Source organism: Corallococcus llansteffanensis (assembly GCF_003612055.1).
GTDB classification, from domain to species: Bacteria; Myxococcota; Myxococcia; order Myxococcales; family Myxococcaceae; genus Corallococcus; species Corallococcus llansteffanensis.
Genome location: NZ_RAWB01000010.1, coordinates 1 through 47878, shown reverse-complemented (window position 1 = coordinate 47878; position 47878 = coordinate 1). Strand labels below are relative to the sequence as shown.

Annotated in this window: 6 protein-coding genes; 1 reads left to right on the top strand and 5 read right to left on the bottom strand. The window is 71.6% G+C overall.

Annotation, left to right across the window (positions count from 1 at the left end):
* Window positions 1–6233 (top strand): non-ribosomal peptide synthetase (locus D7V93_RS01885; protein ID WP_147451006.1); only part of this gene is annotated, 6233 nt, incomplete at its 5' end.
* 9 nt (window positions 6234–6242) lie between these two features.
* Here D7V93_RS01885 and D7V93_RS01880 read toward each other — a convergent pair.
* The 5 genes from D7V93_RS01880 to D7V93_RS01860 all read right to left on the bottom strand — a co-directional run bounded on the left by D7V93_RS01880 (window position 6243) and on the right by D7V93_RS01860 (window position 47861).
* Window positions 6243–7499: a polysaccharide deacetylase family protein gene (locus D7V93_RS01880; RefSeq protein ID WP_120641699.1), complete on the bottom strand. Its 1257-nt coding sequence runs from the start codon at window positions 7497–7499 to the stop codon at window positions 6243–6245.
* A gap of 414 nt (window positions 7500–7913) precedes the next feature.
* Window positions 7914–10358, bottom strand: a complete 2445-nt coding sequence (locus D7V93_RS01875) for a penicillin acylase family protein (RefSeq protein ID WP_120641698.1) — start codon at window positions 10356–10358, stop codon at window positions 7914–7916.
* 166 nt (window positions 10359–10524) lie between these two features.
* Window positions 10525–37596 (bottom strand): non-ribosomal peptide synthase/polyketide synthase, encoded by a 27072-nt coding sequence (locus D7V93_RS01870; RefSeq protein ID WP_120641697.1) that lies wholly within the window; start codon window positions 37594–37596, stop codon window positions 10525–10527.
* Between the two features lie 9 nt (window positions 37597–37605).
* Window positions 37606–44463, bottom strand: a complete 6858-nt coding sequence (locus D7V93_RS01865) for a type I polyketide synthase (protein WP_120641696.1) — start codon at window positions 44461–44463, stop codon at window positions 37606–37608.
* Window positions 44460–47861 carry a non-ribosomal peptide synthetase gene (locus D7V93_RS01860; protein ID WP_120641695.1) on the bottom strand — a complete coding sequence of 1134 codons (3402 nt, stop codon included), beginning with the start codon at window positions 47859–47861 and terminating at the stop codon, window positions 44460–44462. The genes D7V93_RS01865 and D7V93_RS01860 overlap by 4 nt, the downstream gene beginning before the upstream one ends.
* Between the last annotated feature and the right edge of the window lie 17 nt (window positions 47862–47878).

Genomic DNA, 47878 nt, shown 5'->3' with positions numbered 1-47878 from the left:
CGAGAGGAGAGACGGAGGGGCTGATTGGCTTCTTCGTCAACACGCTGGTGCTGAGGGCGAAGCTGACGCCGGAGCAGAGCTTCCGGCAACTGCTGGGGCAGGTGCGGGAGGTGACGCTGGGGGCGTACGCACACCAGGAGGTGCCGTTCGAGAGGCTGGTGGAGGAGCTGCAGCCGGAGCGTGACTTGAGCCGGGGTCCGCTCTTCCAGGTGATGTTCGTGCTGCAGAACGCGCCGGGCGGAGAGGTGAGCCTGCCGGGGTTGAAGCTGGAGGCGGCGGAGTCCTCGGGGAAGACGGCGAAGTTCGACCTGACGCTCGGCCTGGGCGAATCGGAAGAGGGGCTGTCAGGCGGCCTGGAGTTCAACAGCGACCTGTTTGAAGCCGAGACGATGGATCGGCTGCTGGGGCACCTGCGCGTGCTGCTGGAGGCGGCGGTCGCCGAACCCGAAACGCGGCTGTGGCAACTGCCGCTGATGAGGCCAGAGGAGCAGCAGCGACTGGTGAAGGAATGGAGCGGGAAGGCCACGGAGTATCCGCGTGACCCCAGCGTGCACGCCCTCTTCGAGGCTCAAGCACAGCGCACTCCGGAAGCGGTGGCGGTGGAGTACGAGGCCCAGCGACTGACGTACGGGGAGCTGAACCGGCGGGCCAACCAGCTCGCGCACCACCTGCGGGCCATGGGAGTGGGGCCGGAAGTACGGGTGGGCCTGTGCGTGGAGCGCTCGCTGGAGTTGGTGGTGAGCGTGCTGGGCGTCCTGAAGGCGGGAGGCGTGTACGTCCCGCTGGATGCCAGCTACCCGCTGGAGCGGCTGTCGTGGATGAAGCGCGAGGCAGCGGTGGCGCTGCTGGTCGGCCAGCGCAAGCTGCTTCAGTCCGTGGGCCTCACCGAAGGCGAGCCCGTGGTGTGCGTGGACACCGAGTGGGGTTCCATCGCGCGCCAGCCCGAGAGCAACCCGAGCCCGAGTGTCGGCGGCGACCACCTGGCGTACGTGATGTTCACCTCGGGCAGCACGGGCCGGCCGAAGGGCGTGGGCGTGCCGCACCGCGCGGTGTCCCGGCTGGTGTTGGGGACGGACTTCGCGCACTTCGGACCGGAGGAGGTGTGGCTGCAACTGGCGCCCATCTCCTTCGACGCCTCGACGCTGGAAGTCTGGGGCGCCCTGCTGCACGGGGCGAAGCTGGTGGTGTACCCGGCGGGCACGCCGTCGCTGGAGGAACTGGGCCGCACGCTGGAGGCGTCGGGCGTCACCTCGCTGTGGCTGACGGCGGCGCTCTTCGAGCAGATGCAAGCGAGGCAGCCGCAGGCCCTGGCGAAGGTGAAGCAGCTACTGGCCGGTGGCGACGTGCTGCCGGTGGGCCGCGTGAAGGAGCGGCTTGCCTCCGGAGGCGTGCTCATCAATGGGTACGGGCCAACGGAGAACACGACGTTCTCCAGCACCTACCGGATGGAGCGGGCCGAAGAGGTGGGCACCTCGGTGTCCATCGGCCGGCCGATTCCCAACACGACGGCGTACGTGCTGGACGGGGCGATGCAACCCGTGCCCGCAGGAGTGCCGGGTGAACTGTACGTGGGAGGCGAGGGTCTGGCAGTCGGCTACGTGGAGCGCCCAGAGCTGACGGCGGAGCGCTTCGTCCCCAACCCCTTCGGAGACGGCGAGCGGCTGTACCGCACGGGTGACAAGGCGCGGTGGTTGAGCGACGGCACGCTGGAGTTCCTAGGCCGCACGGACACGCAGGTGAAGGTGCGGGGCTACCGCATCGAGTTGGGCGAAGTGGAAGCAGCACTGACCCAATACGCCGGAGTCAGCGAGGCCGTGGTGGTGGCGCGGGAAGACGGGGCCGAAGGCAAGCGACTGGTGGCCTACGTCACGGCGCAGGAGGGCACCGCACTGGAGGCCAGCGAGCTTCGGAGCCACGTGAAGCAGCGGTTGCCGGAGTACATGGTGCCGCAGGCCTACGTGGTGCTGCCCACGCTGTCCCTGACCCCCAACGGCAAGGTGGACCGCAAGGCCCTACCCGCGCCGGAGGCCACGACGGAGGGCGCGCGACGTGAGTACGAAGCGCCTCGCACGCCCACGGAAGAGCTGCTGGCCGGACTGTGGGCCACGGTCCTCCATCAGCAGAGGGTGGGGCTCCACGACGACTTCTTCGAACTGGGCGGCCACTCGCTGCTGGCGACACAGCTCGTCTCGCGGATCCGCGAGTCCCTCCAGGTGGAGCTGCCGCTGCGTGAGCTGTTCGAAGCCCCCACGGTCGCTCGACTGGCGCAGCGAGTGGAGGCCGCACGGGCTGCCGCGGCGGGTGTCCGGGTTCCGCCCTTGAAGCGGGCCTCACGCGACGGCGTGCTCCCCCTGTCCTTCGCCCAGCAGCGCTTGTGGTTCCTGGATCAGCTGGAGCCGGGCAGCACCGTCTACAACGTACCTTCCGCGGTGAGGCTGACCGGCACCCTGGACGTGGCCGCGCTGGAGCGGAGCTTCGACGCGCTGGTGCGTCGCCATGAATCCCTGCGCACCACCTTCCGGATCGAGGGCGGCTCGCCCGTGCAGGTCATCGACCCGCAGGGCCGCGCGCGGCTCGAGGTGGTGGACCTGCGCACGCTGCCGGAGGCCCACCGTGAAGCGGAGGCGAGGCGCCTCGCGCAGGAAGCGTCGCAGCTCCCGTTCAACCTGGAGCACGGTCCGCTGTTGAGGACTTCGCTGCTCATGCTGTCCGCTCAGGAGCACATGCTGGTGCTGGTGATGCACCACATCATCTCCGACGGCTGGTCCATGGGGCTCCTGGTGCACGAGCTGGCGGAGCTCTACGAGGCCTTCTCCCAGGGGCAGCCGTCCCGGCTGCCGGCACTGCCGCTCCAGTACGCGGACCATGCGGTCTGGCAGCGCGAATGGCTCCAGGGAGAGGTCCTGGAGGCGCAGCTCGGCTACTGGAAGGAACGGCTGGAAGGAGCACCCCGCCTGCTGGAGTTGCCCATGGACAAGCCCCGTCCCGCGGTGCAGTCCCTGGAAGGCGCCTTCGCTCCCTTCTCGCTGGGCCGCGAGCTGTCCCGGGCGGTGCATGGGCTCGGCCGCCGTGAGGGCGTCACGCCGTTCATGGTGCTGCTGGCGGCGTTCCAGGCGGTGCTGGCGCGCTACTCGGGCCAGGAGGATGTGTGCGTGGGCTCGCCCATCGCGGGACGCACGCGGGCGGAGACGGAGGGGCTCATCGGCTTCTTCGTCAACACGCTGGTGCTGAGGACACGGCTGGACGGCCATCCCTCCTTCCGCGAGCTGCTCGCCCGGGTGCGCGAGGTGACGCTCGGCGCGTACGCACACCAGGACGTGCCTTTCGAAAAGCTCGTGGAGGAGCTGCGTCCCGAGCGCAGCCTGAGCCACGCGCCCCTCTTCCAGGTGATGCTCACCTTCGACAGCACGCCCAAGGCCGCGGGGCACGCCCGCTCCCATCTGGCGCTCCAGCCCGTGGGGGTGGAGCACCGGGTGGCCCGGTTCGACCTCACGCTCGGCTTCGTGGACGGTGAGGACGGCTTCACCGGCGGGTTGGAGTACAGCACCGCCCTGTTCGAGCCCGCGACGGTGGAGCGGCTGTTGGGGCACCTGAAGGCGCTGCTCGAAGGTGCCATCGCCAGTCCCGGACAGTCCGTGTTCGCGCTCCCCGTGCTGGGAGAGGCGGAGCAGCGGCGGCTGCTGGTGGAGTGGAACGACACCGGCTCCGGAGGGCCCTCGGACGCGTGCCTCCACACGCTCGTCGAGCGACAGGCCGCGGCCACCCCCGACGCCGTGGCGGTGGTGTCCGGAGACGTGGCGCTGACATACCGCGAGCTCGACCGGCGGGCGAACCGACTGGCGTGGCGGTTGCGCGAGCTGGGCGTGGGGCCGGAAGTGCGCGTGGGCCTCTGCGCGGAGCGCGACGCGGACCTGGTGGTGGCGGTGCTCGGCATCCTCAAGGCCGGCGGCGCCTACGTGCCACTGGACCCGGCCTACCCCCGGCAGCGGCTGGCCTTCATGCTGGAGGATGCGAAGCCCCGGGTGCTGGTGGGCCAGCGCTCGCTGCTGGACGCGCTGCCCTCCGTGGATGTGGCCCGGGTGGCGCTCGATGAGGTACAGGCCCTCGCGGAGGAAGCCGGGGACGCGCCAGCCGCCGGGATGGCTCCGGACCACCTGGCCTATGTGCTGTTCACGTCGGGCAGCACGGGCCGTCCCAAGGGCGTGGCGCTGGAGCACCGGAGCGCCGTGGCGTTCGTGCGCTGGACGGCCCGGACCTTCACGTCGGAAGAGCTGGTCGGGGTCCTGGCCTCCACGTCGCTCAACTTCGACCTGTCCGTCTTCGAGCTGTTCGCGCCGCTCACCCATGGCGGTGCCGTGGTGGTGGCGCGCAACGCGCTCGAGCTGCCGTCGCTTCCGGCGGCCCGGCGGGTGACCCTCATCAACACCGTGCCCTCCGCGATGGCGGAGCTGGTGCGCGCCAACGCGGTGCCGGATTCGGTGCGCACGGTGAACCTGGCCGGAGAGCCGCTCGCCAACTCGCTGGTGCAGGCCCTCCACCAGGCCGCGCCCGGCGTGGAGCGGGTGCTCAACCTCTACGGCCCCACCGAGGACACGACGTACTCGACGTGGGCGCTGGCACCCCGGGGGGCCACGCGAGAGCCCACCCTGGGCCGGCCGCTCGACGGGACGCGCGCGTACGTGCTGGATGCGCTCGCTCAGCCCGTGCCCCGGGGCGTGGCGGGCGAGCTGTACCTGGGCGGCGCCGGCCTGGCCCGTGGCTATGTCGACCGACCCGAGTTGACGGCGGAGCGCTTCGTGCCGGATCCGTTCAGCCAGCAGCCCGGAGCCCGGCTGTACCGCACGGGAGACCGCGTGCGGTGGCTGCCCGAGGGCGTGCTCCAGTACCAGGGCCGCATCGACCAGCAGGTGAAGGTGCGCGGCTTCCGCATCGAGCTGGGAGAAGTCGAGGCGGCCCTGCGGCGACACGTGGCCGTGCGTGAGGCCGTGGTGCTCGCGCGAGAGGAGGGGGGCGAGGGTCGACGCCTGGTGGCGTACGTCGTGCCCCAGCCGGAGGCGGCGCCTGACGCGGCCGACCTGCGGCGCTTCCTGAAGGAGCGGCTGCCGGACTTCATGGTGCCGTCGGCCTACGTGCTGTTGGACGCGCTGCCGCTGACGCCCAACGGCAAGGTGGACCGCAAGGCGCTCCCGGCGCCAGAAGCCCTTCGTCCGGGGCCGGAGCGGGGCCATGTGGCGCCACGCGACGCGGTGGAGCTGGTGCTCGCCGGCATCTGGGAGGAGCTGCTGGGCACCGGCCCCATCGGCATCACTTCGGACTTCTTCGAGCTGGGGGGCCACTCGCTCCTGGCGATGCGGATGATGTCGCTCATCCGCGAGCGCCTGGGTCGCAGCCTGCCGGTGGTGTCGCTCTTCCAGGCGGGCACGCTCGAGGCGCTGGCGGCGCGGCTGCGTCAGGCCCCGGGGCACCTGTCTCCCCTGGTGCCCCTGACGAGCACGGGCTCGCGCCGGCCCTTCTTCTGCGTCCATCCCGTCAGCGGCAACGTCCTGCCGTATCTGGAGCTGGCGCGGAGGCTCGGGCCGGAGCAGCCGTTCTACGCGTTCCAGTCACTGGGCCTCGAGGCAGAGCGCGCGCCGCTGGAGACGGTGGAGGCCATGGCCGCGTGCTACGTGGAGGCGCTGCGAGCCTTCCAGCCCTCCGGGCCCTACCGGCTGGGCGGCTGGTCCCTCGGAGGAGTGGTGGCCTTCGAGATGGCGCGCCAGTTGGAGCAGCAGGGTGAGCAGGTGGAGCAGCTGGTGCTCATCGATGCCTATGCCTTCGACCAGCGCCCGCCGGAGGCCGTGGGGGCGGAGTGGATTGCCGCCCGGTTCGTGGAGTTCACGGCCCGGCTCCTCGGCCTGCCCGTGCCTGAACGGACGACGCTGGACCGCCTGCTGGAGCTGGGAAGGAGCGCCGGCGTGCTGCCCCCCGGAGTCGGGCCCGAGCAGCTCCAGACCCTGTACCGTGTCTACGAGAGCAACCTCCGCGCCCTCTGGCGGTACACACCGGGGCGCTACGGTGGCCGCGTCACCCTGCTGCGCGCGAGCGAAACGCAGGTTCCCACAGGAGCGGATGGCGGCTGGGCCCCATGGGCCGGGGGCGGCGTGGAGGTGCACGAACTCCCCGGCGACCACCACTCCATCCTCCGCTCACCGGCGCTCGACATGCTCGCGGAAGCACTGGGCCCGCGGTCATGACTTCATGGCTCAGGGTGACGCGCTCGCCTCCACGTCGGCGAGCGCGAAGTCATCCATGGTGAGCGTGCCGACCCGGTCGATGGACAGTCCGACACTGAGGGCCCGGGCCTCGGAAGGGGCCGCGGGCGTCGTCCACTCGGCGAAGGTGTAGCCGGTGCGCGCGGGGAGCAGGGGGCCCTGGGACCAGTACGTCCACGCTCCCGCGCTGTTCCGGTAGTACGCCTTGAACCGCACCGACGTGGTGGCCTTGTACCAGGCGGAGATGCGGTAGTGGTGCCCCGCCGTCACCGGAGGCGTGCAGCTGCTGTCGTCCTGCCGGGTGATGAGCTTCCGGTCGCCGCTGGTGATGTCGGTGATGCGCACCTGCTGCGCCCAGCTGCCTCCGTGGGCATCCGAGGTCCGCGTCCAGGTGAAGGTGTTGGAGCCGAAGCCGCCGCGCTGCCAGCAGTCCGGTGTCCCGTCTCCGTTGGCGTCCGCTTCGAGCGAGGGGTTCTTCAGGAGCTGCCCGGGCGGCCAGCTCACGGGCGGCTTCAGCACGCCGCCGATGACCGCGTCCATGGTGGCGACCGTGGTGCCCCGCGAGGCGCGAGGCGCCAGCCAGTCCAGGAACGCCGTCAGCGTGGCGGGCGCGGTGGAGTAGGTCTGTGGCGGGTTGCACGGCCCGCAGAGGTGGTGGAAGACGAGCGGCACCCAGCCACCCCCCGCCTCCTCCGCGCGCAGGATGTAGTTCTTCAGGTCCGTGAGCGTGGTGGTGGCCTGCACGGAGCCGTGGGTCCGGATGGCATACGCGTCCGCGGGCGGCACGGGCTCGGCGTATGGGTTGCCGCTGCCGCCGGTGGCGGTGCGCAGGCCGCCGCTCTCCCGCGCCGAGTTGTAATTGCAATCCTTCACGATCTGCCGCGTGGTCGAGTCCTTGTCGCCAAAGGGGTACGCGAACGAGGTGACGCGGAAGCCTGCGTTGAGCAGCGCGACCCGGTCGTTGCAGATCTCCCTGCGCTGCTCGTCCGCGGAGAGTTCGGTGAGGTGTGGATGGGTCAGCGTGTGGCCGCCGATCTCATGGCCGGCGTCCTGGAATGCGCGCACCTGGGCGAGCGTGAGGCGGCCGGACTGTCCCATCCGGGTGCTGTGGACGTAGAAGGTGCCGCGCATGCCATGGGCCTGCAGGATGGAGGCTCCTGTGGCCTGGGTGGCAAGGCCGTCATCGAAGTTCAGTGAGACGATGACCTGACCGGGCAGGAGGGCGAGGGCCGGACGTGTGGTTTCCATGGCGGATGATCTCCCGTGCGCGCGCAGGCGAGGGTGGACGACCGCACCGGGCGCGCACGGGCGACGGCGCGAAACATCCACCCGTAAGGTGTGCACGGCCGTGGCCTCGCGCCGGGCCGGTGCCCCCAGGGACGAGGGGGCTGATCAATGCGATGCACTCGCAGGAGGCCCGTGTCCACGACGTCCTTCAGGCCATTGCCGTTGCCCACGCGCACCGGGCCGTCGTGCGCGCGGCTCCTTTTCAACACGCACACCGCCCAGGGGTCCCCCTGGCGGGAGAGGGCGCCTTCCAGGCTCGCCAGCTCCCGCTCCTCCGGCAGCAGGCATGCCCCGTTGAGACGACTCCCACGACGATGGCGGAGCCGGACGCGGTGCGGAGGGCGCTCACGAGCGGTGAGCGCGCCCGTGGGCGCGCTATTCGAGTCGGGAGGTGTTGTCGACCTGGAGCTCCGTCGTCACGAGGGACGGATCCGCGAGGATGTCCGCCTTCTCGAAGAGGATGGGACGCAGGTGCTTGCCGGAGAAGAGGTCCGTCTGGTCCACGAAGCGCGGCGAGGCAGGGTCGGCGTTTTCCGAGTAGGAGAGGACCGCGTTCGCGCGAGGCCCCTGCGGCGTGTACTCCATGACCATCAGGAAGCTCGTCCCGAAGTCGACGAGATAGCCCTCCTGCGCAGTGAGTCCTGTTCCGGGTGACACGAGCGCTCCCTGCTGCTGGGAGTGGGGCAACAGCGTCGCGTTCTCGCCCGAATAGCCGACGACGTTGGTCACGCCCTCGAAGGCGGCGCCTCCGTGGAGCGGAATCACGCGGTCCCCCTTGCGCGCGAACTGCACGTCACCCAGCCGGGCCCCCACCGGGATGCCTGCCTTCCCGAGGATCGCGACCGCTTCGCCGAGCTTCTGGTTCACCGGATCCGGACCCTCGGCCGGGGCCGGCGTCAGCCCTGACGGCGTGGTGGCGGCCTGGAGGGGATCGAAGGGCTGCGCGAAGAGCACTCCCTTCTGGGTGAGGTCCGAGCGGCTGAACCCGTTCAGGAACTCACGCCACACGATGGCGCCCCTGCTGTCGAGGTCCAGCCGGCCATCCCACGCCGCGAGCAACTGGCACGCTTCCTTGAGGTCGACCCGGGTGTCCCCCACCAGGACCGGCGCGGCCCCCTGGCAGCGCTGCACGACGGGCGCGCGCAGCTGCTCCGCCACCCAGGTCCGGTTGCTCAGGATGGCCTGCTCCAGCTCCTCCAGCGTGAAGCGACCGTCGCTGCCGGATGCCGCGGTGTCGCCCTGCTCCGTGATGAGCGAGAGGTTCATGTGCGACCGGGTGCTGAGGCGGCCCCGCGTCCCGAAGATTTCGTAACCGAAGGGCAGGTCGAGCAGCGGCGCGGCGGGGTTCGCGAAGGTCGCCGGATCATTCGCGTTCATCACGTAGTCGTTTCGGACCACCTGCGGCGCGACAGGGGCCGGGACCAGTCCGCGGGCTTCGCCCTCCAGGCCGACCCACTCGTCGCGGGACGTGCTGCCGTCCAGCAGGATCAACCCCAGCGACGCGAAGATGGGCGCGTCCGGAGTCGTCTCGAGCGAGGCGCGGTAGGCCTCGACGGTCTGCGGGCTCAGGGCGGGGACGGGGGACGCGTCCACGTAGCGCGTGCTGCCATCCGCGCTCACCAGAAGGGTGTTGACCCAGGGCGCGCCGCGCACCACGCGCTCCACGTCGGCGGCCTCCTGGAGGCTGTGGGCCGCGTTCAGCCGCTGCCAGTGCTCCGCGAACCGATCATTGCCTTCGTTGGCGTCGCGCACCGTGTACGCGATCTCGTTCGACCAGTCGGCGCCGGGCCCGCTGAGCATCGGGCCGTGGTGGCTGCGCCAGTACGTGCGCTTCTCCTGGGTCATGCTGCCGTCGGCCTCGCGCACCGCGACGGTGTGCTCCTGGCCCACCATGCGGCGAACTGCACCGTCGTACACGTACGCGGTGGGGTCTCCCGGCACCAGCTTGAGCCGGTACAGCGTGAGGTGCGTGGACGCCGTCACGGTGTGCGTCCAGGCGATGTCCCTGTTGAAGCCGATGTTGATGGCCGGCACGCCCAGCAGCGACACGCCGTACACGTCGAGCTTGCCGGGAATGGTCAGGTGGCTCTCGTGGAAGCGAAGGCTGCCCTCCCAGGGGAAGTGCGGGTTCGCGACCAGCATGCCCCTGCCTCCGGTGGACTTCTCACGACCGAGGGCCCAGCCGTTGCTGCCCAGGTCGTCCTGGCGCGGGGCGATGGCGAGCGCCTGGGATTGGGGACCCCTTCCTCCCGCTCCGACCTGCGGCGGCTGCGCGTTCGCGACGTAGCCGAGGAGCGGAATGAGGGTGTCGAACAGCGACAGGTCCAGGTGGTAGGCCAGGAGGTCGAAGGCACTGATGGGCTTCACCCAGGCCGCACCCTTGCACGGTGCGGGACGCTCCTCGGCTGGCGTGTCCTTGAGGTACTGGTTGTAGCCGGCGGCGAAGCCCTTCACGAGCTCCTGCATTTCCGGCGACTGCCCGGCGAAGGTGGCCTGGGCGCGAGCCCGGAGCCCGAGCCCCCGATACGTGAAATCGCTCTCGACGTAGGCGTCCTGGGGCCCCCGGCCGAAGTACTTCGCGCGCTCGCCGCGGACCTTCAGGAACTGATCCGCGAGGATGCAGACCGCATCCTGCGCCTGCGTGTAGCCAATCCCGGCACCCAGGGCGCGATACCCGTCGGCCTGGATGTGGGGGATGCCGTGGGCCGTCCGGTGGATGGTCGGACGCAGCAGCGAGGACGGCGGTGTTTCATCGCGTCCACAACCGCAGAGCGCGGTCAGGGTCAGGAACAGGGGCAGGGAAAGGCGGGAGGAGCGCACGCGGGAGCCTCGGTCTCGATGTGGGTCGAAAACGCCATTCCTAACCTAGCCAGTAATCCCTGGATAGGTTGGGCGTGGTCGAGCACCGCGTGACGCAGGAGGTTGAGGCGTTGGCGTGGGGCCGGAGGGGGATGGTTCCCGCTCCGGCCCGTTCGCACCGCTTCGATCAGCCGAGCAGCCGGGTCAGCAACTCCGCCAGCGTCTGCACGTTCGGTGCGCGCAGCACGCTGTAGTGGTTGCCGGGCACGTCGTGCAGCACGAGCTCGTTGCTTGCGAGCGCACTCCAGCCGCGGTCGTTCGCCTCTGTCGCGTGACGCTCGCTGGCGCGCAGCACGGCGATGCGGCCGGTGAGGGGCTTGGGCACGTAGTGCTTCATCGCGCGCAGGTTGCTGGCGAAGACGTTGAAGAGGGTTCGCACCTGCGGCAGCTCCATCTCAGGGATGAGCAGGCCCAGTGCCGCGTCCAGTCCTCGTTCGAGCACGGCCTCGTCCGGGACCCATGCGGCCTGGCCCGCGAGCTGACCCTGGTCGCTGGCGAACTGTGCGAGCACCTGCCGTGGGTCATCGACGTCGATGCTCACTCGCGCCCCGGTGGCGCTGCTCGGGTCGATGAGGGTCAGCAGCTCCACGGCTTCTCCGCGGGCTTGGAGCTGGCGGGCCATCTCGAAGGCGACCAGCGCTCCCATGGACCAGCCTCCCAGGCGGTAGGGACCCTGGGGTTGCACGGTGCGGATGGCGTCGAGGTAGCTCGTCGCCATCTCTTCGATGGTGCTCAGCGGCGGTTGCTTGCCGTCCAGGCCCGACGACTGGAGGCCGTAGAAGGGCTGATCCGGTCCGAGGCTTTGCGCCAGCTCCGCATAGGTCAGCACGTTGCCGCCGATGGGATGGACGCAGAAGAACGGACGGCGTGTGCCATTGGTCCGGATGGGGACGAGCGGAGAGAATGGCGCGGGCACCTGGTGCAGCAGTGCGGCCAGTTGCTCCACCGTGGGGGCCTGGAACAGCGTGGCCAGCGGCAGCTCGCGCTTCAGCTGCTCGCGGATGCGCGCCATGAGCCTCACGGCCAGGAGTGAGTGGCCTCCCAGTTCGAAGAAGTGGCTCTTCACTCCGATGGGTTTGATGCCGAGCACCTCTTCCCAGAGCGTAGCCAGCTCCTGCTCCAGTGGGTCTCGCGGCGCCACGTGTGCTTCCGCGGTGCCGAGGGTGCCTGCCTCTGGAGCGGGGAGGGCCTTGCGGTCGACCTTGCCGTTGGGAGTGAGGGGGAAGGCGGCCAGCGGGACGAAGACGGCGGGCACCATGTACTCGGGCAGCTTCTGCTGGAGGAAGGTGCGCAGCTCGTTCGGATTGGGATTGGAAGCGACGACGTAGGCGACGAGGCGCGGGTCTCCGGTGGGGGAGTCGCGGCGCGCGAGGACGAGGGCCTGCTGGACGGCGGGGTGCTGGCGCAGGGTGGCTTCGATTTCGCCCAACTCGATGCGGAAGCCGCGCAGCTTCACCATGAAGTCGGTGCGGCCCAGGTACTCCAGCTGGGCGTCAGCGCGGCGACGCACCAGGTCTCCGGTGCGGTACATGCGCGCGCCGGGGACGGGGCTGAAGGGGTCCGGGATGAAGCGCTCGGCGGTGAGGTCGGCGCGGCCGAGGTAGCCGCGTGCGAGGCCTGCTCCCGCGAGGAAGAGCTCCCCGGGGACGCCGATGGGCTGCAGGTGGAGGCTGGGGTTGAGGACGTAGGCGCTCGTCTCGGGGAGGGGCAGGCCGATGGTGGGCTCACCCTCGGCTTGAGGGACGCGGGTGAAGGTGGAGTAGGTGGTGTCCTCGGTGGGGCCGTAGAGGTTGAAGACGTGCTCGACGGAGCCGGTGGCGTAGAGGGCGCGCGCGAGGGTGCCGGGCAGCGGCTCACCCGCGAGGTTGATGGTCCGTGCGGAAGGCGGAATGGCGCCCGTGCGCAGCAGCTCCGCGATGGCGGAGGGGACGGTGTTGATGAGCGTCACCTCCGAGGCGGCGGGCAGGCTCGCGAGAGTGAGGGCGTTGTCGGCGAGCAGCACCGCACCGCCGCAGGCCAGGGGCGCGAAGAGTTCGAAGACGGAGAGGTCGAAGCAGACGGACGTGGCCGCCAGGGTGCCCTTGAGCTGGGCGGGCGAGAAGGTCTGGAGGGCCCAGTCGAGGAAGGCGGTGGCGCTGGCGTGGGAGATGGCGACGCCCTTGGGCCTGCCCGTGGAGCCTGAGGTGTAGATGACGTAGGCGAGGTTGTCCTTGCTGACCGTGGCGCTTGGAGCCGACGTGGGCAGTGTGGAAACAGCCTCGGGGAGCACGTCGAGGCAGAGGGTCTCCACGCCCTGGGTGTCGAGCTTCAGGGAGTCCAGAACGGGGTAGTGCGAGAGCAGGAGCCGCGCGCCGGAGTCCGCGAGCGTGAAGTCGAGGCGCTGGCGGGGGTAGGCCGGGTCGAGAGGCACGTAGGTGCCACCGGCCTTGAGGATGGCGAGCAGGGAGGTGACGAGGTCGACGTTGCGCTCCAGGCAGACGGCGACGCGCACCTCGGGCCCGACGCCTTGCGCGCGCAGGTGGTGCGCGAGCTGGTTGGCCCGTGCATCAAGCTGGGCGTAGGTGAGGCGCTGGGTGCCGACGACGAGGGCGGTGGCGTCGGGCGTGCGGGCCACCTGCTGGGCGACGAGCTGGTGGATGAGGCCTCGGCGCAGCGTCGTGCCCGTGTCGTTCCACTCCACGAGCAACGTATGGCGCTCGGACTCCGTGAGCATCGAGAGGCGGGACAACGGGAGCTCCGGCTCGGCGATGGCCGCACCCAGCAGGACCTGGAGGTGTTCGACCATCCGGGCCGCGGTGTCCGGATGGAACAGGGCCGTGGCGTAGGTGAGGCTGCCCGTGAAGCCCTGCTCCTCGCGCTGGAGCGTCAGGTCCAGGTCGAACTTCGCCATCCCACTGTTCACGTCCACGGCGCGCAGCGTGAGCCCGGGCAGGGACAGCTCGGACACGGGGGCGTTCTGCAGGACGAAGAGCACCTGGAAGAGGGGACTGCGGCTCAAGTCTCTCGCCGGGTGCAGCGCCTCCACCAGCTTCTCGAAGGGCAGATCCTGGTGCTCGTACGCGCCCAGCGTGGTGTCGCGCACCTGCTTCAAATGCTGACGGAAGCTGGCGTCGCTTCGCACCTGCGCTCGCAGCACCAGCGTGTTGACGAAGAAGCCGATGAGCGACTCGGACTCGACGTGCCGGCGTCCCGCGATGGGCGAGCCGACCGTGATGTCGTCCTGTCCGGAGTAGCGCTGCAACACGAGCTGCCAGGCCGCCAGGAGCACCATGAAGGGCGTCGCGCCCTCGCGCTTCGCCAGGGCCTCCACCGCGTCACTCAGCTCTCGCGGCAGGCGCACCGGTGCCACCGCGCCCTGGAAGGACTGCCTTGCCGGGCGCTGCTTGTCGGTGGGCAGCTCCAGGTGCGCCGCGGCCCCCGTGAGCTGTCCGCGCCAGTAGTCGAGCTGCGCGTCCAGCACCGGGCCTCGCAGCCAGTTCCGCTGCCAGGCCGAGTAGTCCGCGTACTGCACCGGCAGTTCAGGCAACGGCGACGGGCGGCCCTGGAGGAAGGCCGCGTACAGCGCCGCGATCTCCCGCACCAGCACGCCCACGGACCAGCCGTCGGAGACGATGTGGTGGACGTTCAGCACCAGCACATGCTCGGTGTCGCTCAGCTTCAGGAGCAGGGCGCGCAGCAGCGGGCCTTGCTCCAGGTTGAAGGGACGGCGGGCCTCATCGGTCGCGAGGCGCAACGCTTCGGCCTGACGCGCGGACGCTTCGGGCAGGGCCGTCAGGTCCGTCACCGGGAGCGGCACCGGCGCGGGCGCGTGGATGTCCTGGAACGGTTCTCCGGCCTCGGTGCGGAAGGTGGTGTGCAGGGACTCGTGGCGGCGCACCAGCTCCTCGAAGCTTCGCTGGAGCGCGCTCACGTCCAGCGTGCCCTCCAGCTTCAGCGCCGCGGGGATGTTGTACGTCGTGTCCGTCGGGTCGAGCTGGTGGATGAACCACAGCCGCTGCTGCGCGAAGGACAGGGGCAACACCGCGCCCCGGTCCGCGACCGCCAGGGGCGGGGCCGCGAGCGCCGGACGGCTCGGGTCCTGGAGCGCCTGGAGGCGCTGCGCGAGCGCGGCCACCGTGGGCGCCTCGAAGAGGACGCGCAGGCCCAGCTCCACGCCGAAGGCCGTGCGCACGCGCGCGACGACCTGGGTGGCTCGCAGCGAGTGACCGCCCAGCTCGAAGAAGCTGTCGTTCACACCCACGCGCTCGATGCCCAGCACCTCGGTGAAGATTCCCGTGAGGGTCTGCTCGGAGGGGCTTCGAGGCGCCACGTACTGGCCTCGCGACGCCACCGACACTTCCGGCGCCGGCAGGGCCTTGCGGTCGGCCTTGCCGCTCGGGGTCAGCGGCAGCACCCCCAGGTGCATGAAGGCCGAGGGCACCATGTACTCGGGCAGCCGCTCCAGGAGGAACGTGCGCAGCGTGGCCGCTTCCAGCGGGCCCGCGTCTCCCGTGACGTAGGCCACGAGTCTCGCGTCACCGGACGCGTCCTGGCGCACGACGGCCACGGCTTCGCGCACTCCGGGGTGCGACTGGAGCGCGGCTTCGATCTCTCCCAGCTCGATTCGGAAGCCTCGCAGCTTCACCTGGAAGTCGGCGCGGCCCAGGTACTCCACCGTGCCGTCGGACAGCCAGCGCGCCAGGTCTCCCGTGCGGTACATGCGCGCGCCGGGCGTGGGGCTGAACGGGTCCGGGATGAAGCGATCGGCGGTCAGGTTCGGACGGCGCCAGTAGCCGCGGCCCACCTGCACACCGGCGAGGAACAACTCACCGGGCACTCCCACCGGCACGGGCTGGCCATGACGGTCGAGCACGTGCAACCGCGTGTTCGCCACGGGGCGACCGATGGGCACGCGGCGCAGGTTCTCCGTGCGCGGGCAGTGCCAGTACGTGACATCCACCGCGGCTTCCGTGGGGCCGTAGAGGTTGTGCACCTCCGCCACGGGCAGGCGCGCGTGGGCCCGGCGCACGAGGTCCGCGGGCAGGGCTTCGCCGCTGCACACCACGCGGCGCAGGTGCGTCAGGCCTTCCAGGCCCGGCTCCTCCACGAAGGCGCGCAGCATGGACGGCACGAAGTGCGCGGTGGTGATGCGCTGGTCGGCCATGAGCCGCACCAGATAGGCCGGCTCCTGGTGGCCTCCGGGCCGGGCCACCACCAGCCGCGCTCCCGTCATCAGCGGCCAGAAGAACTCCCAGACGGACACGTCGAAGCTGAACGGCGTCTTCTGCAACACCGTGTCTTCCGACGTGAGGCCGTACTCCTGCTGCATCCAGCGCAGGCGGTTGACGACGCCCGCGTGCGCGTTCATCGCGCCCTTCGGGCGTCCGGTGCTGCCCGACGTGAAGATGACGTAGGCCAATGCATCGGCCGTGGAGAGCGGCGCGGGGGGCGTCGTGGGGTGACGGCTGATCCGCTCCCAGCCGGTGTCCAGACACACGACCTGGGGCTGGGGGCCCGACCCGGCACCCAGGGGCAGCTTCGAGACGAGGTGCTCCTGCACGAGCAGTACAGGGGCGGCGGTGTCCTCCAGCATCCACTGGAGGCGGTCGCGCGGGTAGGCCGGATCCAACGGCACGTAGGCCGCGCCCGCCTTGAGCACGCCGAAGAGCGCCACGACCATCTCCAGCGAGCGCTCCAGGCACACGCCCACCAACGACTCGGGACCCACCTTCAGCGTGCGCAGGTGGTGCGCGAGCTGGTTGGCCCTCGCGTCGAGCTGCGCGTAGGTGAGGCTGTGGCCTTCGAACGTGACTGCGACGGCGTCCGGGCTGCGGGCGACCTGCTGCTCGAAGAGGTCGTGGATGCGCTCGCCTCGCGGGTACTCCACGCGCGTGTCGTTCCACTGCACGAGGACCTGCTGACGCTCATCTTCCGTGAGCAGGGGCAGGCGCGACAGCGGCAGGTCCGGCGCGGCGACGACGGCCTTGGCCAGCAGGGCCAGGTGTCCGGCGAGGCGCGCGACGGTGGCCTCGTCGAAGAGGCTGGTGGCGTACTCGAGGCGGCAGTACAGGCCCGTGCGCTGCTCGTACACGTCCAGGCCCAGGTCGAACTTCGACGTGCCCGTGGGCACCTCCACCTGGCTCAGCTGGAGCGACTGCGGCGTCGCGGCGTCCGAGTCCGGCGTGTTGAGGACGTTGAGGAGGACCTGGACCACCGGCGTGCGGCTCTGGTCTCTCGGCACCTGGAGCACGTCCACCAGTCGCTCGAACGGGGCCTCCTGGCGCGCGTACGCACCCAGCGCCTGCTGCTTCACGCGGCCCACCAGCTCGCGGAAGGACGGGGTGCCTTCGAGCTTCGCGCGGAAGGCGAGCGTGTTGACGAAGCAGCCGATGAGGCCTTCCACCTCCGGCCTCGTGCGGGCGGCGATGGGCGTGCCCACCGCGAAGTCGTCCTGGTTCGCGTAGCGGCCCAGCAGCGTCTGGTAGAGCGCCATCAGGACCATGAAGGACGTGGCGCCTTCCTTGCGGCCCAGGGCCAGCAGCGGCTCTGACACCTCACGGGGAATCTGGAAGCGGTGCACGTCGCCCGCGTAGGACTGCACGGCGGGACGCGGCCGGTCCGTGGGCAGCTCCAGCGCCGGCACTCCGGTGAGCTGCGCCTTCCACCAGCGCAGCTGCTCGTCCAGCATCGCGCCTTCCAACCACTTGCGCTGCCAGACCGCGAAGTCCGCGTACTGCACCGGCAGCGCCGGGAGCGGCGAAGGCAGGCCCGCGCCGAAGCACGCGTAGAGGACCGTCAGCTCCTGCGCGAGCACCAGGGTGCACCACGCATCGGAGACGACGTGGTGGAGCACGAGCCCCAGCACGTGCTCCTCCGCGCCCAGCCGCATCAGGCGCGCGCGCACGATGGGCCCACGCTCCAGGTCGAAGGGGATGTCCGCGAGCGCACGGCAGCGACGCAGCAGCTCCGCCTCGCGCTCCTCGCGCGTCTCACCGGGGACGTCTTCCACCGGCATGGGCAGGCCGCCCGTCGGCTGGACGATCTGCACGGGGCCACCGTCCGACAGCGTGTACGTCGTGCGCAGCACCTCGTGCCGCTTCACCAGTTCGTCCAGCGCGGCCTGGAGGGCCTTCGTGTCCAGCGCTCCCGTGAGACGGAAGTTGACGGCGTTGTTGTAGGCGACGTTCGCCGGATCCAACTGCTGGAGGTACCAGAGCCGCTCCTGCGGGAAGGAGAGCGGCAGGGGCTGCTCCCTCGACGCGCGGGGGATGGGCGGCGGCGAGCCCGGCACCTGCTGGGCACGCGGCGCGGGCGTCGGAGCCTTGGGCGACGCCGGTGCCTTGGGGGCAGGGCTCGGCGCGGCGGGCGGAGGCAGGCGGGCGGCCGGCAGGGTCACGGGCTCCACGCGTCCATCCGCGCGCAGGCGCGCCGTGCGGCCCGTGCGGTACAGCTTCGCGGCTCCGTCCAGCGGATGGGGCACGATGCGGCGACGCTCTTCCTCGGCGGCCTTCCACAAGCCCCACGGCACTCCAGCCCCACCCAGGGCCAGCTCGCCCACCACGTTCGCGGGCACCGGCTGGCCCGCGTCGTCCAGCACCCAGGCCTGGAGGCCGGGCGGCACGCGCTCACCGGGGGCCCGGGGCAGCAGCGCGCCTTCCACGGCACCGCCCGCGAGCAGCACCTCCACACCCGAGGCTCGCTGCAGGGCCGACGCCAGCTCCGACGAGGCACCCTCCAGCACCAGCGCTCCGAATGGCGCCAGGGCCTCGCGGGCTCCGGGCAGGTCGGTCAGGGCTCGCGCCAGCCGCGCGGTGGTGTTCAGCAGCACCGCTCCGGACTGGCGCGCCAGCTCCAGCAGCTCGCCCACGCCCTGCTCACCCTCCACCAGCACCTGCTCGCGCTGCGCGTTGGCTTCTGCCTCCGCCAGCACGCGCACCTTCGCCAACCGACGCAGGCCCTCCAACACCACCGGTGTCTCCAGGCCGAAGTCGATGAGGCATGTCACCTCGTCCACGTCCGCCGCGCGCACGTCGCGAAGCCGCTGGAGCCCGCTCTCCACCGTGCCAATGAGGCCGGTCACCTTCGCGTGGTGCTCGAAGGTGTGCTCCAGCAGCGCGTCCAGGTCCTGCGAGGAGAACTTGTCGATCTCCCCCTGGTGGCCCTGCGCCGCGAGCAGCGAGGCGGTGATGTCCGCGGAGCTGCGGAAGTAGCCCAGCAGCGGCTTGCGCACCGTGCGCAGCACCTCCTGCTCGTCGTCGCCGAGGAAGGTGTGGAGCATGCACGTGATGTGGCCCCGGCCCGGATGGCCGTTGCGCCGCCACGCCTCGCGGTACAGCGCCACCTTCGGCTTCAGCTCCTCCAGTGAGTGCGCGAACAGGCCGGTGAGGATGCCCGCGCCCAGCTCGCCCGCCAGCCGGAACGTCTCCGGGTTGGCGGTGGCCGTGAGCCACACCGGCAGCTCCTTCTGCACCGGCTTCGGGCGGACGCCCACCTCCACCATCACGCCGTTGCCGCCCACGCGTTGGATGCGCTCGCCCCGCCACAGGGCTCGCAGCGTCTCCAGGTGCTTGAGGAGGATGTTGCGCCGGTCCGCGTAGTTCTGCGGCGCGAAGATGAAGTCCCGCACGTGCCAGCCGGTGGCCACCGACACGTCCACGCGGCCCTGCGACAGGTTGTCCACCACGGCCCACTGCTCGGCGACGAGCAGCGGATCATGCAGCGGCAGCACCACGCTGCCGGAGCGCAGGCGCACGTTGCGCGTGACGGCGGCCAGCGCCGCGGCGACGACGGCCGGCTGCGGGTAGATGCCGCCGAAGGAGTGGAAGTGTCGCTCGGGCGTCCACACGGCGGAGAAGCCGTTCGCGTCCGCGAACTTCGCGCCCTCCAGCAGCAGCTCGTACTTCGGGCCGCTCATCGCGTCTTCGTCGTTCGCGAAGTAGCTCAGGCTCACGTCGAGCGCGCGTGTGCGCGGGCCGCCGCCGTGCAAACGCACGAGCTGCGCCGTCACCTGCTCGGACGGGAACACCACGCGCAGGCCTCGCGAGAGGGCCCAGAGCGATTCCAGCTCCGGGCGCTCCGCCGTGGCCTCGGTGGCCGCGAGCCACGCGCTCCCCTCGGTGGGGCGAAGGCGTGCGTCCAGCGCGGCGAACAGCTCCGTCAGCGCGGGATGTCCCAGCGCCCACGCGGGCTGTCCGGCACCCGCGGGCAGCAGCCACGCCACGGTGTCCGTCGCGTGCCAGGCCTCCGCTTCGGATGCACCCGTGCCCGAGGTCTCCAGCGCGTCCTCCACGTGCAGCACGCGCGAGGGCTCCAGGCGCGCGGCGGTGACGACGCCCTTCCAGGTGATGATGCGCGGCGAGGCGGCACCCTCGGGCGCGTAGACCGCGAGGTTGCCCAGGTCGGTGGGACCGAGCGCCACCACGGCGGCACCGGCCTCCAGCACGCCCCACAGCGCCGCGACCTTCTCCGGTGAGGGCCGCAGGCACACGACGACGGGTTCACCGGGCTTCACGCCCTGCGTCCGCAGGCGGGTGGCCAGGGCCTGCGCGCGCGTGGACAGCTCCGACCAGGTCCACGTCCGTCCATCCCTCACCAGGGCCACGGTTTCCGGGTGACGGCGTGCGCGTTCGGCCAGCAGCGCGGGCAGCGCGGGCGCGGTGGGGACGGGCAGGGGACGCGGCCAGGCGTTGCGTTCGACTTCCGTGGCGAGCGACAGGCGGGAGAGCCGCTCGTCGGGCTTCGCCAGGGCGGAGGTCAGCAGCGTCTGGAGGTGCTCCAGCATGCGCCGGGCCGTGGCCGCGTCGAACAGCTCGGTGGCGTACTCCAGCGCGCCGTGCACGCCCGCGGGCCCTTCCGACAGGATGAGCGTCAGGTCCGACAGCGTGGTGCCCCATTGCACGGGCGTGCCGGGCACTTCCACGATGGAGGTGCGCACGCCCATCGTGTCCTGCGCGTCGACGCTGGAGACGGCGTTGCTGTGGTAGACGAAGACGGTGTCGGCCATGCGGTCGCGGCCGATGTCCTTGCCCGGGACGAGCTGCTCCACCAGGTACTCGAACGGCACGTCCGGGCGGGCCTGCGCGTCCGCCACCTCCTGGCGCACGCGCTCCAGCAGCTCGCGGAACGTCGGGTCTCCCGCGAGGCTGGTGCGGAACGCCGCCGAGTGCGCCACGTAGCCGATGAGCGACAACAGCTCCGGACGGGTGCGGTTGGCGATGGGCGTCCCGACGATGATGTCCGTCTGCCCCGTGTAGCGGTGCAGCAGCACGTTCCACGCGGCCAGCACCGTCATGTAGCCGGTGAAGCCCTCGCGCTTGCCGAAGGACACCAGCTCCCGGGCGAGCGCCTGCGGGAACGCCACGCTCATGCGCTCCGACGTCAGCGGGCACTTCTCCGGACGCGGCCGGTCCGTGGGCACGCCCAGCTGGCGCGGCATGCCCGCGAGCCGGGTGCGCCACCACTGCTCCTGCTCCGGCACCAGGTGCTCGGCGATGGTGCGGCGCTGCCACGCGCCGAAGTCCGCGTACTGCACGGTCAGCGGCGGCAGCGGCGAAGGCTTGCCCTGGCGGAAGGCGCCGTAGAGCTGGCTCAGCTCGTGGATGAAGATGGCGATGGACAGCGTGTCGCAGACGACGTGATGGATGCAGACGAGCAGCAGGTGCACGTTCTCCGCCTGCCGCAGCAGCGTCGTGCGCAGCACGGGTCCGTTCACCAGGTCGAAGGGCCGCGCCGCGTCCTCGCGGGCCAGGCGCAGTCCTTCCGCCTCGCGCTCCTCGGGCGTGCCTGTGAGCTCCACGCGCTCCAGCGGGATGCGCACGTGCGGGTGGAAGCGCTGCACGGGGCGACCGTCCACGAGGTCGTAGGTGGTCCGCAGCGCTTCGTGGCGGCGGACGATCTCCTGGATGGCGCGCTCCAGGGGCTCCACGGCCGCGTCGCCTTCCAGCTTGAGGACGACGGGGATGTTGTAGGCGGAGAGGCCGGGCAGGTGCTGCTCCAGCCGCCACACGCGCTCCTGCACGAAGGACAGCGGCAGCTCGCCCGTGCGAGGCAGGGCCTCCAGGGGCAGCTCGCGCGTCTGCGTCGCGGCGGGCGCCTGGCTCAACATCGGCTCGATGCGCGCGGCGATGCCGGCCACCGTGGGGGCTTCGAACAGGGCCGCCAGGGGCACCTGCACGCCGAAGGTGTCGCGGAGTTGGTTGAGGAGCTGCGCGGCCATCAGCGAGTTGCCGCCGATCTCCAGGAAGTTGTCGTCGCGCCCGACGAACTCCAGCGCCAGACGCTCGCGCCATAGCGCGGCCACGCGCTCCTCGATGTCACCTCGCGGCGCGTCCGCGCGCGCGGGGGCGTTCGAGGCGGCGGGGAGATTCACGGGGACCACGGCCGACGGGGCCTGCACGGGGACCGCCGTCCGCGCGGACACGTCCCCCACGGGAGCGGAGAGGGTGCCCTGCGAGGATGGCGAAACGGTCACGACGGGGGCCGCCGCCACTTGCGCCTGCCCGGAAGTCGGAGTCCACGCGGACGCGGTTGTTCCTCCCGCTGAGCCTTGCGGGTACGGCTGAACCGTCTGTGCCTGTGCGGACGTATTTGCCCCAAGGGCCGAGCCTTGCGGATGGCCCTGCACCGTCTGCGCGGCGGCCGGCGTCCATGCGGACGTCGACGCTGGGGCGGACAGGGAGCCCTGCACGAGCGACGGATGTGGCGCGGAGGCTGGTGTCTGCGCGGAGGCCGGTGCGATGGCCGTGGGCGCGGCGGTGCGCGTGGCCTCCACCCAGACGCGCTTGCGCTGGAACGGGTACGTGGGCAGGTGGATCCGCAGGCGCTGCTCGTGGGCGTAGAACGCCTTCCAGTCCAGCGCGAGGCCGGTGGTCCACAGCTCGCCCATCGACGCCAGCAGTCCCGCGTGCTCCGGCGTGGTGCTTCCACGACGCACCGAGGGCACGGCCTTCACGCGGTCCTTGTCCTGGCCCAGGCACGCGCGCATCAGCGGCGTGAGGTCCTGACCGGGCCCCACCTCCAACAGCACGCTGCAACCCTCTTCCAGCAGCGCGCCCACGGAGTCGGTGAAGCGCACCGGCTGGCGCATCTGATCCGCCCAGTAGCGCGGTGCGAGCAGCTCGCCCGGGCGGACCCAGGTGCCGGTGAGGCCGGAGACGTAGCGCACCGTCGGTTCGGCGCGGCCCAGCGAGCCCACCACCTTCGCCAGCTCGGGCATCAGCGGTTCCACGTCCGACGAGTGGAACGCATGCGGCGCGGGCATGCGCACCGCTCCCGCGTTGCGGCGCTTCAGCTCTTCCTGGAGCCGTTCAATCTCCCCCACGGGACCGGAGACGACGCACCGGTCCGGCGAGTTGTGGGCGGCGAGCGTCAGGCGGCCCGTCAGGAGCGGCACCACCTGTGCCTCGGACAGCGCGACCGCGAGCATCGCGCCCGGCGGCATGCTGTGCATCAGCGCCCCGCGCGTCACCGCGAGCTTCAGGGCGTCCTCCAGCGACAGCACGCCGGCCACGCACGCGGCCGCGTACTCACCGAAGCTGTGACCCATGACGGCGTAGGGCTTCACGCCCCAGTCCATCCACATCCGCGCCAGCGAGACCTCCACGGCGAAGAGCGCGGGCAGCGCGACGCGCGTGTCGGCCAGCAGCGCGGACTCCGGCGCCTGCGGACCGGGGGCGGCCTGGAGCAGGGTGGTGACGCGCTCGCGCAGCGGGGCCTCCAGCAGCGCGAGGCAGGCGTCCAGGTGCTTGCGGAAGGCGGGCTCGGCTTCGTACAGCTCGCGGCCCATGCCCACCTGCTGGGCACCCTGGCCGGGGAACACGAACGCGACGCGGCGACGGCGCGCGGCCTCCGCGTCCTTTACCGTCACCGGCGTGTACGGCTTGCGCAGCTGCTTCGCGAGGTCCGCCGCGTCTCGCGCCACCACGGTGCGCCGGTGGTCGAACCCCTTGCGGCCCACCGCGTGCGTGAAGGCCACGTCCGCCATGGACAGGTCCGCGCGGGCCTCCGCGTGCGACGCGAGCCGCTGGGACGCGGCTTCCAGCGCCTCGGGCGTGCGCGCCGAGAGCAGGACGACCTGGTGGGACCGCGTGGTGGAACCACTGTGCGACATGGGTGCTTCCTCGAGCACGGCGTGGGCGTTGGTGCCGCCGACGCCGAAGGAGCTGACGGCGGCGCGACGCGGGGTCTCGCCTGCCGGCCAGGGCCGAAGGGTGGTGTTGACGAAGAAGGGGCCCGCGTCGAAGTCGATCTGCGGGTTGGCCTTCTCGAAGTGCAGGCTCGGGGGAATCTCCCCGTGGTGCAGCGCCAGCGCGGCCTTCATCAGGCCCGCGAGTCCGGCCACCGTGTCCAGGTGGCCCATGTTGGTCTTCAGCGACGCGAGCGCGATGGTGCCCCGGGCTTCCGGGCCCAGGCCGTAGGCCCGCTGGAGCGCCGCGACTTCAATCGGGTCGCCCAGCGGCGTGGCCGTGCCGTGCGCCTCCACGTAGCCGATGTCCTTCGGTTGCACGCCCGCGCGCGACAGCGCCTGGGTGATGACGGAGGACTGGCCCTGCACGCTGGGCGCGGTGAAGCCGGACTTGTCCCGCCCGTCGTTGTTCGTCGCCGTGGCGCGGATGACGGCGTAGATGGAGTCGCCGTCCCGCACCGCGTCGTCCAGGCGCTTGAGCACCACCGCCGCCACGCCGTTGCCGGAGATGGTGCCCTTCGCCTTCGCGTCGAACGCGCGGCAGTGGCCATCGGGAGAGAAGATCAACCCCTCCTGGTAGACGTACCCCGTGCGCTGCGCCGCGCTCAGGCGCGTGGCGCCCGCGATGGCCACGTCCGACAGCCCCGCCAGCAGGTTCTGGCAGGCGAGGTGGGCCGCCACGAGGCCCGTGGAGCACGCGGTGTAGACGAGCGTGCTCTCCCCCGTCAGGCCCAGCTTCCAGGACGTCTTCTGCGCCAGGCTCTGGTGCGTCGCGGTGCCGTACAGCTCGAAGAACGCGGCCCCGTCCAGCGGCATGTTCTGCTGCACCGCCTGCGCATAGCCGGAGTCGTTCGCGCCCGCGTACAGCGAGATGTCACCAGGGAACTGCTCCGGTTCGATGCCCGCGTCTTCCAGGGCCGCCCAGGTGCACTGGAGGAAGAGCCGCTGCTGCGGATCCGTCCACTGCGCCTCGCGCAGCGACATGTCGAAGAAGGCGTGGTCGAACTGGTCGATGTCGTCGAGCACGCCGCCCGCGGGGACGAAGCCCGGGTGCTGCCACAGCTCCATGCCCTCGGGCAGGCCGGGCAGGTGCTCTAGCTCCTCTGGCGTGAAGCGGGAGATGGACTCAACGCCCTCGCGCAGGTTCTTCCAGAAGTCCTCCACGGAGCCCGCGCCGGGGAAGCGTCCCGCCATGCCGATGATGGCGATGTCGGACGACCCGGACGCCTGAGGGGCGCGCGTGCGCGGCGGGGCCACGGGCGCGGACGGCGCGGGCGTGGCGGATTCGATACGGCCGAGTGCACCGCCCGACTCGCGCTCCAGGCGCAGGGCGAGGCCGTGGACGGTGGGGTGCTCGAAGAGCCACACCACGGGCAGCTCGTGTTTCAGCTCCTCCCGCAGGCGCGTGGAGACGCGCACCACGGAGAGGGACGTGCCGGCCAGGTCCTCGAAGAAGTGGTCGTGCACGCCGACGCGCTCGAGGCCCAGCTCGCGCGCCCAGATGGCCGCGATCTTCTCCTCCAGCGGGTTGCCGGGCTCCACGAAGCGGCCCGCGCCGCCGGACGCGGTGGCGGTGGGCGCGGGCAGGGCCTTGCGGTCCACCTTGCCGTTGGGGTTCAGCGGCAGCGCGGGCAGCACGACGAAGGCCGACGGCACCATGAACTCGGGCAGCCGCTGGCGCAGGTGCTCGCGGAGGTCGGTGGGCGAGAGGGCCGTCTCAGGCGTCGCGGGGACAGCGTAGGCGACGAGCCGCTTGTCACCGGGCACGTCCTCGCGCACCAGGACGATGGTCTCGCGCACGCCGGGCGTGGACATCACGGCGGCCTCGACCTCCGACAGCTCGATGCGGAAGCCACGCACCTTCACCTGCGTGTCGATGCGGCCCAGGAAGTCCACGGCGCCATCGGTGCGCCAGCGCGCCAGGTCGCCCGTGCGGTAGAGCCGCTCTCCGGGACGTCCGCTGAACGGATCCGGGATGAAGCGCTCGGCCGACAGGTCCGGGCGGGACAGGTAGCCTCGCGCGAGGCCGTCACCGCCGATGCACAGCTCGCCGGGCACGCCTACCGGCACGGGCCGCAGGTGCGCATCCAGGATGTACACCTGCGTGTTGGAGATGGGCGGGCCAATGGGAACGCTCGTGCCCACGTCTTCCGCCCGCGTCACGCGCAGGCAGTTGGAGAAGACGGTGCCCTCCGTGGGGCCGTAGCCGTTGGTGACGGGGATGCCCAGCGTCTCGATGACCTTGCGCGTGTGCGTGGGCGAGAGGATGTCGCCAGCCGGGATCACCTGCCGCACGCCGCGCAGCATCTCCAGCCCCACGTCCACCACCTGGGAGAACAGGCCCGTGGACATGTAGAGCGTCGTGACGCCGTGGCGCCGCAGCACGCGGCCCAGCAGCTCCAGGTCCGTGGGCGGCTGGGGCGGGAAGACGGCGAGCTTGCTGCCGGTCAGCAGCGCGGCCCAGACCTCCATGGTGGAGATGTCGAAGGAGATGGGCGCCATGAGGAGGAGCGTCTCCTGGGGTCCCATGTCCACGTACTTCGCGCCGTACATCAGGCGCAGGACGCCCCGGTGCTCCACCGCCACGCCCTTGGGGCGGCCGGTGCTGCCCGACGTGAAGTCCACGTAGGCCAGGTTGCGCGGGTGCGGCCGGACGCCCGTCGGGGACGTGGGCTGCGCGTCCAGGCTCAGCTCCTCCACGAACAGGCAGGGCACCGCGTCGGACACCGGCAGGCTCGGCCGCAGCGCTCGCGTGGTGATCAGCAGCCGGGGCGGTGCGTCCTCCAGCATGTACGTCAGCCGCTGCGTCGGGTATGCGGCATCCAGCGGCACGTAGGCGCCACCGGCCTTGAGGATGGCCAGGAGTGACACCACGATTTCGGTGGACCGCTCCAGGCACACGCCCACCAGCGAGTCCAACCCGATGCCGTTCTCGCGCAACAGGTGGGCAAGCTGGTTTGCCCGCGCATCGAGCTGCGCGTAGGTGAGGCGCTCGTCCCCGAACTCCAGGGCGATGGCTTCCGGGCGCAGGCGGACCTGCTGCTCGAACAGCTCCGGGATGGACCCATCGCGCGGGTACTCCACGTCGGTGGCGTTCCAGTCCACCAGGAGCTGCTGACGCTCGGGCGGCGTGAGCCACTCCAGCGTGGACAGCGGCGCCTCGGGCGAGGCGACCACGGACTCCAGCAGCCGGCGCAGGTGGCCGGCCATGCGGACCGCCGTGGCGTGCTCGAACAGGTCGGTGCTGTATTCGAGGACACCGCGCAGACCGTCCGGGGACTCGGAGAGCAACAGCCCCAGGTCGAACCGGGCCGTGGCGTTCTCCACCTCCACCGGGCGCAGCGTGAGGCCCGGGGCCTTCAGCTCGCCCTGCGGCGCGTTCTGCAGCGCGAGGATGACCTGCACCAGCGGGTTGCGGCTCAGGTCGCGCTGCGGCTGGAGCTCCTCGACGAGCTTCTCGAACGGCAGGTCCTGGTGCTCGTAGGCCGCGAGCGTGGTGTCGCGCACCTGCGAGAGCAGCGCGCGGAAGGAGTCCTTCGCGTGGACGCGCCCGCGCAGCACCAGCGTGTTGACGAAGAAGCCGACGAGTCCTTCCAATTCACCGTGGCGACGGCCCGCGACGGGCGAGCCGACGAGCAACTCCTCCTGGCGCGTGTAGCGGGACAGGAGCACCTGCCACGCGGCCAGCAGCGCCATGAACGGCGTTGCGTTCTCCTGCCGCGCGAGTGACAGCAGCCGCTGCGTCAGCTCCAGCGGCAGGTGCACGGGCAGCAGCCCTCCGCGCGAGGAGCGCAGGGCCGGACGGGGCTTGTCGGTGAGCAGCTCCAGGACGCGCGGCGCCCCGGCCAGGTGCTCCTTCCACCACGTCACCTCCTGGGCGAGCACGTCACCCTGGAGCCACTGGCGCTGCCACGCGGCGAAGTCGGCGTACTGCACCGGCAGCGGCGGCAGCGACGGCGTCGTCCCGGTGGAGAAGGCCGCGTAGCCGGTGGCCACCTCGCGCACCAGCACGCCCATGGACCAGCCGTCGGAGACGACGTGGTGCATGTTGAGCAGCAGGACGTGGAGCTTCGCGTCCAGGCGCAGCAGGCGCGTGCGCAGCAGCGGGCCCGTGCCCAGGTCGAACGCCGCGCCGGCTTCCTCCGCGGACACGCGGTGCGCCTCGGCCTCGCGGCCGCTGGACGGCACCGGCTCCAGGTCGGTGAGGGGGAGCGTCCACGGGGTTGCCGGGTGGACGCGCTGGATGGGCTGTCCGTCCTTCAGCGCGAAGGTGGTGCGCAGGGACTCGTGGCGCGCGACCAGGTGCTCCAGGGCGCGGCGGAGGGACTCGACGTCCAGCGTGCCTTCCAGCCGGACCGCGACGGGGATGTTGTACTGGCTGCCGCCGGGCTGGAGCTGATCCACCACCCACAGTCGCTGCTGGGAGAAGGACAGGGGCAGGTCCGCGTCGCGGCGCACCGGGCGCAGCGGCGGGAGCTGGGAGGTCGTCGCGCGGGAGAGCAGCAGCGCCTCCACGTGCCCGGTGAGACGGGCCACGGTGGACGCGTCGAAGAGCGTGCGCAGCGGCAGCTCCACGCCGAAGGTGGAGCGCACGCGCGAGACGAGCTGCGTGGCCAGGAGCGAGTGGCCTCCCAGCGCGAAGAAGTCGTCGTGCAGCCCCACGCGCTCCAGGTTCAGCAGCTCGCCGAAGAGGGCGGCGATGCGCTGCTGGAAGAGGGTCAGGCTCTCCGGCGCGGTGGGCGTGGACGCGGTGGCGAGGGCGCGTGCATCCGGGGCTGGCAGCGCGTGGCGATCCAGCTTCCCGTTGGGCGTCAGCGGGAGCGCGGGCAGCGACACGAAGGCCGACGGCACCATGTGGGCCGGCAGCCGTTCGGTGAGGAAGGCGCGCAGGGCCGCGGTGTCCGGTTCGGCGGCGCCAGGCACCACGTAGGCCACGAGGCGGTGGTCGCCCGGGGACTGCTCGCGCACCAGCACCACGGCTTCACGCACCTGCGGGTGCTGGAGGAGGAAGGCCTCCACCTCCGCCGGTTCGATGCGGAAGCCGCGCAGCTTCACCTGCGCATCCACGCGGCCTACGAAATCGAGCGTGCCGCGTTCATTCCAGCGCGCCCGGTCGCCGGTGCGGTACAGCCGCGCTCCGGGCAGGTTGCTGAAGGCGTCGGGCACGAAGCGCTCGGCCGTCAGGGCGGGCTGGCCCAGGTAGCCTCGCGCGAGTCCGACGCCGCCCAGATACAGCTCACCGGGGACGCCCGTGGGCACGGGCTGACCGTGCGCATCCAGCACGTAGGCGCGCATGCGCGTCAGCGGCCCGCCGATGGGGATGGCGGTGGCATCAGCGGGCAGGCCCGCGACCTCCTGCGAGGTGGCGCAGACGGTGGCCTCGGTGGGGCCGTAGAGGTTCACCAGATGCTGGGGCCCCTGCGCTCCGAGCACCTGGAGCGCCGCGCGTGCATCCGCCTTCTCTCCGCCGAAGAAGAGGTAGCGCATGCTCGCGAAGGCCGACGGCACCTCGCGCGCGACCTGGTGGAAGAGGGCCGTGGTGAGCAGGGCCGTGGTGGCGCCTGCGTCCTTCAGGCGCTTCGCGAGTGCTCGCGGGGACAGCGTCACGTCGCGCGGGATGACGACCAGCCGCGCGCCGTTGAGCAGCGCGCCCCAGATCTCGAAGGTGGCCGCGTCGAACGACGGCGTGCCCACCTGGGCCATGCAGTCCGTCGGGCGCAGGTCCACGTAGTCCGTGTCCCGCACGAGGTGGACGATGGAACGGTGGGTGATGCCCACGCCCTTCGGCAGGCCGGTGGAGCCAGAGGTGTAGAGGACGTACGCGAGCTGATCCGCCGCGACGCGAGGGCCCTGGGGGGCTTGCGTGGACTGGCGTGCGAGCACCGGCGCGTCCGAGTCCAGGGACACCGTGGGGAGCGTGTGCTCGGGCAGCGAGTCGCGCAGGGACTGCTGCGTCACCACCGCCGACACGGCGGAGTCCTGGAACATGAAGGCCAGGCGCTGCCGGGGATAGGCGGGCTCCAGCGGCACGTAGCAGCCACCGGCCTTGAGGATGCCCAGCAGGCCGACCATCAGGTCCAGCCCGCGCTCCACGCACAGCCCGATGCGCGCCTCCGGCGGGAAGCCGAGCGATCGCAGGTGATGCGCGAGCTGGTTGGCGCGTGCATCCAGCTCCGCGTAGGTGAGGGTCTGGCCCTCGTGCTCGACGGCCACGGCGTCCGGGGCGCGCCGGGCGTGCGACTCGAAGAGGCTCGGGAGGGTGTCCTCCACGGGGGCGGTGGAGCGCGTCGTGTTCCAGTCCACGAGCACGCGCTGACGCTCCGCGCCCGCGAGGAGTGAGAGCGTGGACAGCGGAGCGTCCGGCCGGGCGCACAGCGCGTCGAGCAGGACGGCGTAGTGCTCCATCATCCGGCGGACGGTGGAGGCGTCGAACAGGTCGGTGCCGTAGCCGATGGAGCCGGTGAAGCCCTCGGCGGTCTCCTGGAAGTTGAGGTCCAGGTCGAACTTCGCGGTGGTGGCTTCGGCTTCACGCAGCTTGAGGCTCAGGCCGGGCAGCTCCAGCGCGCCCAGGTGCGCGTTCTGCAGCGCGAAGGACACCTGGAAGAGGGGCGAGCGACTGGCGTCACGTTGCGGCTGGAGCGCTTCGACGAGCTTCTCGAAGGGGACGTCCTGGTGCTCGTACGCGGCGAGGGTGGACCGCTTCACCTGGCGCAGCAGGGCGCGGAAGGAGGCGCGGGAGTCGATGCGCGCACGCAGGACAAGCGAGTTGACGAAGAAGCCGATAAGGCCTTCGGTCTCCGCGCGGTTGCGGTTGGCGATGGGCGCGCCGACGGAGACGTCCTGCTGACCGGAGTAGCGGGAGAGCAGGAGCTGGAAGGAGGCCAGCAGCGCCATGAACGGCGTGGCGCCTTCCTGCTGCGCCAAGGACTTGAGGGCGCTGGAGACAGCCGCGGACAACGAGACCGGGAGCGACGCGCCCCGGAAGGACTGCACCGCGGGACGGGGCCGGTCGGTGGGCAGCTCCAGCGCCGCGGGCGCACCCGCGAGCTGCTGACGCCAGAAGTCGAGCTGCGCTTCGAGCACGTCTCCCTGGAGCCACTGCCGCTGCCAGACCGCGAAGTCGGCGTACTGCACCGGCAGCAGGGGCAGGGTCGGAGCCTGTCCGGTGGTGAAGGCGCGGTAGAGGGCGGCGAACTCGCGCACCATGACGCCCACGGACCAGCCGTCCGAGGCGATGTGGTGGGTGAGCACCAACAGCACGTGCTGCTTCGCGCCCAGGCGCACCAGCACGGCGCGGAAGAGCGGACCTCGCGACAGGTCGAACGGACGTGACGCGTGTTCCGCGATGAGGCTTCGCAGACGGAGCTCGCGCTCGGACGCCGACAGGGACCCCAGGTCGATGCGCTCGAAGGCGCACGGGGCGGGCGGCGCGATGCGCTGCACGGGACCGCTCTGTCCCGGAGCGAAGGTCGTGCGCAGGACCTCGTGCCGCCGCACGAGTGCGTCCAAGGCCTGCTGGAGCGCGGCGGGGTCGAGCGCTCCCTCCAGGTGGAGGACGCCCGGGACGTTGTAGACGGTGCTGCCGGGTTCGAGCTGATCCAGGAACCACAGCCGCTGCTGCGCGAAGGAGAGCGGCAGGACACCGTCGCGCGACACCGGCACCATCGGTGGGGCTTGTGGCGCCCGGGCCTGGGTGCGCACGGTATCGATGCGTCCGGCGAGCGCTTCGAGCGTGGGGGCCTCGAATAGCACGCGCAGGGGCAGCTCCACGCCGAAGGCAGCGCGGAGGCGGGAGACGAGCTGCGTGGCCAGGAGCGAGTGGCCACCCAGGGCGAAGAAGTCGTCCCCGGCGCCCACGGTGTCGAGCTTCAGCACGTCGGCCCAGAGGGTCGCGAGCTGACGCTCGGTGTCCGTCTCGGGCGGGCGCGACGCGGCGCGCACCACGGAGCCTGCGTCGGGCGTGGGCAGGGCCTTGCGGTCCACCTTGTTGTTGGCGTTGAGCGGCAGCGCGTCCATCAGGACGAAGGCCGCGGGCACCATGTACTCGGGCAGGTGCTGCTTGAGCGTGGTGCGCAGCGTTTCCGGCGTGGGTGCTTCATTGCCCTGGGGGACCACGTACGCGACGAGGCGCTTGTCTCCGGGGCTGTCCTCTCGCACGAGGACGATGGCTTCACGGACGCCGGGCACCTGGCGCAGGACGGTTTCGATTTCGCCTGGCTCGATGCGGAAGCCGCGCAGCTTCACCTGGAAGTCGGTGCGGCCCAGGAAGTCGAGCGCCCCGTCGGCCAGCCAGCGCACCTTGTCGCCGGTGCGGTAGAGGCGTGCGCCCGGAGTCGTCCCGAAGGGATCCGGCAGGAAGCGCTCGGCGGTCAGCGCGGGCTGCTGGAGGTAGCCCCAGGCGAGCCCTTCGCCTCCGACGTACAGCTCTCCGGGCACGCCCACGGGGACCGGTTGCAGGTCCGGATCCAGCACGTAGGCCGTGGAGTTGGAGATGGACCGGCCGATGGGCAGCGAGCCACCGACGGGCGTCCCGGGCTCCAGGGGCTGGCTGGTGGAGAACGTGGTGTTCTCCGTGGGCCCGTATACGTGGAAGAAGCGGGTGCCCGGGCGCATGCGCAGCAGGTGCTCGCGAGCGCGCGCGAGGGGCATGGCTTCGCCGCCGGCCATGAGCTGGGACACGTTCGCCAGCGCTTCGGGCTCGTGCTGCACCAACTGGGCGAAGAGGGCGGTCGTGATGAAGAGGGAGGAGACGCGGTGGTGCCGCAGCAGCTCGGCGACCTCTTCCAGCGAGAGCGCGTGCGGAGGGGGCAGCACCAGCCGGGCCCCGTGGAGCAGCGGGCCCCACAGCTCCAGGGTGGAGGCGTCGAAGGCGACGGGGGCCAGTTGGAGGAAGACCTCCTGCGGACCGAAGCGCAGGAAGGTGTTGTCGCGCACCAGCCGCGTGACGGCGCGCTGGGGGATGCAGACTCCCTTGGGCCGGCCCGTGGAGCCGGACGTGAACATCACGTAGGCCAGGCTGTCGCCGCCCATGCCCGGGACGTCCAGCGCGGAGTCCGGCTTCGACGCGAGCCGCGCGCGCCAGTCGGCGTCGAGGCAGAGCGTCGAGCGGAAGAGGGGCGACAGGGACGCGGTGAACCGCTCCTGCGTGAGGAGCAGGTTGGCCCCGACGTCCTGGAGCATCAGGCCCAGGCGCTCCTGCGGGTGGGACGCATCCAGCGGGACGTAGGCGCCTCCTGCCTTGAGGATGGCGAGGATGGAGACGACCAGCTCGAACGAACGCTCCAGCGAGAGCGCGACGCGGGAGCCATGCCCGACACCGAGGCTCCGCAGGTGATGCCCGAGCTGATTCGAGAGCGAGTCGAGCTGGGAGTACGTCAGCTCCTGCTTGCCCTGCACGAGGGCGATGGCGTCCGGGGTGAGCGCGGTCTGCCGTGAGAAGAGGGCGGCCAGGGACGGCTCGCGCGGGTAGTCGCGAGTGGTGGCGTTCCAGTCCACGAGCACGCGCTGGCGCTCGTCGCCGGTCAGCAGCGAGAGCGTGGACAGCGGCGCGTCAGGCCGGGCGCACAGCGCGGCCAGCAACACGCCGTAGTGCTCCATCATCCGGCGGACGGTGGACGCGTCGAAGAGGTCGGTGCTGTAGCCGATGGAGCCGGCGAGGCCCTCGGCGGTCTCCTGGAAGTTGAGGTCCAGGTCGAACTTCGCGGTGGCGGTCTCGGGCTCGCGCAGGCTCAGCCGCAGGCCGGGCAGCTCCATCGCGCCCATGGGGGCGTTCTGCAGCGCGAAGATGACCTGAAACAGCGGTGAACGGCTCAGATCGCGCTGGGGCTGGAGCGCTTCGACGAGCTTCTCGAAGGGGACGTCCTGGTGCTCGTACGCGGCGAGGGTGGACTGCTTCACCTGGCGCAGCAGGGTGCGGAAGGAGGCCCGGGAGTCGATGCGCGCGCGCAGGACGAGCGAGTTGACGAAGAAGCCGATGAGGCCTTCGGTCTCCGCGCGGTTGCGGTTGGCGATGGGCGCGCCGACAGAGACGTCCTGCTGACCGGAGTAGCGCGAGAGCAGGAGCTGGAAGGAGGCCAGCAGCACCATGAACGGCGTGGCGCCTTCCTGCTGCGCCAGGGCCTGCACCGGATCCACGATGGCGCGTGACAGGAGGACCGGGAGCGACGCGCCCCGGAAGGACTGCACGGCGGGACGAGGCCGGTCAGTGGGCAGCTCCAGCGCCGCGGGCGCACCCGCGAGTTGCTGACGCCAGAAGTCGAGCTGCGCTTCGAGCACGTCTCCCTGGAGCCACTGACGCTGCCAGACCGCGAAGTCGGCGTACTGCACCGGCAGCGGGGGCAGGCTCGGGGTCTGCTCGGTGAAGAAGGCGCGGTAGAGCGCGGCCAGCTCGCGCACCATCACGCCGAGCGACCAACCGTCCGACACGATGTGGTGCAGCGTTACGAGGAGCGCGTGACGCGTGGGCTCCAGCCGCAGCAGGGTGGCCCGTAGCACGGGGCCGTTCTTCAGGTCGAACGGACGCAGGGCCTCTTCGGTGGCGAGGCGTCGGGCCTCGGACTCGCGCGCATCGGGGGCCAGGTGCGCCAGGTCGATGATGGGCAGTGCGGTCAGCCCCGTGGCGTGGATGACCTGGACGGGTGAGTCGCCGTCGGGCGGGAAGGTGGTGCGCAGGACCTCGTGGCGTTCCACCAGGGCATGCAGGCTCTGCTCGAGCGCCTTCGGGTCGAGCTCACCCTCCAGCCACACCACGCCGGGCACGATGTAGAAGGCGCTGTCGGGCTGGAGTTGATCCAGGAACCACAGGCGCTGCTGGGAGAACGACAGCGGCAAGGTGCCTTCGCGCGACACCCGCACCAGGGGCGGTGCCTGCTTCGCGGCGTCGGTGTTGGCGGAGTCCAGGCGCGCGGCCAGGGCGGCGAGGGTCGGAGCCTCGAACACGGCCCGCAGGGGCAGCTCCACGTCGAAGACGGCGCGCACGCGGGAGACGAGCTGGGTGACTCGCAGCGAGTGGCCACCGAGCGCGAAGAAGTCGTCCTCCGCGTTCACCGCGTCCAGGCTCAACACCTCCGTCCAGAGCGCCGCGAGTCGGCGCTCGGTGTCGGTGGAGGGCGGGCGCGAGGGGACGCGCACCACGGCGCTCGCGTCGGGCGCGGGCAGGGCCTTGCGGTCCACCTTGCCGTTGGCGTTGAGCGGCAGTGCCTCCAGCAGCATGAAGGCCGCGGGCACCATGTACTCGGGCACCCGCTGGCGCAGGTGCTCCCGGAGATCGGACGGGGAGGGGTGGGCCGTCTCCGGAGCGGTGGGCACCACGTATGCGACGAGGCGCTTGTCTCCGGGGACGTCCTCGCGCACGAGGACGACGGCTTCGCGGACGCCGGGCACCTGGCGCACGGCGGCTTCGACCTCGCCGGGCTCGATGCGGAAGCCGCGCAGCTTCACCTGGAAGTCGACGCGGCCCAGGAAGTCCAACGTGCCGTCGGGCCGCCAGCGCACCGAGTCGCCCGTGCGGTAGAGGCGCGCGCCCGGGGTGGTGCTGAAGGGATGCGGAACGAAGCGCTCGGCCGTCAGCGCCGGCTGGTGCAGGTAGCCCCACGCGAGCCCTTCGCCGCCGACGTACAGCTCGCCCGGCACGCCCACGGGCACCGGCCGCAGCGCCCCGTCCAGCACGTACGCCGTCGAGTTCCCGATGGGACGGCCAATGGGAATCGATGCTCCCGGCGCGTCCGTGGGCCGCAGGGTGTGGGTCGTGGAGAACGTCGTGTTCTCCGTAGGGCCGTAGCCGTTGATCAGCACGGCCTGCGAGGGAAGCCGTGACAGGTGATCGCGCACCCGCTGGACGGGCAGCACGTCACCGCCCGCGAGCACCTGGGGCACGGTCGCCAGGGCGTCGGGGTGGTGCAGGACCATCTGCTCGAAGAGGGCGGCCGTCAGCCAGAGTGTGGTGACGCGGTGATGGCGCAACAGCTCCGCCACCTCGGACAAAGAGAGGTCCTGCGCGGGCGCGAGCACCAGGTGGGCGCCATGCAGCAGCGCGCCCCACAGCTCCAGGGTGGAGGCGTCGAACGCGGCGGGGGCCAGCTGGAGGAAGACCTCCTGGGGCCCGAAGCGCATGAAGCCATTGCCGCGCACCAGCCGCACGACGGCACGGTGGGGAATGCACACGCCCTTGGGTCGGCCCGTGGAGCCGGACGTGAACATCACGTAGGCGAGGCTGTCGCCGCCCACGCCCGAGACTTCCGGTGCGGAGTCCGGCAGTGAGGCGAGCTGCGCACGCCAGTCCGCGTCCAGGCAGAGCGTCGCGGGGACGAGCGGGGAGAGCGTGTCCGCGAGCCGCTCGCGCGTGATGAGCAGGCGCGCTCCGACATCCTGGAGCATCAGCGCCAGACGCTCGCGCGGATGCGAGACCTCCAGCGGGACATAGGCCGCGCCCGCCTTGAGGATGGCGAGCAGGGACACCACCAGCTCGAAGGAGCGCTCCAGGCCCAAGACGACGAAGTCACCGGGGCGGACTCCCAGCTCCTGGATCCGCCGGGCAAGCTGGTTGGAGAGCGCGTCGAGCTGCGCGTAGGTGAGCGACTGGCCCTGGAAGGAGAGGGCGATGGCGTCGGGCGTGGTGCGCGCCTGGGCCTCGAAGAGCGAGGGGATGCCCTCGGACGACGGGAACTCCGCGCGGGTGTTGTTCCACGCGTGCAGGACCTGCTGCCGCTCCTCGGACGTGAGGAGCGTGACGTCCGACAGCCGCGCCTCCGGTGCTCCGACGATGGACTCCAGCACCGTGGCGACGTGGCCCAGCATCCGCTGGACCGTGGCCGCGTCGAAGCGGGCCTTGTCGTAGGTGAGTTGCAGCTCCAGGTCCGTGGCGTCCGGGAGCACCACGAAGCTCAACGGGTAGCCGGTGCGCGCGTGCGTGCGCGAGAAGCCATCCACCGGCAGCCGCGCCGTCATCTCGGGCGCGAGCCCGCGACGCGGCAGGTTCTCGAAGATGACCAGGCTCTGGAAGAGGGGCTGGCCGCGGGGCACGTCGCTCCAGCCCTGCACGTCCACCAGCGATACGTATTCGTAGTCACGCGCGGCGAACTGCTCCGCTTGCAGCGCCTTCAGCCACGACAGCACCGACGCGTCCGAAGGCAGCCGCACGCGGCTCACCTGCGTGTTGATGAACGTGCCCAGCATGCCATCCACGCCGGGCAGTGAGGGCGGACGTCCGGACACGACCGTGCCGAAGGCCACGTCGTCCTGTCCGCTGTACCGGCCCAACGTCAGCGCCCACGCGCCCTGCACCAGCGTGCTCAACGTCACCTGGTACTGCCGCGTGAACGTCGCCAGTCGGCCGCTCAGCCCCGCCCCCGGACGCAGGGACTGGGTGCCGTAGGCCTCCACCTCCGTGCCGGGCGCGGACGGACGGTCCACCGCGAGCGGCGTGGCGGCGCGGAAGCCACCCAGCCGCTCACGCCAGAAGCGCTCCGCCTGCCCCCGGTCCTGCTTCGACAGCCAGCCGATGTAGTCCCGGTACGGCCGGGCCGGCTCCAGCTTCGGCTCCTCGCCCCGGCTGAGCGCGTCGTAGGTGAGGAACAGCTCCCGCATGCACACGGGCAGCGACCAGCCATCCATCACCAGGTGGTGGTAGCTGAGCATGCACCGCGTGAGCGCGGGCCCGCAGCGCACCAGCGTGAAGCGCAGCAGCGGCGCCGCGGACAGGTTGAAGCCCTCGCGCTGATCCTGCTCCAGGCGGGCCGCGAAGCGCGATTCCTGCGCCTCGGGCGGCACCTGGGTCCAGTCCTCCAGACGCCACGTCGGCTCGATGAGCCGGCGCACCGCCTGGAGGGGTTCCTTCATGCCTTCCCAGAAGAACGCCGTGCGCAGGGGCGTGTGACGCCCCACCATCCGCTGCCACGCCTGTTGGAGCGTGGCCACGTCCAGCTCCCCGCGCCAGGACCAGTAGACCTGTTCCACGTAGGTGCCCGGCGCGCCGAGCGTGTGGAACAGCAGGCCCTGCTGCATGGGCGAAAGACGGTAGATGTCGTCGACGTTCTTCATGGTGTTGCCTCAGCCCTCCGACCCGTCCGCATCGTTGATGAGCGCCGCGAGCGCCCCCAGCTGCGAGTCATCCAGGCCCGCCAGGGGGAAATCCACGGATGACAATGCCGCGCGGGTGTCCTGCTCCTCGCTGCCCAGCGTGCGCAGCGCACCGAGGACCTCCCCCGCGAGCCGCGACGCCGTCGCCTGCGTGTACGTCCCGTCGTCGTAGGCGCAGCGCACGTGCAGGCGCCCGCCGGACAGGAACGTCTCCACTTCCAACGCGTACCCACCCGTCGCACGGTGGGCCCCAGGCAGCAGGCCCGCACCGAACGGCGACGCGTCCTCCGTGGAATCCACTGCTCCCAGGTGCCGCACGAGCACCTCCGCCCGGGGCAGGCGGCGCAGGCGCTCGGACAGCTCACCGTGCGCCCCGTCGCGCAGCAGGCCGAAGCCGATGCCCCGGCGCGGCACGCGGCGCATGCGCTCCTTCGCGGCCTTGAGCGCGTCGCTCGCCCCCTGTCCGCGCTCCAGCTCCAGCAGCAGCGGCCAGGTGACGTCGAAGCAGCCCACCGTGCGGGAGAAGTCCTGGCCGTCGAACGCGTCGCGTCCATCCGTCACGACATCCACCCGCAGCCGGCCTCCACCCGTCCAGGCCGCCAGCGCCTGACCGAGCGCCGCCAGCGCGCCCTCCGCCACGTCCGCACGCCACGTCCCGGAGAGCTTCTCGTGGAGCCGCCGCGTCTCGTCCTCCGACAGCGACACCTCCACGACCCGCGAGGCCCCCGACGCGCTGCCCGCGCGCTCCACCGGCAGCTTCGTGGTGCCCTCTCCCGCGGCACCCGTCCACACCGACTCCTCCTTGCGCAGTGACTCGGAGGCGGCCTCTTCCGCCAGCCGCTCCGCCCAGCGCTTGAAGGATGCCGTCTTCGTGCGAAGGCCCGGTCCACCGCGCGCATGGCGCACGGCCGCGGACAGGTCCTCCACCAGGAGCCGCCACGAGGCCCCATCCACCGCCAGCCCGTGCGCCGCGATCAGCAGCTGGCTGCCCGCGCCGCCCTCCAGCCGCACCCACGCGGCCGACACGAGCGGGCCCGCGCCCACGTCCAGCTTCGCGCGGAGCTTCTCCTCCTCGCCGTGCAGCGCCGCTTCGTGTTCAGCGGCCGGCAGCGCGCGCAGGTCCACCTCCGCGAAGGGCACCTCCGCACCCGGAGCCGTGCCCGCCTGCTGCCACCCGGACACGCCGCGCGTGAAGCGCAGGCGCAGGGCGTCGTGGTGCGACAGCACCGTGCCCAACGCCTGGGACAGCGCGGACGCCTCCACCGCGCCGCGCACCGCCACCCGCGCCACCCGGGTGGAGGCCGCGACGGGCGCCTCCAGCAGCCGGCGCTGCTCGGGGGTGAGCGGGGCAGGGCCCACCACCGGCCCCTGCTCGGCCTGCTTCGCCACGATGCCGGCGATCATCGCCGCCAGCTCCGCGATGGTGGAGTACTGGAAGAACTGCTGCGGGCTCAACTGCAACCCGGACTGGCTGCCGCGCGCGATGATCTGGATGGCCTGCACGGAGTCGCCGCCCAGCTCGAAGAAGTTGTCGTTCACGCCCACCTTGTCGATGCCGAGCACCGCCTGCCAGGCCTCGGCGATGCGCTGCTCGATGTCGTTGCGCGGCGCCACGTACTCCGTCTTCAGCTTGGGGCGGGCCTGCTGCTCGCCGGGGGCACGCGTCTCGCCCACCGCCTGCAGCACGCGCTCGCGCACCACCTCGTCCGTGTGGGCGATGGTCGCGTGCAGGTCGCGCACGGAGACCACCACCTGGGACGCCAGGGCCGAGGCGAGGATGCGCTCCAGCGCCGTCACTCCCTCGCTCGGAGCGATCTCCTTGCGCTCGTCGGTGGGGAGCACCTTCGCCAGCGCGGATTCGCGGGCGGCGGCGGCCAGGGCGCGCAGCTCGGCGGCGGGGTCGTTGACGCGCTTCTGCGTCAGCCGCTCCACCTCCACCAGGACGCGGCCCTGCTCGTCCATCATCGTGAGGTCGAAGGCGAGCGTCTCGTCGCCGTTGGACGACTCGTTGGCCCGGAAGCGCGCGTGGCTGTACACGCGGCGCGGCAGCTCGCCGTGCAGGCGCAGCACCTTGTAGCCGAAGGGCAGGTAGTAGCCGTGCTCCGCGAGGAAGCTCTTGGCGATGCCCGACGTGCGGTCGATGAGCGACGGGTGGAAGAGGAGCTGCTCGAAGTCGCCGGTGAACTCCGGCATCAGCTCCAGCACCATCAGCAGCTCGTTGTCACCCGGGAGGATGGCCTGGACGCTGCGCCAGCGCGGCCCCAGCTCCTGCTCGTATTCGGCCTCCAGCGACTGCGGGCGCGGCTTGTCGCAGCGCTTGCGGATGGCCTCCAGGTCCTCCACGCGCGCCACGCGGGGCCCGCCGAAGCGCACCCGGCCCGCTGAATGGTCCGTGCCCTTGCCCACGCCGCCCGGCGGCAGGCTCTTCACGCCCCAGCGGTAGCCGTCCCCGTCCTTCTCCAGGGTGAGGCGCACCTCGCGCGTCTCGTTCTCCGGCACGCGCAGCGGCGCGAGGAAGTAGTTGTCCAACAGCTCGATGGTGCGGCCCCTGGCCTCGTCCGCCACGGCGGCGCGCACCATCTCGAAGTACGTCACGCCCGGCACCGTGGGGTTGCCGAGGATGCGGTGCTCGTCCGTCACCCACTGCGAGCGCGGCTCGCCGAAGGTGCCGGAGAAGACCTTGCGTTGCGGCGTATCCACCAGGCAGCGGTGGACGAACGGGTGCGGGATGGCGCGGCCCTCGCCCGTCTGCGTGGCAGGCCTCGCGGCCATGCCGACCTCGTCCCACGCGCCCCAGTTGATGGACACCGCGTAGGTGCCCGTGCGCGCCTGGAACGCGCGGGTGAAGGCGTCCAGGTACGCGTTGGCCGCCGTGTAGTCCACCTGGCCGAAGCGGCCCACGACGGTGGTGAGCGACGAGCAGGCCGCGAAGAAGTCCAGCCGCTCGCCCTCCAGCACCGCCGCCAGCACGCGCGTGCCCGTCACCTTGGGCGCGAGCACCGCCGTCGCCGCCTCGCGCGTCTTGAGCTGGAGCAGTCCGCCGCCCGGCACGCCCGCCGCGTGGATGACGCCATGGAGCGCGCCGAAGCGCTCGCGCGCCGTGGCCACCACCGCCCGCATGCGCTCCAGGTCCGTCACGTCCGCGCTGAGCGCCAGCACCTTCGCGCCCTTCTCCTCCAGGCGCTGCACGGCCTGGATGCGCCGGCGCGTCGCCTCATCGCCGGACTCCAGGTGCTTCGCCCACTCCTCGCGCGGAGGCACCACCGCGCGCCCGACGAGCACGAGCCGTGCGTGGAACTTCTCCGCCAGCGCCTCGGCGAAGGACAGGCCGATGCCGCCCAAGCCGCCGGTGATGAGGTACACGCCGCCTTCACGCAGGGGCACCGCCGATTCGGGGCCTGCCTCCAGGCGCACCTCCTCGAAGTCGCGCACCCAGCGACGGCCGCCGCGGAAGGCCGCCACGGGCTCCTCCGCGTCCGACGCCAGCTCCGCGGCCAGCAGCTCCACCAGCCGTCCGGCCTGGAAGCTGCCCGCGGGCGGCAGGGTGACGTCCACGCTGCGGCAGTGCACGTGGGGCAGCTCGCGCGGGATGACGTTGGTGGGTCCCAGCGCGACCGCCTGCTCCGGCGACACGAGGTCCCCGCCAATGACTTCCTGCATGCCGTTGGACACCAGCGTCAGGCGCACCGGCTTGCCCGCCGCGTGCGCGCCCAGCGCCTGCGCGAGGTGCAGCGGGCTGAAGAAGGACCGCTCGACGACGTCCTCCGTCGCCGCGCCCGAGCCCTCGGCGGTGATGCCGGTGAGGTGGACGATGCGCTCCGGCAGCCGACCGTCCGCCGCCAGCTCCGACAGCAGCGCGGCGTAGTCCTCGCGGCGGCCGGGGTTCAGCTCATACGCGTCCGCGCCCGTGCGGCGGAACTCGCGGCCCTGCGTGACTTCCACCAACGCATGGCCCTGCTGGCGCAGCTTCGCGGCCAGCTTCGCGCCCAGGCCCGCCCGGTCCTGCAGCAGCAGCCACGGCGCGGCCTTCGCATCCGGGGCCCCGACGGCGGCCACCTTCGGCGCGGACTCCTTCCACACGGGCAGCCAGAACCAGCCCGCCACGTCCTGGCGCTTCTCCAGCGAGCCCCCGCGCTTCGCGGACTGCGTGCCCGTGGAGGCGCGCAGGTCCACCCAGTAGCGCTGGCGCTCGAAGGGGTAGGTGGGTAGCGGCTCACGGCGGCGCGTCTCGCCGTCGAAGTACCCCGGCGCGTCCACGCCCAGGAGCCACAGGTAGCCCAGCGTGCGCAGCAGGTACTCCGCTTCCGGCGTGGGCTCGCCCACCGTCGGCAGCGTGGTGTGCATGGACTGGGTCGGCTTCTTGCGCGGGTGCCAGCGCGCGAGCGACTGGAGCGCCTTGCCCGGGCCCACCTCCAGCAACACGGCTTCCGACTCCTTCAGCAGCTCATCCAGGCCGTCCGCGAAGCGCACCGGCTGGCGCAGGTGCTTCGCCCAGTAGTCCGGCGACGTCGCCTGCTCGGCGGTGATCCACGTCCCCGTCACGTTGGAGATGAAGCGCAGCTTCGGCGCGGACGGCTTCGCTTTCGCCACCGCGTTACGAAAGGCGCCGACGATGGGGTCCATCATCGCGGAGTGGAACGCGTGCGAGGTGCGCAGCCGACGGGCCAGCACGTCCTTCGCCGCGAGCCGCTTCTCCAGCGCTTCAATCGCCGCCGGAGTGCCCGCGACGACGCACGAGCCCGGCGCGTTGGCGGCGGCCACTTCCAGCCCGTCACCCAGCAGCGGACGCACGTCAGCCTCCGCGAGCTGCACGGACAGCATGGCGCCCGGGGGGCAGGACTGCATGAGCCGGCCCCGGGTGGCCACCAGCTCCAGCGCGTCCTCCAGCGTGAACACGCCGGCCAGGCAGGCCGCGACGTACTCGCCCACGCTGTGGCCGATCATCGCCGACGGCTCCAGGCCCCACGACAGCAGCAGCTTCGCCAGCGCGTACTCCACGACGAAGAGGGCTGGCTGCGTAACGGCCGTCTGCTCCAGCTTCGCGGCGGCCTGCGCGTCCTGCGTGTCCGAGCCGAACACCAGCGGCTTCAGGTCCAGGCCGTGGCGCTTCGACAAGAGCTCCAGGCAGCGGTCCGCCTCCTGCTTGAACACGGCCTCCGTGCGGTACAGCGACGCGGCCATGCCCGGGTGCTGCGAGCCCTGTCCGGGGAACATGAACACCACGGGCCGGGTGACGCGCTCCTGCGTGCGGGTGATGACGCGGTCCGGGGACAGCGTCGCCAGCGCCTGCGCGGCCTCCTCCACGGTGCGCACCACGACGAAGCGGCGGTGCTCGAAGGCCTTGCGGCCCATCTGGAGCGTGAACGCCACGTCCGCGAGGTTCAGGTCCGGGTGCGCCTTGAGATGTTCCGCCAGCCGCGTCGTCGCCGTCTCCAACGCCGCGTCCGAGCGGGCGGACACCACCAGCAGCTGGTACTCGCGCGAGGGGCCGGACGGCTTGCGCTCCGGCGCCTCCTCCACGACGACGTGCGCGTTGGTGCCGCCCAGGCCGAACGCGCTCACGCCCGCGCGGCGGGGCGCGGGGGCGTTCCAGTCCTGGAGCTTCGCGTTGACGTAGAAGGGGCTGTTCGCGAAGTCGATCTCCGGGTTGGGCCGCTCGAAGCCGAGGCTGGGCGGAAGCTGCCGGTGCTTCAGCGTCAGCGCCGTCTTGATCAGGCCCGCGATGCCTGCCGCCGTGTCCAGGTGGCCGACGTTGCTCTTCACGGAGCCCAGGCCGCAGTAGCCGTTGCGCGTGGCGCCGCCGCCGCGGAAGGCCTTCGTCAGCGCCTTCACTTCAATCGGGTCGCCCATGGGCGTGCCCGTGCCGTGGGCTTCGACGTAGGTGATGGTGTCCGGGTCCACGCCGGAGAGCGCGTGCGCCATGCCGATGACCTCGGCCTGACCGTTCACGCTGGGCGCGGTGTAGCCGACCTTGTCGGTGCCGTCGTTGTTGAGCGCGCCGCCGCGAATCACCGCGTGGATGACGTCGCCGTCCGCGATGGCGTCCGACAGGCGCTTGAGCACCACCACGCCCGCGCCGCTGCCGCCCACCGTGCCCTGCGCGTTCGCGTCGAACGGGCGGCAGTGCCCGTCCGGGGAACCGATGCCGCGCTCGGTGTAGAGGTAGCCCGTCTTCTGCGGGACGGAGACCGTCACGCCGCCCGCCAGCGCCGTGTCGCACTGGAGGCTCAGCAGGCTCTGGCACGCGTGGTACACGGCCACGAGCGACGTGGAGCACGCGGTCTGCACCGTCACCGCCGGGCCCTTGAGGTCCAGCTTGTAGGCGACGCGCGTGGCCAGGTGGTCGTTCTTGTTGTGGATGACGGCCTGGAACGCGCTCACCGTGCCCGTCAGGTGCCCGGCCGAGGACAGGTTGTAGAGCAGGTAGCCGTTGGCGCCCGCGCCCGCGTAGATGCCGATGGGGCCCTTCGCGCGAGCGGGATCCTGGCCCGCGGACTCCAGGGCCTCCCAGGCGCACTCCATGAAGAGGCGCTGCTGCGGGTCGGTGATCTCCGCCTCGCGCGGGGACAGCTCGAAGAAGCGCGCGTCGAACTGCTCGATGCCGTCCAGCGTGGCCCGGGCCTTGACGTACTTCGGATCCTTCAGCTCCGCGGGGTCGATGGCGGCGCGGTCCAGCTCCTCGTCCTTGAAGAAGGTGATGGACTCCACACCCTCCTGGAGGTTCTTCCAGAACGCCTCGGGGGTGCTGGCTCCGGGGAACCGGCACGCCATGCCCACGATCGCCACGCCTTCCATCGAAGGAGCGTCCTGCTCGATGTCGCTGCTCATCGCTTACCCCTGGCCTTCATCAAGAGGGCCTGTTGCTGCATCGCCTGAAGTTGTTTCTTCGCGCGCTCGTCACGCGCCTGCTGCTGCCGGGACTCCTGGGCCGGGTTCGCCTGCGCCTGTCCCAGGTACTTCGCCAGCGAGGCCACGGTGGGGTGCTGGAACAGCTCCACCATGGAGAGACGCCGGCCCATCAAGAGCGACAGCTTTTCGTGCACCTGCACCATGAGGAGCGAGTGCCCTCCCAGGTCGAAGAAGCTGCTGTGCAGGCCCACCCGGTCCACCTTGAGGGTCTCCTGCCAGATGGCCGCGATGCGCTGCTCCAGCTCCGTGACGGGCGCCTCGTAGGGCGTGGCCTCGGAGCGCATCGGGGTCGGCTCCGGCAGTGCGCCCCGGTCCACCTTGCCGTTGCGGTTGAGCGGCAGTCGCGCCAGCGGCACGAAGGTGGAGGGGAGCATGAACTCGGGCACCAGCTCGCGCAGGAAGCCGCGCAGCTCCAGCGCGAGCTGCGCCGTCACCTGCTCGCTGCCCGCGGGCATGCCGCGCCGGGGAACGAAGTACGCCACCAGCCGCGCGTCCTCCTTCTCCCCGCGCACGACGACGACGGCCTCGCCCACCTCCGGGTGCGTGCGCATCAGCGCTTCGATTTCGCCGGGCTCGATGCGGTAGCCCCGCACCTTCACCTGGAAGTCGGCGCGGCCGTGGAAGTCGATGCGGCCGTCCTCGCGGTAGCGGCCCACGTCGCCGGTGCGGTACAGGCGCGCGCCCGGCACGGGGCTGAACGGATCCGGCACGAAGCGCTCGGCGGTGAGGTCCGGTCGGCCCTCATAGCCCCGGGCCACGCCCGCGCCGCCGATGAACAGCTCCCCGGGCACGCCGAGGGGAAGCTCCCGCAGGCCCGCGTCCAGCACGTGCACGCGCACGTTGCCCAGCGGCCCGCCGATGCTCGGCTGCGCGGAGTCCGCGATGGGGCACGCCGTGGCGTTCACGGTGCACTCCGTGGGGCCGTACATGTTGACGAAGCGCGTGCGGGTGAGCGGCGTGAGCTCCGCCCAGGTGCGCGCGTCGATGGCCTCTCCGCCCACCAGCACGAGGGCCGGCGAGAAGTCCGCGTCGCGCCCCAGGCCCTGCGCCAGCATGGGTCCCAGCAGCGACGGCGTGCAGTCCACGACGTCCACACCGTGCCGCTGCACCCACGCGCGCATGCGCACCGCATCCGGCCGCACTTCCTCCGGGACGATGTGCAGCGAGTGGCCGTTGAGGAGCTGGAGCCACTGCTTCACGGAGGCGTCGAAGACGAGCGGCGCGTTGACGCTCACGCGCAGGCCCGGGCCCCGGCCCTGGTAGACGACGTCGCGCAGCGTGGCCGCGAGATTGAGCGCCGCGCGGTGGGGGATCATCACGCCCTTGGGGCGCCCCGTGGAGCCGGAGGTGAAGATGACGTAGGCGGCGTTCTCCGGCGACAGCGTCACGTCGGGTGCGTGGGGGGACGCGGCGGCCAGGGCGTCCGTCTCCTGGTCCAGGCAGACGAAGGCGTGCGCGCCTTCGGGCAGCGACGCGCGCAGGTGCGAGCGGGTGACGACGAGCGGGGCACCGGACTGCTGGATGACGTAGGCCAGGCGCTCACGCGGGTAGGTCGGATCCAACGGCACGAAGGTGCCCCCGGCCTTGAGGATGCCGAGCAGCACCACGAGCTGCTCCACGGAACGCTCCAGGCACACCGCCACGCGCGTCTCGGTCCCCACGCCCTTCGAGCGCAGGTGGCAGGCGAGCCGGTTGGCGCGCTCGGACAGCGCGGCGAAGGTGAGCGGGTCGTCCTCGAAGGCGACCGCGACGGCGTCCGGCCGGGCGCGGGCCACGGCCTCGAAGCGCGCGGGCAGCGTGTCCTGCGTGTCGTGGTCGCGGGCCGTGCGGTTGAAGTCTGCCAGCCGCTCCAGTTCTCGCGGGCCCACCCAGGGCAGGGCGTCCAGCGCGCGCTCGGGCGCGGCCACCGCCGAGGCGAGCAGGGTCTCCATGCGCTCCAGCAGCCGGGTGGCCTCTTCGGGCGCGTACGCGGCTTCGCCGTGGTGCAGCTCCAGCGACAGTGGACCCCGCCCGCGCACCAGGGCCAGGGTCAGCTCGGCACGCTCGCCGCGAGCGTCCAGGTGGGTGAAGGACAGCGTCAGCCCTCCTGCGTGAACGGGCTCCGGCCACGCGAGGTCCTCGAAGGCGAAGGAGCGGGCGGGCGGCGTGCCACCGATGGCGGGGAAGGCGCTCAGCGCGTCGAAGTCGTCCTGCCACGCGGCGGTTTCACGAACGGCCCGCGCCGTGTCGCGCACGAGCGCTTCGAAGCTCGCGCCGCGAAGTTCGGGGGAGGTGCGCACGGGCAGCCAGCGCTCGAAGAGGCCGAGCGCCGCGTCCAGTCCGTCGTAGCCACGGCCCTCGACGCGCACGGAGATGCACGCGTCGCCGCTGCCCCCCATGCGTGCCAGCAGGCGCGACCAGGTGGCGAGCACGACGTCCGCGACCGGGACGCCGAGTCGGCCGGCCAGTGCCTCCAGGGCCTTGGTCGTCTCGGGTGCCAGGACGCGCGCCGCACGGTTTGTGCGCAGGCCCTGTGAGCCCGGGCCCGTGCGGCGCGTGGGCAGCGTCGCACCCGTGGCGCCCGACAGGTCACGGCCCTTCCAGAAGCGCCGGCCGTCCGCGCCGTCGTCGGACTCGAGGATCTGGTGGAAGACCTCCGCGACGTCCGCGTACTGCGGAGGCGGCTCCTCGTCCGTGGTCGCCGGCGCAGTCGTCGAAGCCGTCAGCGCACGTCCCAGCTCGCGGGCGATGACGGCGAACGTCTGGCGATCCGCGGAGAGCGCGGGCAGGTCGAGGAGCAATGCATGTCGACCCTGGCCGAGGACCACGAGCCGTGCCGGCGTCAGCGCTTCCAGTGATGCCGCGGAGCCTTCGGCGATCAGCGCCTCCAGCCGCGCCGTCGTTCGTGCGTCGAGCGATACCGCAGAGGCCTCGGCGCTCAACGCCTCCAGTCGTGCCGACGTCACTACATCCCGCGATGCCGTCGAGCGTTCAGTGCTCGGTGCGTCCCGAGATGCCACCGGATGCAGAGCCTCCAGTCGCGCGGTCGCCTCCGTCTCGGAGAGGTTGCTCCAGTCGAGCACCTCCAGGACTGTGGCCGGGACGTCACCGGGCAGTTGCACCGCGGCGGTCGTGCCCGCGAGGTGGCGATAGGTCGTGCGAAGCACCTCGTGCGCGGCGCACAGCTCGCGCACGGCGCGCTCCAGGCGCTGCACGTCGAGCGGTCCTTCCAGCGACAGCACGGCCCGGGCGCGCGAGGGCGTTCCAGGAACGGCGGTGAGGAGGGACCAGAGTCTTGCCTGCTGGGGGGAGAGCCGGAATCCGGTTGTCTGCGTCAAGCTGAGGGCTCCTGGGG

Bases quoted from the DNA above. Each gene is read 5' to 3' on its own strand.
- D7V93_RS01870 (WP_120641697.1), bottom strand. From the start codon at position 37,596: ATGAAGAACGTCGACGACATCTACCGTCTTTCGCCCATGCAGCAGGGC.
- D7V93_RS01865 (WP_120641696.1), bottom strand. From the start codon at position 44,463: ATGAGCAGCGACATCGAGCAGGACGCTCCTTCGATGGAAGGCGTGGCG.
- D7V93_RS01880 (WP_120641699.1), bottom strand. From the start codon at position 7,499: ATGGAAACCACACGTCCGGCCCTCGCCCTCCTGCCCGGTCAGGTCATC.